We start from the raw sequence: 54,875 nt of genomic DNA, 5'->3' as shown, positions 1-54,875 counted from the left end.
ACCCTAGAGGGGAACAATGAACAGCAAGACCCTGCGCCACGGCGCCAAGGCTGCCGGCGTGGTCGCCGCGGCCACCGTCGCGATCGGCCTTTTCTCCACCGGTGCGGCCAACGCCGACACCTTCGTTCCGTTGCAGGACGGGACCGTCACCCAGACGCTGCTCGACGGCACCGTGGTGACCGTGCGTCAGACCGGAAACACCGCGAACATCAGCCCGTCGATGGGTTCGACCCCGCTGCACCGCAACGTGTGGGCGTCGGGCACCATCGACGTCTCCATCGACGGCGGCACCGCCAAGGGTGGCACCATCGATGCCGGTTACATCGTGGCGTGCCAGCTGAACTTCGGTGGCTCCGTCAACGGCGAAGCCGGTGCCAGCCTGACGCCGTCCGAGGTCATCGGTGCAGCTACCGGCGGCCCTGCCGCCTCGATTCCGGCCGAGGGTGGTGCCGGTAGCGGCATCACGATCGGCCCCGGCCAGGCCACCAACGTGCCGATCCTCGACATCGAGTACGAAGACGACTACGGCTCCGAGGCTCACAAGAGCAGCTTCAAGTTCACCGGCAAGAGCGGTGGCTTCACGTACTCGGACGAGACGTTCGGTGTCTCCGGTTGCGCCGGCTACGCGCAGGCTCGCTCCTACGCCAAGGTCACCGTTTCGACCGACTCGGTCGACGGCACCGTCACCCTGTGGGGACAGCCCTTCAGCCTCGGCTGATAATTCGTTCCACCATGACTCCGGGCCCGTGCACGCAGCTGCTGCACGGGCCCGGAGTCGTCGGAAGCTATTCGCGGGTCTGCTCGAGGTTCGCGGCCTTGTCCGCGGTCATCGCGTGCGCTCCGTCGGGACTCGCTGTCGCGCCGTTGGTTTCAAGGCTCGATTCGAGGATGTCGCGGATCTGGATCAGCAGGTCGGCCTCGCTGGCCTTCTTGTCTGCGGGCTCGGTGATGAATCGCTTCTTCGCGGCGTTGGCCGGGACGATCAGAATGAAGTACACGACCGCGGCGATGATCACGAAGTTGATCACGGCCGTGATGACGGCGCCGATGTTGATGAAGGTGGCCGGGTTGTCGGAGAGGATCTGGTAACCCCAGCCCAGATCGTTGGCGCCGCCCGCAACGGCGATCAACGGATTGATCACGTTGTTGGTGAACGCTGTGACGATGGCGGTGAACGCGGCTCCGACTACGACCGCGACGGCGAGGTCGAGGACATTCCCCCGGAGCAGGAAGTCCTTGAATCCCTTGAGCATGTCGACGTCTCCTCGAGTGGGTGGCAAGTCATCCAGCACTAGTCGGAGAAAAGCCTAGATCAGCGCGGCTCCCCGTGACGGATCACTGAAAGGTCACGGTGATCGCGCTCGTGAGGGATGCCGCGGCCACCGTCGTGGCCTCGGATGCAGGCAGGGCCAGCATCACCACGCGTTCGCGCTGGTCACGTCCGTTCTCGGACGGTGTCACCAACACCACGACGGCGCGGGATGCCAGCACGGTGGCGCCGGAGCGCCGGTCCGGATTCGCTGGTGTGTCGGGGTCGACCGTGAGCACGTCGACGCGATCGCCCTCACGCAGAAGTTCCGTGACAGCGGGGTCGGCGAGCCGGACGGGGACGATCCGGGCGTCGTCCATGCCGGCTGCGGCTGCGGCGAGACGGGGTCCCAGTACCCGGACGTCGGTGAGGGCTTCTCCGGCGCGGGTCGGTCCGGCGAGGGTGCGCCCGTCGACGTCCGCCAGTGCGGTGACGGCACCGTCGGGCAGGGTCCCGGCCTCGAGTTCCACCAGTTCCACGTCGGCGTCCGTGAGAACGATGCCCGGTTGTAGATCCCGGGCGGCCACCACGACCGCGGAGCGGGCGGAATCGGGGTCCCCACGGGCGAGGAGGGCCAATGCGAGGCAGACCAGCGCGGCGGCCAGGACGCGTCTGGCGACGAGGGTGCGGGCCCAACCGGGGTGGGCGAGATCCGACAGCCGGTCGGCCCACGACGGGCTCAGGCTTCGGTGTGCTCGGTTCGACCGGCGGCGACCGGTCGGGACAGGGTCGAACGACATGGTTCGACGCTAGGAGACCGGCGGGCCCGTGGGTATGCCGAAAGGGCCCGCCTGTGGATGGACGAGAAGTTGTGGATAACTCGCGGAAACGCGAGAACTAGCTGGCAGCAGCCTTGGCCGGTGCGGCGGTCGCGGTGCTCGACGAGCTGGACGAGGCCGTCGACGAACTTTCCGACTTCGCGGCGGGAGCAGAGTCGGTCTTGGCCGGCTCGCTGGCCGCGCCGGACGTGCCGCGGCTGTCGGTGCGGTAGAAACCACTGCCCTTGAAGACGATGCCGACGGAGTTGAACAGTTTGCGAAGCTTGCCCGAGCATGCGGGGCAGACGGTCAGGGAGTCATCACTGAACGACTGGACGATGTCGAAACGGTTGTCGCATGCCGTGCACGCATATGAATAAGTGGGCACCGGGGTTCCTCCGCACTGTGTAGTCAAACCGCAGGTTTTAGCACTCTACAGTCGACAGTGCCAACAACGCTAATCAGAGAACTATTCCGGGCCGGATACGTTCTCAGTGGTCGCCGAGCGGGACGAGGCCCGATCCGGGGGTGAGTGCCCAACCCATACGTACGTCATGGGGATCCTCGGGCAGCTCGGACACCAGTTCCTCGTCGCGGACCACCGTGATCAGTCGCGCGTCGGCGGCGGCGAGCCCGAGAGTCCGGTCGTAGAAGCCCGCACCGCGGCCGAGTCGCACGCCCCTCCGGTCGACGGCGAGGGCGGGCACGAAAATGGTCCCGGCCGAACGGATCTCGTCGGGCTCCCACACCGGGCCGGTCGGCTCGCGCAGGCCGTAACTCGCGTCGGCGAGACCGTCCGCGCCCGTGAACTCGGACCAGTGGAGCGGGCCCGGATCGCGGGTGACGGGCACGAGGACGCGTCCGGCGACCTGCCGGAGGGCATCGAGAAAGTCCAGTGATCCCGGCTCGAGCGCGGTGGGAACGTAGGCGCAGACGGTGGATCCGCCGGCGATTCCCTGTGTGACGAGTGCGACAAGCGCCCGGTCCTCGGCGGTGCGGAGTTCGGGGGTCAGAGCGCGCCGCCCGGAGAGCACCAGTTGCCGCCACTCGTCCTTCGTTCGTGCGTGCATGCCCCAACCTTAGAGCCGACCGGCGAGCGCCCCCGACGGGTTCCGGGAGGTTACTGACAGGATCTTGGTGACTGTCGAGTAGGTCCGCACAGTTATGGTGTGGGCATGACAGACGCCGCACCGCACACCGCCAGCGCCTTTCGCACGGCTGTCGTGCCCGCAGCGGGAATGGGTACGCGATTCCTCCCCGCGACCAAGACCGTGCCGAAAGAGCTGCTCCCGGTCGTGGATACCCCGGGTATCGAACTCGTGGCCGGAGAGGCCGCCGATTCCGGTGCCGGCCGGCTCGTGATCGTGACGTCGCCGGGCAAGGACGGAGTGGTCGCCCACTTCGTCGAGGATCTCGTTCTCGAGAGCAAGCTCGAGGCCAGCGGCAAATATCACCTGCTCGAGAAGGTGCGGAAGGCTCCCGGCCTGCTCGAGGTGGAGTCCGTCGTCCAGGACGAGCCTCTCGGCCTGGGCCACGCGGTCGGCTGCGCGGAGTCGGTCCTCGACGACGACGAGGACGCCATCGCCGTGCTCCTCCCGGACGACCTGGTGATGCCGCGCGGAGTGCTCGAGACGATGTCGCGGGTTCGCCGCAAGCGCGGGGGCACCGTCCTCTGCGCCATCGACGTCCCCAAGGATCAGGTGAGCTCCTACGGCGTCTTCGAGGTCGAGACGGTTCCCGACGCCACCAACCCCGACGTCCTCAAGGTCATCGGCATGGTCGAGAAACCGGCCATCGAGGATGCGCCGTCCACGTTCGCCGCCGCAGGTCGCTACCTCCTCGACCGCGCGATCTTCGATGCGCTGCGGCGGATCGAACCCGGCGCCGGCGGGGAGCTCCAGCTCACCGACGCCATCGCCCTCCTCATCAAGGAAGGCCATCCCGTTCACGTCGTCGTGCACCGAGGCACGAGACACGATCTCGGAAATCCCGGCGGCTACCTCCGTGCTGCGGTTGACTTTGCGTTGGACATGGACGAGTACGGCCCATCGTTGCGCGAATGGCTGATCGACCGATTGAAGCGGACGGATTCCTAGAGAAGCTCGGGAGGCAAGAACTTGCGGTCGGTCGAGGAGCAACAGACGATCGTGACCGCGGCCGCAGTGGCGCCGCGGCCGGTCCGTGTGGCGATCTCCGAAGCCCAGGGGCTGCTGTGCGCTGAAGAGGTGGTCACCGAGCGTCCGCTTCCCGGTTTCGACCAGGCCGCGATCGACGGCTATGCCGTCCGTAGCGTCGACGTCCAGGCCGCCGGAACCGACATCCGGGACGACGACGGTGCGCCCGTCGAACTGTCGCTACCCGTGGTCGGTGAGGTCACGGCCGGTTCGCGGCAGCCGATCCGGCTGCAGCCGCGTCAGGCCGTCAAGGTCGACACGGGGGCACCTCTCCCGACACTCGCCGACGCCGTCCTTCCGCTCGACCGCACGGACGGCGGCCGGGCCCGCGTCAAGATCTACAAACCGGTCCGCTCCGGCGACTACGTGCGCCGGGCCGGCGACGACGTGCAGCCCGGAGACGTCGCGGTCCGTGCAGGCACCATCATCGGAGCCGCGCAGGTGGGGTTGCTGGCGGCGGTGGGCCGCGACAAGGTGCTCGTGCACCCCCGTCCCCGGCTGTCCGTCATCTCGGTCGGCGGCGAACTCGTCGACGTCGACCGGACCCCCGGTCCCGGCCAGGTCTACGACGTCAACTCCTACGCGCTGGCCGCCGCCGCCCGCGACGCAGGCGCCGACGTCAACCGGGTCGGTATCGCGAACGCCGACGCCCGTCGCCTGCGCGAGGTGGTGGAGGGTCAGCTGATCCGTTCCGAGATCGTCGTCATCGCGGGTGCCGTCGGTGGCGGCGCCTCCGAGGACGTGCGGGACGCACTCGCCGACCTCGGCAACCTCGAGGTGGACCGGGTCGCGATGCATCCGGGATCGGTCCAGGGTTTCGGTCAGCTGGGCCGGGACGAGGTCCCGACGTTCCTGCTCCCGTCCAACCCGGTGAGCGCTCTCGTGGTGTTCGAGGTGATGGTGCGCCCACTGATCCGCATCGCGCTGGGGCGCAGGCAGCCGATGCGACGCGTCGTCACCGCCCGCACCGTCGCACCGATCACGTCCATCGAGCACCGCAAGGGTTTTCTCCGCGGTCAACTCATGCGCGACGAGGCCACGGGGGAGTACCTCGTCCAAGCTCTCGGCGGGGCGCCGGGCGCGTCCTCGCACCTGCTTGCGACGTTGGCCGAGGCCAACTGCCTGGTCCTCATCGACCCCGAGATCACCGAGGTCCGGACCGGTGACCAGGTGGACGTGGCCTTCCTGGCGCAGCGGGGCTGATGGCACCGCGACAGTGTGAGACGGGATGACACAGCATCCGGGTTGGCCGCCGCATCTCGGGCCCCTGCGCGTGAAGGGCGGCGTCGTCACCGTGCGCGCCATCAGGTTGCGTGACGCGTCGGCGTGGAGCCGTCTGCGCACCCGCGACCGCGCGCACCTCGAACCGTGGGAACCGACCGGGGAGGCGCCCTGGGAAGCGCGCCACCATATTTCGGGATGGCCCGGACTGTGCAGCAGTTTGCGTTCGGAGGCCAGGAAGGGCCGCATGCTGCCGATGGCCATCGAACTCGACGGCAATTTCTGCGGCCAGATCACGATCGGCAACGTGGTGCGGGGTGCACTGCGCTCCGCCTGGATCGGTTACTGGGTGGCCAGCGACGTCAACGGACTCGGGGTGGCCACCGGCGCGCTCGCGCTGGGGCTCGATCATGCCTTCGGACCCGTGGGGTTGCACCGCGTGGAGGCCACCGTGCGTCCGGAGAACCTGGCGAGCCAGGCGGTGCTGCGCAACGTCGGCTTCCGCGAGGAGGGTCTCCTCAAGCGCTACCTGGATGTCGACGGGCAGTGGCGCGACCACATTCTGGTCGGCATGACCGTCGAGGACGTGCCCGGCACGGTGGCGGATTCGCTCGTGCGGAGTGGCAAAGCCACTTGGGGCTGACCGCCGAAGCGGACATGGACAAACGTCCAGCTATGCGGCAGTTATCTCACGGTATCAAAGCTTCCTGACCGGGGCTCCGCTTTCGGCGAGTCTTTGCCGGATCGTTCCCTCTGCCCTTTCGGGGCATGTCGAGCACCACATTTTCGCGTTACGCATGTGACACCTGAGTATGGTGAGATCGGCGCGTCTGCGAAGATGTGCGTGTTCATGCGGTTAGCCTGGGTGGGTCAACAGCGGTATCCATGCTGGTAGACGATTGGGAGGAGGTCGCCGTATGCCGAACTCGTTTCTCTGGATCGGGCTCGTCGTCGTGTGGCTCTTCGTCCTGGTCCCGATGCTGGTGAACAACCGCCCCCGGATTCGGCAAACCAGTGACGCAGCACTCGCGACGCGCGTGCTGCACCGCGGTGACGAACGTCCCGTGCAGCGTGGACCCGCGGCTGGACACCGCAGCGACCCGTACTGGCAACCGGAACCGGACCACTACGGCTACGACGCGGAGGACCTTGTGGACACTCACGCAGAGGAAGACGAGTTCGACGGTGAGCGGGCACCGGTCGGTGAGTACGTACCGGTGCGCCGGGGGCGTGGCGGCTTCGATCCGGAGGCCGACGCGATCGCGCGCGAGGCCCGGTATGCATTTCGTCAGCGGTCGGTTCTCGGCCTGGTGTTCGCCACGATCATGTCGGCGGCCCTCGGGCTGATCATCTCCCCACTGATGTGGTGGGCGTTCGCGGCCGGTGTGGTGGGCCTGTTCGGCTATTTGGCGTATCTGCGCCGGCAGGTTCAGATCGAGCAGGAGATCCGTCGCCGGCGGACCGCGCGTCTCAACCGGTCGCGGTTGGGTGTCGAGTCCCGCAGTGACGAGGAACTCCGTCTCATCCCGGCCCGATTGCGGCGTCCGGGCGCCGTCGTCCTCGAAGTAGACGACGAGGACCCCGAATTCGACCATCTCGAACACTTCGACGACGCGCCGATGCAGCAGGCCACGATGCGCCGGGCTGCCGGTGAGTAGCCGGGCGAATCGGGCCGAAAGCCACGTCGGTGTAGGCGATTCGCTCCCGCCGCTGGTGGCCTGCTACAGTTTGCCGAGCGGATCGCAGGATCCGCACGGGGCTGTGGCGCAGTTGGTAGCGCGCTTCGTTCGCATCGAAGAGGTCAGGGGTTCGATTCCCCTCAGCTCCACCACAGAAGAGGCACTCACTCCATCCGGAGAGGGTGCCTCTTCTGCATTCCGGCCCAGGTGAGCGCCGCCGTCAGGGGTGCGAGAGCGTGGCGCCGCGCGAATGCTCGGCTCTTGGATTTGCCAAAAGGTAACTGAATGCTGTGTACTGTCCGTAGGTCATCAAGGGGTCGATCGCACGGGGTGGAAATACATGCAGGCAATGGACAAGATCTCGAAGTTCTTGGAGCCGGCGACGGTGGTCGCGACCATCACCGCGACGATGTTGCTGGTGAACGTCCTGTGAACTCCGGCCGACCAACCGACGTCGCGAGGGCCGCGTCGGAGACGCCGACCTTCCGCTGACCGATCAGCACCTCCAGGCCACTACGCCGAACCCGTAGGGGTTCTCGGAAGCTGCTCGAGTCCCACCTGGCTCGGGCACCGCTGGTGGTGCCGGTTCCCCGACACCGGCACCACCAGCACCTCCACTCGATTCGCTCGATACCATGACAGCGGCGACGTCGCCGTCGACGTGGTGTCGTGTCGTGAATACGAGGGGGGTGCACAGTGAGCGCGCGTCGTGTTGTTCGAAGGCTGACCATGGTCGGACTGGCGCTGGCCTTCTTGTCCGGGCTCGGCTGGGTCACCGTCTCGGTGTTCCCGTCCGACGCCTCCGCCGACCCCCAGTACAACGACTGCGCCAGTAGTCGTTGCGACGACGGTTCCTCGGAGTCTCCCGGCGGCGGAACGCCTCGGCATCCTCATCCGCCGTGTGAGAGTCGTCGCGGCTGCGGCGGAGAGCCCAGCGAGACACGGGAACCGAGCGAGACACGGGAACCCAGCGAGACCGGGAAGCCCAGCGAGACCACGGAACCGTCCGAGACCACGCAACCGTCCGAGACCGCCGAACCGACGGAGACGCCGACACCTTCGACATCACGGGTCGTGGTCGCTCCGCCCCGTCCGATCACGTTGCCGCCGGTGGGCGAACCGAACATCGCGCGCCCGGACACGTCGGGGGACGACGACTCCGGAAACGATTCGGGGTCCGATGCTGCTGAAGCCGCCCCGGGCTCCGAGGATCCTGCCGCACCCCCGGCGTCCGGGGGAGCGCCGGCCGGAGGTTCCGGTTCCGGAGCCGCCGCGGCAGCCCCGGGGGTGAGTGGTCCCGCGGATTCCGCACCTCAGGATCGGCCCGCCGGGGAGACCCCGAGCGGCGACGGACCGTCGCCCGCTGCGGGGGCACCGGCCCAGGACGATCCGGCCGCCGCGCCGCCGGGAATGGTTCCTGTGGTCCACAGTGAGCCGTTGCCTGCGATCACCGTTCTCGGTGGGGTCGGCGTGTTGTTGTGCTGCGCCGGCGGGGCGGGTGCGCTGACCTTCAAGGGTGCTCGCGCACAACAGGCGCGCATCGCGGCCGCGCGGGCGGAATTCTTCCCGCCCGCTTCGAGTGGAGGGATGTAGTCGTGGGGGCGAACAGATCTCATCGTCGGGTCGCGGCAGCCGTGGATGCGGTGTGTGACGCGGCGGCCCGGGCCGAAGCCGTGTCACTCCGGCACGTGGTGGACGCGGTGGCCCGCGAACGGCAGCGTCCCATCGAACTCGATTTCACGAAGCCGATGGCGCCCGGTGTGTGCGGCCAGAGGCGCGCGTACCCGGACCGGGACGTGATCGTGCTGGCGCCGGGCCTGCCCGACCTCGACCGCACGCTTGCGCATGAGCTGGGTCACATCGTGTTTCGACACGAAGGAGCCGAGATCGTCGCCGCGACGCTCGAAGCCGGTGACGATCTGATCGCCTACATGCTCAGCCAGCGGTCGCGACGGCGGGGAGACGAGCAGCCGTCCGACGAGGTGGCCGAGTGGGAAGCCGAAACGTTCGCGTCGATGCTGCTCATCCGGTTGAACACGATGCAGGGCCGCGGAACTCCCGTGTCCGTGCTCCGCTACGACGAGGCGATCGGCTGATGGGCTGGCTGGTTGCGCTCGTCGTCTGGACTGCCGCGGGTGCCCGGATCGGCCGGGTCGCCGCGCGTCAGCCGACGCCGCTGCGCGTCGCGATGGTGGTGGCCGTCTCCAGCGCGGCCCTCGCGTCCACGTTGGCCGTACCGGATGTCGCCGGGCGCCTCGACACCGTGGCCCCGGCTGTCGGGCTGTCGGAGATCATCCTCGAACTGGCGTGGACGCTGTTCGCCGCCGCGAGCGCGGTCGGCGCGATCTCCGTGTGGCCGATACTCCCACGTCCTGCGCTGCGTGCCGTCGCCGTGGTCGTCTACACCGTGGCCATCGTGCTCGGAATCGGGCTTGCCGGTGGATATCCCGTTCCTGCGCTGGTGTTCATCGTGATCGCGCTGACCGCGGTGGTCGTGACCGGGGTCCGGCACGTCGCGTGGACACCGCTCGGCCGCGGAATCTCACTGATCGTGGTCGGATCGGCGATCGTCCTGGCTGCGGCGGCCGTCGGACTGGTGCGTGAGGTGTCGGGCGAGACGTGGGCCGTCGGCTCCTCGCCGGCGTACACCGTCGCGGCCGTGATCGTCTCGGTCGGCACCGTCTGGGTGCTCGTCGAAACCTGGTTCCGCGCCCGGCAGGACCTGCGCCGCACGGACACACTGCATTCGGTGCTCGTTTCACGGTTCCCCGAAGTGGTCGAGGGCGACGGCAAGGGGAGCACGACCGTCCTCCGCGCCTCCGACGCCGTCGCACACGTCATGGATGCGCTGTACCTACAGGCGGGCGCGGGCATGCTCGACACGGAGGAACAGGAGCTTCCGGAATCGGCCGCCGAACGCGCCCGGATTCTCGCCCGCTGGATCGACGACCCGGTCGCCTCGGACGTCCTCGACACCGAGTGGATCGCGCCGCCCCAGGGTATGTCGCCGCGCCGATGGGTGCTCGATCTGGCGGACGCGTACGCCGACTTCCGGAACTCGGCCCCGGTGCCTGCGAAAGCGGACACCGTCGAATCGGCTGCGGAATAGTCTTCAGCCGCCGGTCAGTCCGGCGAACCGGTGACGAGCCACCCGCAGGGCGAGGCGAGGTCTTCGGCCTCCGGCGGTCCCATGGATCCCGCGGGATACGGCTTGGCCGGGGGAGGGTCACGCAGCAGTGCGTCGGCGACGGTCCAGACGTGCGCCAAGCCGTCGGGGCGCGTGAACAGTGACCGGTCGCCGTGCAGGACGTCGAGGATGAGCCGCGAATACGGTGCGAGGGCGTGGGCGAGCGGCACCGTGTCGAGGGGCAGACCCAGGTGGCCCACCGTCAGGCTGTCGTCGGGTCCGGGTTCCTTGACCACCATGGAGATGTCGATCTCGCCGTCCCCGGACAGATCGAACGTCAGGACGGCACCGTCCGGCGGAATGTCCGTGAGCGGGCCACGGGGACTTCGGAAGACGAGGCTGACCCGTTGCCGGCTGACACCCAGCATCTTTCCGGTCCGGAGGAGGAACGGCACCCCACGCCAGCGGTCCGTGTCGACCCACAGCCGTGCGGCGACGAACGTCTCCGTCGTCGAATCGTCCGCGACACCGTCGACGTCGCGGTACCCCTCGTACTGGCCGAGCACCACGTCGGCCGTGTCGAGGGGACGGAACGCCCCGATCACGGATTCGCGGGCGGATTGGAGATCGTCGGCGCCCAACGTTTCCGGGGGCTCCATCGCGATCTCGGCGGCGACCTGGAACAGGTGTGTCACCAGCATGTCCAGGACAGCTCCGGTGGCGTCGTAGAACCGGGCGCGGTCGTCGATGTCGAGCGTCTCGGGCACGTCGATCTGCACCTGCTCGACGTGTTCCCGGTTCCAGACGCCCTCGATCAGCCCGTTGGCGAAGCGCAGGATGTGCAGATTCTGGGTGCTCTCCTTGCCGAGGAAATGATCGATTCGATAGATCTGCTTCTCGTCGAGGACATGGTGCACGGCTTCGTCGAGTTCGGTGAACGCCTCCTGGGACGTCCCGAACGGCTTCTCGTACACGACACGTGCGCCACGGGCCAGGTCGTGAGCGCCGAGCGCGCGGGTGGTCTCGGCGAACGTGCTGGGTGGCAGGGCCAGGTAGTGCACCATCTGTGCGTCTGCCGCGTCGAGATCTTCCCGCGCCTGCCGAACGGCCGCGGGGAGCGTTCCCGGGTTGTCCGGGGTGAAACCGCCGCCGGCGAATCTCAGCCGCCGGGCGAACGTCTCCCAGTCGGTGTCGTCGTGCGGCACTCCGAACTGGTTCACGACGTCGCGCACGTGGTCGCGGAACTGATCGTCGGATACGTTGCCCCGGCCGGTGCCGATCAGCATCCACTCGGAGTTCAGGAGCCCTGATCGAGCGAGCTGGAAGAACGCGGGGAGGACCATGCGTTTGGACAGGTCCCCGGTGGCACCGAAGAGGACGAAGATCGTGGGACCGAGCTGCGGTCTGTCAACCATTGCTCCATCATGCGCCACGTGAGCACACCGGGCAGGGCATTCCGGCGGTGTCGTCGGGTGCGCCCGGTGACTTCTACCCGGACGTCGGGTGCGACCTGCGGCGAACTCGTTGCCGCCCAACGACTCCGGTGGTCAGCGGGACGCGTCCGGTGGGACCTCCGGCAACCCCTCGCTGGCGCGGAGTTTCTCGGCCATCGTGGTGAGCAGATTCTGCGACTCTTCGGAGAGGTCGAACGCGCGGCTGGAGAGCTTGCGTAGTCCGTATCCCTGGAGTTGCGAGAGAAGCTCGAGATCGTGGTCGATCTTCGCGGCGTAGATGTCGTTGAAGAAGTAGTCGGGCTTCACCTTGAAGAAGCGGGCAAATGCCGCGACCGTCTCGTCGGAGGGGTTGGTGCGTTGTCCCGACCGGAGCTGGGAGATGTAGGGCTTCGAGATCTGATGTCCGTCTGCGATGAGTGCCGCCGCGACCTCGGCGTTGGTATGCGGTTTACGTCCCGGAGGGTGGACCGTGTCGAAGAGCTTGTTCAACCGCGCAGCAAAATCTGCCATTGTGAGCCGCCGGGTCCTCTCTCGTGCGGGCGTCAGTCGTGTGAACGACACCGTACCATGATGATAACCGATTGATAACTCACAGACATAGAGGCAAAACGTCGTCCGCCGACTCCGTGCTTATCTCATATATGTTTCAACGATCGCCTGTTCGTCGCTCGCTGATCGCCGACATTTCGGGCGCCCTCTGTGCTTGTCACGCACGTTCTACCGTTGAAAGTTCAAGAGAGGCGCGGACGTGGGCTGAAGGGAGCGCGCCGGGCTGGTTGCGGTTGCCGAGCCGATTGCGTGGTTGCTCTTTCAATCACTGAGAGTTAGCTGGCAACGTCGCAGGGGTGTGCGCCGGGAGGCCGTGGCGCCTATAGTCCCAGTTCAGCGCCATTGTGTTGCGTTGCGCATCGCAACGTGGCGAGGTCGCTCGCGGCCCGCGGGGCCTCGTGAACACTACTGTGAAGTAGTGGCATCCGCACGGGCGCCGGGCCGCGCGCCCCCGATCCGCGTCACGGCCGCCGCGTGCCCTTCACGAGTCCGCCCCGCCTGGTTGGACGAGTGTCCAGCTCAGCCGGGGTTTTGCCGCTCCGGGGCGCCCCCCGAGTCTGGCCAAATCTGAAGCCGTCGGGGATGATTGTGATATGGAACACAGAATGAGTGACGCCGAGCTTCGGAAGGCGATTCGAGTTCTGCGCGAGCGCGCCGACGACGCCCGGCACCGAGGAAACGACGACGACGCCAACGGAATCGAGAGGACGATTCGTACCTATCAGGAAGAAATGACCCAGCGGTTGTGAACCGTCACGGACCGGCCCGGGGAGGGCCGGTTCGCGTTTTTCCTCGGGAAAGGCACCCCTGCAGTTGCGTGCGCGCAATCAGATTGCGTGCGTAGACTTCCAGCCGACACGGATCGGTGACGACGGGGGCGCGCACGGCTATGGCGATCAAGACGCTGGACGGCAAGAAGTGCCTGATCACGGGTGCAGGTAGCGGGATCGGGCAGGCGACCGCCCTGGCGGCCGCGGCGGAAGGCGCCGAACTCTTCCTCACCGACATCAACGAGGTCGGCCTGGCACAGACGGTCGAACAAGTCGGCAGCCGCGGGGGCACCGTCAGTTTCTCGCGTGCCCTCGACGTGTCCGACTACGACGCCGTCGCCGCATTCGCCGCCGATGTCCACGATCAGTTCGGCAGCCTCGACGTCGTCATGAACGTCGCCGGCATCTCCGCGTGGGGGACGGTCGAGAATCTCGAACACCGCCATTGGAAGTCCATGGTGGACGTCAATCTGATGGGCCCGATCCACATCATCGAGAGTTTCCTGCCCCCGATGGTGCGGGCGGGACGCGGCGGTCACCTGGTCAACGTCTCTTCCGCCGCCGGTCTGCTGGCGTTGCCGTGGCATGCGGCCTACAGCGCAAGCAAATTCGGGCTTCGCGGCGTGTCCGAGGTTCTGCGGTTCGATCTCAAACGGCACGGCATCGGCGTGAGCCTCGTGGTTCCCGGCGCGGTCAAGACGCCGCTGGTGGGCACGGTCGAGATCGCCGGGGTCGATCGCGACGACCCGCGCATCCAGAAGGCCATCCACCGCTTCGAGAAGCGGGCCGTCACGCCCGAGAAGGTCGCGTCCTGCATCATCGCCGGCATCAAGAAGGACCGGTACCTGGTGTACACGTCGCCGGACATCCGGTTCGGCTACTGGTGGGCCCGCAAGTTCTCGCCGCCGTACGACTTCGTGATGCAGAGGGCCAACGACCAGTTCAGCAAGTTCCTGTAGGAGCTAGAACTCTCCGCCCCGACCGGGGGCGCTCGGGGCCAGCACCGTCCCGTCGGTGAATCGGACGCCGTCGGTGCACCGGCACTCGACCTGCCCGCCGCCGAACTGCTCGGCGTGGAGCCGCGCGTACAACCCTTGCCGTGCAAGGAGTTCGGTGTGCGTTCCGCGTTCGATCAACGTTCCCTCGTCGATCACGAAGATCACGTCGGCGTGCTGAATGGTGGACAGCCGGTGGGCGATCGCGAGGGTGGTGCGTCCGCGCATCACCTCACCGAGTGCCCGCTGGACGAGTCGCTCGGAAACCGTGTCGAGTGCGGACGTCGCCTCGTCGAGGATCAAGACACGGGGGTTCTTCAGCAGCACCCGCGCGATGGCCAATCGCTGTTTCTCGCCACCGGACAGGCGGAATCCTCGTTCGCCCACCAGAGTGTCGTATCCGTCGTCGAATCCGAGGATGCGGTCGTGAATGTTGGCGGCCGCCGCGGCGGCCTGCAGTTCGGCATCGGTCGCGTCCGGTTTGGCGTATCGAAGGTTGTCGGCGATCGAGGCGTGGAACAGATACGGGTCCTGGGTAACCATTCCGACCGCCTCGGCGAGCGAGCTCATGGTCAGGTCGCGCACGTCGTAGCCGTCGACGCGGACGGCGCCACTGTCCACCTCGTGCAGGCGCGGGACGAGATAACAGAGCGTGGTCTTGCCTGCGCCGGACGGCCCGACGAAGGCGGCGAGCTGACCCGGCTCGATCTCCAGGGACGTGCCCGCCACCGCCCAGCGCCGGCTGCGACGTTCCGCCGGTTCGGTGTCGGGCGCCACCGCGGCCGGGAAGCGAGGAGCGACGGTCGTGACGCCGCGCATGCCGCCCCCACCGCCGCGCCCCAGGCTGCGCAGTGCCACCGGGTCGGGGTCGGCGGTGGCAAGCCGGACGGGCGCGGGATACGCGAAGTACACGTCGTCCAACTCCACCCGTCCGGGGGAGTCCGCGGGCAACTCGACGGCGTCCGGGCGGTTCACGATCGCGGGTTGCAGGTCGAGGTACTCGAAGATGCGGCGGAACAACGCCATCGACGTCTGGACGTCGAGGGTGACCCGCATCAGCGAGACCAACGGTTGCAGCAGCCTGGCCTGCAGGGTCGAGAACGCGACGAGTGTGCCCGCCGAGAGCGCCGCGGAACCGCCGCTGACGAGATACCCCGCCAGCAGGTAGACGAGTGCGGGAGTGATCGCCATGAACGAGCTGACGACGGCGAAGAAGCCCTGACCCGTCATGGCCTGCCGCACCTGCAGTTCGGTCTGCCGCGCGTTCTCGATCCGATACCGGTCGAGTTCGGTGTCGGCCTGGTTGAACACCTTCGTCAGCAGAACACCCGAGACGCTCAGCGCCTCCTCGGTGATTGCGGTCATGTCCGACAACGACTCCTGCGTCTTGCGCGCCAGAACCCGTCGCCGGGCGCCGACCCGTCGCTGCAGGTAGATGAAGCCGGGGAGCAGTGCGACCGCAAGAAGCGTCAGCTGCCACGACAGCAGCAGCATCGCGATGAGGGACGCGGTCACGGTCACGACGTTCGACAGGATGCTCGACGCCGTGGACGTGAGGACCGACCGCACCCCACCGACGTCGTTGGCCAGACGCGATTGGATCGAGCCGGTCTTGGTCGACGTGAAGAACGCCAGTTCCATCTTTTCGAGGTGGGCGAACAGACGCTCCCGCAGATCCGCCATCGACAGGTTGCCGACCTTGGTGGTGAGGTAGCTCTGGCCGACGCCGATCAGCGAACCCGTGAGCGTCACCGCGATCATGGCCACGACCAGCCACAGCAGCAGTGTCAGATGGACACCGCTGCCGTCGGTGGGAAACAGTGCGCGGTCGAACACCGCCTTCGTGAGGAAGGGATTCACGATGCCCAGCAGTGAGGACACGACGATGGCGGCCGCGACGAGCACCAGCCACCCGCGGTAGGGATGCAGGAGCGCCCAGATGCGGGGGAGCAGCGAAGGCTCGGCGGGTGCCTCCGAGGCCTGCTGTGTGGATGTGGGACCGGTCGCGGGCATCTCCCCATCGTGCCCATCCGCCGCGGTCCTGGCGAGCCGATTCGACGCGGCCCCGTCGTGCTGCTCCGGTCCGGTGGTTACGGTAGGTCCCCGTGCTCGGGGATGCCGAGTTCGCCTCGCACCGCGGCGAGGAAATCTTCCTGGGCGCTCATCCCGGCCTGGAAGTGGTCGGCGAACTGTTGTTGGCGGGTGGACAGGGCGTCCGCAGACACGGCGTCATCCGTCGCGAAGTCGGTGCTCAGCCAGCCGACCGTCTCGGATCCGGCCAGGTATTCGACCACCATGCGCCGTGCCGATTCCACCACCGGTTCGGATCCGATCAGCTCCACCGCCGTGAACTTCGAGCCGAGGACGACGTTCTGTTGCGGCAGCGGGCGGAGGACTTCGGCGAGCACGGTCAGGAGATAGGGTCCGTCGAAGTGGTCGAATGCCACCGAGACGGAACCCGACGTGATGCTCACCTCGTTGGCCGCGGTCAGGAGCTCCGAGTAGATCTGCTGCCGCTGCGTCCGCAGGAACTCGTTCGAGGATTGGTTCACCGTCGCCTCCACCTGATTCGAGGTGTTCAGCAAGGTGAACACCCCTCCGCACACGGAGCCGATCAGGGTGCCGACAACGGCCATCGAGGCCACGAGCATACTGAGCCGAAACTCGTGGCGCCGCAAGTCCGTTCGATCGGGAGGCTTGACGCCGTCACGCTCGCTCATCGTCCTGCTCCCTTCGACGCATCACCGGTTCACCCCGACTGTCCCGTACGGCCGGCGACCCGTCGCGCGTAGTCGACTACTCGGTTGCGACACCCCGTCGCGAGCGCTGAACCGGGCCACTGCGTTGGTGGGCCCCGATCGAGGTTCTCTACATCCTTCGGGAACGTTGTTCGAAGAGGTTTCAGCGATGCCCGGCGTGCAGGCAGTCCTCGAACAGGGTGCGCACTTCGTCGACGTGCCGGTCGAGATCCGCGAGGTTCCAGCCCTCGGTCGGCACAGGTGCGAGGACGTCGACATCGACGGTGCCGGGGTGCGCGACGAGCGAGTTCCGCCACATCCGTTCGCCCGCGTTGTGGATGACGATCGGCACGATCGGCACGCCCGCCTGCATCGCCAGATGGAATCCGCCCTTCTTGAACTTGCCGAGACGCGGAGTCGGCGATCGGGTGCCCTCGGGGGCGATCGCGATGGAGATGCCGGACTGCAGTTTCTCCACGGCCGGGCGGAGCGCAGCCCTCGCCTTCGTGCTGTCCGCCCTGTCGATGTACGCGACGTCGAGCAGCGCCCCCACGGGAATGAACCGGGGATCGCGCGCGGCCTCCTTCTTCGCGACGCCGGTGACGTCGCGCCGGATGACGCTGCCGATCACCAGCATGTCGAGCGAACTCTGGTGATTGAACATGAAGACCGCGGGCCTGGCCGACCAGGCGTTCTCCTTGCCCTTGATACGCACGTTGATCCCACAGATCGCGAGCGCGAGATCCGGGCCGAAGCTGCCGACCAGGTTGGCGCCCGTCTGCCGGTTCTGGGTGAGCAGGCCGGCGGAGACACCGAACGCGGCCGCCCCCATCAGAGCGCCGATCGCGGTGGTGGTGCGGGCGATGGACATCGGGTCGGCGCCGCTCTCCGGAGGTCGCAGATTCACCGACGGCCACCCGTTCTGCCGCGCGGTCGCCGCCAGCTTGCGGTCGGGGTTCAGCGCCACGGGATGTCCCACCGACTTCAGCATCGGAACATCTTCTGCGCCGTTGGAGTACGCGAAGCTGTCACCCAGATCCGCTCCGTGCTTGTCGGCGTACTCGCGCAGCGCCTCGGCCTTGGCAGGACCCCACAGCGGCGGCGATTCGAGCTTCCCGGTGAGCATTCCGTCCAGAACCGCGGGCCGGGTGCACAGCACGTCCTCGGCGTCGATGTCGAGGTCCGCGGCCACCGACAGTGCCTGATAGGGGGTGGCGGAGGTGGCCATCACCACCCGGTGACCGGCGTGCCGGTGCGCGGCGAGCAGTCCGCGGACCTCCGAGAAGATCATCCTCGCGATCTCCTGGCGGAACAGCCGCTGCCCCCACTCCTGCATCTCGTCCTCCATGCGCCCGGCCAGGCTCTGCACTCCGATGCGCATCAGGTTGCCGATATCGGCACCCCGGAAGCGGGTCTCCACCGCGGCGCCAGTGGTGCGCAGAAGCTCGGCCACGCTGATGTCGAAGCGACGCAGGCGATCCCGATAGACGACGCTCGCGGAGTACCCGCTGATCAAGGTGCCGTCCAGGTCGAACGCGGCGAGGGTGCCCGGGCCGGGAACGGCGGCCGCGATGTCGTCGTGGAGACTGCGGAGATCGCTCATCTACTCACCTACCACCCATCTGGCCGAGATTCTCGTGCGCGATCGCTCGGATGCGCAGCACCTGATCGATCAGGGTCTGGAGTTCGGCGTCGAACTCGACCCGCCGGGCCGCCATGTTCTCGGCATTCGGTTCGACCAGGCCACGGTTTCGCGCCAGCTTGAGCGCGGTCGTGAACAGTTCGGCCGAAATCGACTCGCTGCTCCCGATCTGCTGCCGGAGACGCCGCTGCTCGGCGAGCGCGAGGCACGACGTCATGAAGGCCTTCTCGTCGAACTTCCGGTCCACCGGAGTCCGGAGTAACTGGCCCGCGACCACGGCGTACGCCTCCAGGAACGGTTGCAGAACCCGGTGCGCCAGATGAATCCGCATCCCGGACAACAGGTTCGCTGCATGCTGCGGATCGCCCAGGTTCGACTCCCACGCCGGGTCGATCAGATCCAGTTCGGCCCGCAGTTCCTTCCGGAAGCTGTCTTTCTCGCTGAAGAAGAATTCGAACTTGAGGAGATCGCGAATGCGCAGCGCCAGATCCCATCCGTCGTTCAGCGGGTCGGTGAACTTCTGGTCGACCGCCGCCCGCAGCACCATTTCCGCGATCGCCCGCATCACTAGGAAATGAATGGTGTTGTTGCGGTAGAACGCTGCCACGAGATGCTGATCCCGTCCGAGGTAGAACACCCGTTCGCTGCCCTGATCGAAACTCCGCAGCACCCCGGAATCGAGATGGGTCCGCACGGCCTTGCGGATCACCTGCGGATCGGTCAGGTCCACATCGCCCGCGGTCGGCAACGCGCGCGCCGTGATGTAGTCCACCAGTGGTCCGAGAATGGCACCGACCTCGGCGACGGTGAGCGCCCGGTCCTCGATGCCGAGGAACGCGAGCATGACGAGCGACGACGCCGTGACGGGCGTGACCTCGTTGATGCGGTGACACACCTCGAACGCCGTCTTCTGTACCGCCAGCCGCAGGTCGTCCTCCTGGCCGAGGTAGTCCGCCAGTGACATCGGCCTGCCGACGTTGACGTGCGCGACACCGTGCCGTTGACCCTGTGCCCGAACGTATCCGAAGAGCCACCGCAGACTCTCCTTGCTCTTCGCCTGGCCGTGCGCCTCCGCCGCCATCGCTCCGACCTCGTACAGCTGGTCGTAGGTCAGTGACACCGGGACGAGGTACACGTCGGACATGCCACTGTCCTGGAAGGCCTTCGCGAGGTAGTTGAGCAGACCGAACCGCGGCGGCCGCAACTTCCCGGTGCGGCTGCGCCCGCCCTCGATGTACCACTCGAGGTTGAACCGTTTCGTGAGGAGATAGCGCATGTACTCGCGGAGCGTCCACTTGTAGATCTCGTCGCCCTCGATCTTCCGGCGGATGAACACGGTGCCGCTGCGCTTGCCGATCGGTCCGATCGGCCAGAAGTTGATGTTCAGACCGCCCATCACGTGATTGAGCGGAAGGTCGTTCGCCAGCAGCGCCGGCCGCAGCACCAGCGGATCGAGGTACGAGCGGTGGCTCGGCAGGAACACCAGGGAATGCTCCTTGTTCAACTCCCGCAGTTCGTCGAGCCGGGTGGTGTCGACGTCGAGACGGTAGGCGCGGGAGAAGTAGCGGCCCAACTGGTCCCACAGCGCGATGGCGCGCCTGCTCTGCGCGGCGACCATCTCGTCCAGTGCCCCACGGGCCCGGCGATCCACCTCGGCGACGGGGACGTTCAACTTCGCGGACAGCTCCCGGGTGCCGTCGTGGTATCGGCTGGCGTCGGTGATCTCGTCGACGACGAACCTCGACACCTTGTACTGCGTGCCCAGCAGGGTGCGCTCGGCCCGCTCGAGGGTCAGCGCGGCCTGGCGGCGAATGAAGTCCGGAAGCGACCCGCCGCCGTTCTCCGCGAGCCGGCGTTCGAGGTCGCTGAGCGGGGCCGGGTCGCCTTCCAGGACCTGGCACCGGGCCGGGTCGTCGCGCATCACCCGGCGCTGCATGTTCTGGCCGGGGTGCAGCGGATCCCGCAGCGACAGCGTCTCCCGGAATCGTTGCGCGCCGTCCGGATGGGTCTCCTTCGGCAGCCACACCACCCGGAGCGGGGTGAGCAGCGGATCATCCTTCCGGCGCACGAGATCGGCGAGGGCCTGGTCGGTGACGCGGACCGTCGGAGGCGGCTGACCGGAGTCGTTCGCCTGCCGCTCCAGCCACGTGCGGAGAACGTCGTCCTCCATGTCGCTCATCGTCTCGATGAGGTAGACCCGTGGCCGTGTCGTGTGCTCGTCCATCGTGCCAGCCTTTCCTTTCACCCGCGGCCCAGTTCGACGATCTCGTCGAGACTCTCCTGCAGGCACTGCATGAACCGCGCCGGCTCGGTGACGGCGGCGGTGTCGAGATTGACGCCGATGCAACACGTGCCGACGTGGGAGACGAGGGTGGCCATGACCGCACAGCCGGGGGCCGGGCCGAACGGGAACATCCGCTCGATCCGGGCACCCGCCAGATACACGGGCACGGGGACCCCGGCGACGTTGCTGGCCTGCAGATCGAGACCCGTCGACTGTGAGAGGTACCAGTTCGCCAGCACCACCGTCGGAAGCCGGACCAGAAGGGGGGCGGCCGAATCCAGCAGTCCGAGTGCGGGTTCCTGGCGCAGCCCCAGGATGATCGCGCGCACCTTCTTGATCCGCGCGACCGGGTCGCGTTCACCGACCGGTCCGGCGAATCGGGCCGCGGCGAACCGGTTGCCGCCCGTCGGATCCGACGCCGAACGCATGCTCACCGGCATGCCCACCGGAATCGTCTCGAGGTCGCGGCCGAACGATTCGTGGTAGCGGCGGAAGCCGCCCAGCAGGGCCGCCACGTACGCGTCGTTCAGCGACCCACCGGAGACGTGAGCCGCGGAACGCAGTTCGTCGACACCCACCTCGAGCACCCCGAACCAGCGTCCGAGTCCGCGGTCGCGCAGCAGGTCCGAACCCGTGGTCGGGGGAGGGGTCACCACCCTCCGGATCGAGTTCGCGTACCCGGCGACCTCCGTGACACTGCCCACCGGGTCGCCGACGACGGTCATCGCCGTCCGCACCGCTCCGCGGATCAGGCCGCCGAGACGGCCGGGGGCGCTGCGCACGGTGTCGAGTGCCTGCTCGAACAGGGCGCCGCCGCCCGACATCTGCTCCGGCAACGGCGCGGGCCGATCCGGTTTGTCCGGCGACGGTTCGGGGCGCCTGCTGTGCAGCAGCGTCATCAACTGGATGCCGCCGAGCCCGTCCGTGATGCTGTGGTGCGTCTTCACCACGTAGACGGCGCGGCCGTCGTCGAGTCCCTCGATGAGCATCGCGCTCCACGGCGGCCGGGCGCGGTCGAACGGCTCGGTCGCCATGTGCCTGCACATCCGGAGCGCGTGGTCGAACGTCGCCGGCTCCGGCAGTCGCACCCGCGACAGGTGATAGTCGAGGTCGAACTCGGGGTCGACCGACCACATCGGATTGCCCAGCCGCAGCGTCGGCTCCACCACCCGCATCCGGATCCGCGGCACCATGTGCGACGCCCATTCGTGGGCGCGCACCAACCGGTCCCAGTCCGGCGGTTTGTCGAGGACGTCGACCGCGACGATCGGTGAGCGCAGCTTCGGCTGCACCTCCTCCATCCGCCACATCCCGGTCTCGAAGTCGGACATCGTGCGGTCCGCTCCCCAGGCGACGTCGGAGAAATCCACGTCGACGGCACTCGGCGGTATCAGAGGTTCGCCGTCGGCCATGCCCACCCTCATTCGGTTGCTCGAGTTGCCCTCAGCTGCTGCTTTTCCAGTGTGGACCCGCCCCGCAGATCGCGTCCCTGGTTCTGGCGGATTGCGCACCGGACTTTCTGTCTAAGGTGAGGACGTGCCGACTCTCCACCACGCGACGCTCGACAGGATCGACCCGGCCACCCTCTACCGGATCATGGTCCTGCGGACCGACGTGTTCGTCTTCGAGCAGGGCATCGTGTCGGAACCCGAACTCGACGGACGCGACCTCGAACCGACCACCACCCAGTTCTGGGCGGAGGAGGACGGCGAGGTTCTCGCGACACTGCGTGTGCTGGCCGACGAACCGACACTGCACCTCGGACGCGTCGCCACCGCTACCCACGCCCGCGGGCGTGGACTCGCGGGTCAGCTGCTCGAAGCCGTGTTCGAGGCATTCCCGGGCCCCGTCGAGATCTCCGCCCAGGCCTACCTCGAAAACTGGTACGGCCGTTACGGTTTTCGCAGAACCGGCGAGAACTACCTCGAAGCCGGCATCGACCACCTGCCGATGAGGCGCTCCGCGCCCGTGCGTGGCTGACGAGTCTCTGGACTCCGTCACCACTCACCGAGTTGTCGTAGGCTGCCGTCATGGCGAAAAGCTTCGACTACTCCGAACAGATCGCGTACCCCATCGACCGGGTGCACGCGACCGTGACGGATCGGGCGTTCTGGCAGCACCGGTTCGACGAGGCGCCGGAGAAACTCACCCTCGACGACAGCCGCGGCCCCGGCACCCTGACGGCGACGATGCGCGACAGCATCGGCGCGTCCTCCCTCCCCGGGCTGGTCCGCAAAGTCGTCTCGGGCGAACTGAAGGTCGAGCGCGCCGACGAATGGGGTGCCCTCGACGGCGACCACGCCGACGGCCGGATCAGTGGCAGCTCCACCGGGATCCCGGTGAAGATCGAGTGCACGTCGGTGCTCCGCGCGTCGGGCGACGTCACCGTCCTGGACGTCGCCGGATCGGTTCAGGTCAAGATCCCGCTCGTCGGCGGACAGATCGAGTCCCTCGTCAGGAAGCTGGTCGGCGACATGGTCGGGCAGGACCGCGACGCGATCGAGAAGTGGCTCGGCGACAGCTGACGCTCACACCCCGGACGCCGGGCCGTCGAGTTCGACGTCCAGCGTGCGGGCCCCCGGCCCCGCCGTGCCCAGCCGGTCGTGGCTATTGACGATCGCGCAGCTCCCGAGCGAGAGGCACCCGCAGCCGATGCAGCCGGTCAGGTTGTCGCGGAGCCGGATCAGCTGCTCGATCCGCTGATCCAGATCCGCATGCCACCGCGTCGAGAGCTTCTCCCAATCCTTCCGGTTCGGCGTCCTGCCCTCGGGAAGGGTCGCAAGGGCGTCCCGGATCTCGGCCAGCGGAATCCCGACCCGCTGGGCGATGCGGATGAACGCGACCCGCCGCAGCGTGTCCCTGCGATATCGACGCTGATTGCCGGACGTCCGCCTGCTGGTGATCAGCCCCTCGCGCTCGTAGAAGTGCAACGCCGACACCGCCACGCCACTGCGCTCCGACAGCTGCCCCGGCGTCAGTTCCTTGGCTCTCCACTCGGGCATCTCCACGACAGGCAACCTTTCACACGGTTACCTGAACAATACTCGAGGTCAGTCGCGGCGGAGATGTCCGTGCAGGTGATGCGTGAGCGGAGTCAGGTCGTGCGCCATCCACAGGTCGTACGTGAGGTCGCCGCCGCGCACCGACAACTGTCGCCGGATGCTGTGCACCGGTTTCGCGTCCGGGGACGCGCTCAGCACCACCATCGACAACTCGATGGTCCCCTCCCGGACCTGACCACGGTGGATCTCGGTGAATCCGGTCGGCTGGGCCACGAGCAGTTCCGCCTCGTCTTCGGCGACGAGCCGCAGGAACCCGGACTCCGAGTGCAACGGCCGACCGCTGCCCACCTCCTTCGTCCGAGACCGGTACGCCAGGAACGGTTTACCGGTGGGGGCGAATTCGATCTCCTCGGTGTATGCGAAGTTGTCGATCGTCGGGTACGCGCCCTCGCCCTCGCCGCGCCACAGACCGGCGAACGGCGCCAGGGCGGAGGGCACGGACGGAAAGGGCGGCGTGTTCGCAGACGAACTCGCCGCCGCATCCGAGTGCGCCGGCGAGAGAGTCGCGTTCTCGTCCATGAGATACCTCCGCCGTTTCACGGTACTCGCCTGCGGCGCCGAGGGACACGGTCGGCGACGGAGTGTTTGAGCGTGCCTGCCGGGCCCGCCGGCATTACCGTCTAGACATGAACGCGTCCGGTTCTGCACCGCTGGGGGCCAACTCCGAAGTCGGGCAGCTGCGTGCCGTCCTCCTGCACCGTCCCGGAGACGAACTGAAGCGGCTCACGCCCCGCAACAACGACCAACTGCTCTTCGACGGACTGCCCTGGGTCGACCGCGCGCAGGAAGAACACGACGCGTTCGCGGACCTCCTGCGCAGCCGCGGCGTCGAGGTCCTGCTGCTGTCCGACCTGCTCACCGAGACGCTCGGCGCCAGCGGCGCCGCCCGTATACAGGGCATCGGCGCGGCCGTCGACCCACGCAAACTCGGGCACACCCTGGCGCAGGAACTGGCCGCACACCTCCGCGGTGTCCCGGCCCCCGACCTGTCCACCATCCTCACCGCGGGCATGACCTTCGACGAACTCCCCGTCGCCGCCAACACGGCGTCGCTGGTCCGGCGCATGCACCACGGCGGCGACTTCGTCATCGACCCGCTGCCCAACCTGCTGTTCACCAGGGACTCGTCGTTCTGGATCGGACCCCGCGTGGCGATCACGTCCCTCGCCCTGCCCGCCCGCGTCCGCGAGACGTCCCTCACCGACATCATCTACGCCCATCACCCGCGTTTCCGCGGCGCCCGGCGCGCCTACGAATCCCACACGGCTCCCGTCGAAGGCGGCGACGTCCTGCTCCTCGCACCGGGAGTCGTCGCCGTCGGGGTGGGGGAGCGCACCACACCGGCAGGCGCCGAGGCGTTGGCGCGCAGCGTCTTCGAGGACGAACTGGCGCACACCGTGCTGGTGGTGCCCATCGCGCAGGCCCGGGCGTCGATGCACCTCGACACCGTGTGCACGATGGTCGATCACGACGCCGTCGTGATGTACCCGATCATCCAGGACACGCTGTCGGCGTTCACCATTCACCGCGAGGACAAGGGTGTGTCGATCCGCGGAGCCGATCCGTTCCTGACCGCCGCCGCCGAGGCCATGGGCATCGGCAAGCTGCGCGTCATCGACACCGGACTCGACAACGTCACCGCCGAACGCGAGCAATGGGACGACGGAAACAACACGCTCGCACTCGCACCCGGCGTCGTCGTCGCGTACGAACGGAACGTCGAGACCAACGCCCGGCTCGAGGCGTCGGGCATCGAGGTACTGCGGATCGCCGGTTCCGAACTCGGCTCCGGCCGCGGCGGGCCCCGCTGCATGTCCTGTCCGGTGGCTCGCGACCCGCTGTAGGCGCTGCGCGCCCGTGCGCCTTTTTGGTTGCTCCTACTACCAGAAAGGCGCACGGGCGCGCAGCGCCTAGAGGACCTCGCGGACCTTCTCGGCCGGGCGGGCGAGGACGGTGCCCTTGTCCGTCACTACGATGGGCCGCTCGATGAGGATGGGGTTGTCCACCATCGCCTCCAGCAGTTGGTCCTCCGACGCCTCGGCGAGCCCGAGTTCCTTGAAGGCGGTCTCCTTCTTGCGGACCGCCTCACTCGGCTTCAGCCCGGCGTCGTCGAGTAGTTTGCGCAACCCGTCCCGTGAGGGCGGGGTCTCGAGGTACTTCACGACGGTCGGTTCGATGCCCGCGTCCCGGATCAGTCCGAGGACGGTGCGGGACGTGTTGCATCGCTGGTTGTGGTAGATGGTCGCGGTGTTCGCCATACCCGACATTCTGCACCGGGGAACAAACCTGCCCGCAGGGAGCGCTGAACCAGGGTAGTAACTCGTGAATAGTCGACGAAAGAGGGAGATCGATCATGGCCGAGCACAGGGACGCGACTCCGCGGCGCATCGTCATCGCGGGTGGGCACGGGAAGATCGCCCGTCACCTCATCAAGATTCTCACCGCGCGCGGTGACCGCGCGGTCGCGCTGATCCGCAACCCCGATCACGAGCACGAGGTGGCGGCGCTCGGCGCCGAACCGGTGGTGATCGATCTGGAGAGGGCGAACGCGGACGACGTCGCGAAGACGCTCGTCGGTGCGGACGCCGCGGTCTTCGCCGCGGGCGCAGGCCCGGGCAGCGGCATCGCCCGCAAGGACACCGTCGATCGCGGGGCCGCGGTTCTCCTCGCGGACGCCGCCGAGAAGGCGGGAACGCGGCGATTCGTCCAGATCAGTTCGTTCGGGGCGGGGGAGCCGATCCCCGAGGGCACCGACGAGGTGTTCGCGGCCTACCTCGTCGCGAAGACGGCCGCCGAGGAAGACCTGCGCGCCCGCACCCACCTCGACTGGACGATTCTGCGTCCGGGCGGTCTGCTCGACGACGACCCGACGGGTCACGTCACGCTCACTGCGCCTCCCCTCGAGCGCGGCACCGTCCCGCGCGCCGACGTCGCCGCAGTGGTCGCGGCGCTCCTCGACCATCCGAACACTGCGAAGAAGACGCTGATGCTGACATCCGGCCCGACACCGATCGAGGAGGCCGTCGCCGCGGTGTAAGCATTGCGGCGCCGCAACCGCGCAACTACGGTCTGATACAACGCGTGGAACAACGGAGGTGGCGCCGGCCGTGGACATCGACATCGATCCGGATTCGTCGACCGCCCCGTTCGATCAGTTGCGATTGCAGATCATCGAGCAGGTGCGCAGTGGGCAACTGATCGCGGGAACGAAGATTCCCACGGTCCGCGCGCTCGCCGTCGAGGTGGGTCTGGCCCCGAACACGGTGGCCAAGGCGTACCGGGAACTCGGCGAGCAGGGTGTCATCGAAACCCGGGGCAAGCAGGGCACGTTCATCGCGAGCGGCGGTGACCCCATTCGCGCCGGGGCCGAGAAGGCCGCAACACGGTATGTGCAGGACCTGCGGAAGCTGGGGGTGTCCGACGAGGAGATCCTCGGCTTCGTGCAGTCCGCTCTCCGCGGCGCCGAATGAGGACGGCGCCGCATCCAGAAGGTGTGACCCCAGAAAGGTAGACACTCGGTATGGCTTCCGCACTCTTCCGCGACCTCGCACTACTGATTGCCCGGATCGGACTCGGCGTCGTCTTCGTCGCGCACGGCTGGCAGAAGTTCTTCGACTACGGAGTGAAGGCCACACAGGCGTCGTTCGCCGACATGGGCGTCCCGCTTCCCGACATTTCGGCTGTTGCGGCCGCCACTATCGAACTCGCGGGTGGATTTGCTCTCATCGTGGGGGTGGCCACACCGATCGCCGGAATTCTGCTGTTCCTCGACATGCTCGGAGCGCTGATTCTGGTGCACGCGGACAAGGGCGTCTTCGTCGCGAACGGCGGGTACGAACTCGTCGTCGCACTCGGCGTCGGGTCGCTGCTTCTCGCCGTGATCGGTGCCGGACGCCTCAGCATCGACGGGCTTCTCGGAAGAGGCTCGGGATGGGGAAAAACCGCAGCGTAACGATGCCGTAGGCTGGGTCTCGATTCGGTGTGAAGCGATGGGCTAGCTTGCTTTTACCATCAAAAATGACCAACGTAGTTGTTCATGGCAATGAATACTGATCTGCCTGATCAAGGTTCCGAGACCGCTGACGCGAGCGTCGGCGGAGGGCTCAAACGGGTCGGTGTTCGCACCGACCGCGTCGTGTTCTCCGCCGCTGCCGCCGCGGTCTCGGCAATCGTCGTCTGGGGGCTCGTGGCCCCCGACAATCTCGACTCCACGACCGGCAAGGCACTCGGCTGGCTGGTTACCGACATGGGCTGGTTGTTCGTCCTGTCGGCGTCCGGATTCGTCCTCTTCTCACTGTGGCTCGCGTTCAGCAAGTTCGGTCACATCCCGCTCGGCAAGGACGGCGAGAAGCCCGAGTTCCGGACGGTCAGCTGGATCGCGATGATGTTCAGCGCCGGCATGGGCATCGGACTGATGTTCTTCGGTGTCGCCGAACCGCTCGCGCACTACGTGACACCCCCTCCGGGTTCAAGCGGGGGCATCGGAACTGCGATGGCCACCACCATGTTCCACTGGAGCCTGCACCCCTGGGCGATGTACGCGGTTGTCGGACTATCGATCGCGTACGGCTCGTATCGCAAGGGTCGCAAGCAGCTGTTCAGCTCCGCCTTCATCCCGCTGCTCGGCCGCCGCGCGGAGGGGCCGATCGGGAAGTTCATCGACGTCCTCGCGATCTTCGCGACGCTGTTCGGCACCGCCGCTTCGCTGGGCCTCGGCGCACTGCAGATCGGGTCCGGTTTCCAGGTCGTCGGGTGGATGTCGGAGGTCAGCACGTTCCTGCTGGTCGCCATTGTCGCCCTGCTGACCCTCGCGTTCGTGGCGTCCGCCGTGTCGGGTGTCGCCAAGGGCATCCAGTGGCTCTCCAACACCAACATGGTGCTCGCCGTCATCTTGGCCCTGTTCGTGTTCGTCGTGGGACCGACGGTCCTGATCCTCAACCTGCTGCCCACCACGATCGGCGCCTACGCCGCGCAGCTCGCGCAGATGTCGGCCCGCACCGGAGCGTCGTCCGATCCGGCGACCGGCGAATGGTTGTCCTCGTGGACCATCTTCTACTGGGCGTGGTGGATCTCCTGGACCCCGTTCGTCGGCATGTTCCTGGCACGCATCAGCCGCGGCCGGACCATCCGCCAGTTCGTGGTCGGCGTGATCGTGGTGCCGAGCGCCGTGAGCCTCGTGTGGTTCGCGATCTTCGGTGGTGCCGGGATCAGCGAGCAGCGTGACGGAATCGACCTCGCCGGACAGGACACCCAGGAGGGGCAGCTGTTCGGCATGCTCGACCACCTGCCGCTCACCGGCATCACGACCGTCCTGGTGATGATCCTCGTCGGGATCTTCTTCGTCTCCGGCGCCGACGCCGCATCGATGGTGATGGGCACCCTGTCGCAGCGCGGTTCGCTGGAACCGCAGCGCTGGGTGGTCGTGTTCTGGGGTGTGCTCACCGGTGGCGTCGCCGCGCTCATTCTGTGGACCGGCGGCGACACCGCGCTGGACGGACTGCAGACGATGACGATCATCGCCGCGGCGCCGTTCGTCCTCGTGATGATCGGGTTGTGTTTCTCGCTCTACAAGGATCTGTCCCGCGACCAGATGATCGTCGACGGCCGGGAAATGCGGAGAGAGATGCGGAGAGTGGCGGCCAAACGTCGTCGCGACCGGATCTCGTCCCGCTAGAGAGACAGTCTGCGAGCCGCTCGGTGTCCCACGGGACCCGGGCGGCTCGACTCATTCCGGGGTCAGCGCCAGCTGGGATAATTCCGGGGTCAGCGCCAGCTGGGGAGCCACAGTTGGTGCTGCCACGTGTCCGGGGTGATCGGGACGGCCGTGAGGATCGGCCACAACCAGATGAAGTTGGCAACCACGAGCCCCACATAGAGGCAGACGGCGAGCAGGCCCGTGGTGCGCCGTTCGAGCGACGCCTTCGCGCTTCCCAGGATGTCGCCCAGGACCAGCGCGAGACCCATCACCATGAACGGCGCCAGCGCCACCGCATAGAAGTAGTACATCTGGCGGTCCAGGGTGGTCAGCCACGGCAGGAACGCGGCGCCGTAGGCGGTGAGGACGGTGGCGTACCGCCAGTCCTTCCGCACCACGGTCTGCCACAGCGCCCACGCGAGCATCGGCAGTGCCAGCCACCACATCGCGGGCGTCCCGATGAGCATGACGGCCTTGACGCAACTCGACGCGCCGCAGCCGGTGACGTGATCACCTTCGGCGAAGTAGTACAGCATCGGGCGCAGACCCATCGGCCACGTCCACGGCTTCGACTCCCACGGGTGATGATTGCCCGCCGAATTGGTGAGGCCTTCGTGGAACTGCAGGACGTTGCCGCTGTAGTACCACAGCGACCGGAGCGCGCCCGGCACGAACGACCAGGTGCCGCCCGTCCCGATCTCGTTGCCCACGGCATGCCGGTCCACACCCGTCTCGCTGGCGAACCACGCCCAGTAGCTGGCGAGGTACACGAACAGCGGCACGACGACCAGCGCATACAGCGCCGGGCCCACGTCGCGGACGCCGGCACCGAACCACGGTCGCCGCACCCCGTAGGCGCGCCGGGCCGACACGTCGAATGCGACGCTCAGAAGTCCGAAGAACACGATGAAGTAGATGCCCGACCATTTGGTGCCGCACGCCAGACCCAGCATGATCCCCGCGCCGAACCGCCACCAGCGCACCCCGAGTCGCGGACCCCAGTCGCTGTCGCCGATCCGGCCCTCGTCGTACACGCGGGCCATCCGCTCGCGGACCTGGTCGCGGTCCACCACCAGGCAGCCCAGAGCGGCAACCGCGAACACCGCAAGGAAGATGTCGAGCATGCCGAGCCGGGACGAGACGAACGTGACGCCGTCCGCAACCAGCAGGATCCCGGCGAGGCCGCCGATCAGAGTCGATCGGGTGAGCCGGCGGACGATGCGGATCACCAGCAGGACCATGATCGTGCCGGCCACGGCGGAGGCGAAACGCCAACCCCAGCCGCTGTAGCCGAAGATCGCCTCGCCCATCGCGATCAGCTGTTTGCCGATGGGCGGATGCACCACCAGTCCGTAGCCGGGGTTGTCCTCGAGCCAGCCGCCGGTGAGCACCTGCCAGCCCTGCGGCGCGTAATGCTTCTCGTCGAACACGGGAGTGCCCGCGTCCGTCGGGTAACCGAGCATCGTGAACCGGGTGATCGCCGCGATCGCCGTGACGAACAGAGTGACCACCCAGCCGCGGGCGCGGTCGACGGGACCGAAGTCGGGGGGCGGCACGAGCGGCGCCGGTCCGACCATGGACGGCTGTCGTGCGGAGGGCGTCGGTCGCTCGTCCGTCAGCATCGTCACGCCGCAATCGTAGGCTGTGGGTCATGACTGGTCGCCTAGTGCTCGCCGCAACACCGATGGGGGACGTGGGTGACGCCTCGCCGAGGCTGCGTACGGCGCTCGGGACGGCCGACGTCGTCGCCGCCGAGGACACCCGCCGCACCAAAGCCCTCGCCTCCGCTCTCGACGTGACGATCACCGGCAAGGTCGTCAGCTTCTACGACCAGGTCGAGACGGCCCGGCTGCCCGCACTCGTCGCCGACGTCGCATCCGGCAAGACCGTTCTCCTCGTCACCGACGCCGGCATGCCCTCCGTCAGCGACCCCGGGTACCGGCTGGTGTCGGCGTGCGTGGCCGAAGACCTGGCGGTGACGTGCCTGCCCGGACCGTCGGCGGTGACGACGGCGCTCGCGCTGTCCGGGCTGCCCGTCGAACGATTCTGCTTCGACGGCTTCCCGCCCCGGAAGCAGGGCCAGCGCAAGACGTGGTTGCAGGCCCTGATCGCCGAGCAACGCGCGTGCGTGTTCTTCGAGGCACCGCACCGGCTCGCCGACTGCCTGGCGGACGCGGTCGAGGTGCTCGGCGGAACCCGCCGCGCCGCCGTCTGCCGCGAACTGACCAAGACGTACGAGGAGGTCCGCCGCGGCACCCTCGCCGAACTCGCCGAGTGGGCCGCCGAGGGCGTCCGCGGCGAGATCACGGTGGTGGTGGAGGGAGCCACCCTCGTCGCGTCCGATCCCGCCGACCTCGTCGACGAGGTGGAGCGACTCGTCGCGGACGGCACCCGGCTCAAGGATGCGTGCGCGCTCGTCGCCACCACCGGCGTGTCGAAGCGGGAGCTCTACGAAACGGTGCTGGCCTCCCGGAAGGACTAGTCGGCCTGCGAGCGCTACCGCCGGAGGGCACGCTCCCCGGGAGCCAGCGACGCGTCGTCGGCGGCGGCCTGTCCGGCGTACCAGCCGTTGGCGTCGACGGCCCTGCCGCGCGCCTTTTTGGTACGCGGAAACAGGCGGTCGAACTCGGCGTCGACGGCCTCGGACTTGGTGGCCAGAATCGGCAGCAGATCGTCGACCGGGATCGACGCCTCGTCGGCGGCCTCGGCCGTGGCCCGGCTGTCGGCATCGCGCAACCGCTGCCCGATGCGGCTGGCGAAGCCCGCGAGGAAACCCTTCCGGAACGACGTGGTGCGTGAACCACTGCGACTGTCGGCGTCCGCGAATTGCATTGCGCGCGTCGCCTGCACGAGCAGCGAGGTGAACAGCATGTCGACCTGTTGCAGGTCGAGGGGGGTTCCGACCACGGTTGCGATGGCGAGGGAGCTGAACCACACGGTGCGTACCCGGTTGGAGTCACCGATCTCGGTGAGGAGGTGCACCTTCTCCTTGACGTACGGATTCTCCAGGTGGATGCGGCGACTGTGTACCGCCGTATTGCCCACCCCGTTCTGGGTGTGGAGGAGAGCGGCGTTGATCGCGTAGCGCGTCATCAATTCCTGCGCCTTCGCGGTGAAGATCTCCGCCTCCTCCGCGAACTCGGTGGCCTCGGCCTTCGCGAGCAGCCCGCGGATCCTGTTGAGCACCTTCGCGTCGGCCTCGGTCTCACCCGGCACGGCCACGGCCGGGTCGGCGACCCGCACGACGGGCCACGTCGACGGCGGGGGAGCGAGCACCGTCCAGCCGGGCAGATTCGTCCACGTCAGCGACAGGTCGGTGAGCTGGTAGACGGAGTGGTACGGGTCTTCGAACAGCAGCCCGGCCGCCAGCGCCCGAACGTCGGGACCGTCGACCGGCACCCGCCCCGCCAGGTGCGAGGCGCCCGGGTACTGCTCGCCGATGGTGCGGAGTTGCTCCACCCAGTCCCGCGGCGCCCGGTGCGCGGCCCGCGTGCGCTCCGCCTCGTGCAGCACCAGGGCCGCCGCCAGCGCCGCGTCGGACGGCTCCTTCGATCTCCGCGCCAGATGCACGACGTCGGCCGGCTGCCACCCACGCTCGTACGCGGCCGACAACTCACCCATCAGGGTGTGGACTGCCGCGGCGGCCTGAGGGCTCACTTCGTCGTCGAACACGCGCGCTCCGTTCCCGAATCCACCGTGAGGAGATCGAATGTATGTTCTATTCGGCGTCATGGGGAGAGTCTGCATGCGGGGTCCGACAACAACGGACCCGCACGGATCAGTCCTCCACGTAACGCGGGAACACGCCCGACGGCGCCGGCAACGGGGTGCCCGCCACGATGCGCGTCGAAAGGTCGCTGAACTGCCGCGCATCGGCCTTCTGGCCCAGGAGGTCGAGGATCTTCTCTGCGGCGTCCGGCATCACCGGCTGCACGAGGATGCCGACGATCCGCACCACCTCGAGCGTCACGTACAGCACCGTCGCCATCCGCTCCGGATCCGTCTTCCGCAGAACCCAGGGCTCCTGCTTGGAGAAGTACCGGTTGGTCTCGCCGAGAACCGACCAGATCGCCTCCAGCGCGAGATGCAGTGCCTGGACGTCGTATTCGGCGCGAACCCGCTCGAGCAGCGCATCCGCCTGCGCGAGCATCGCCGCGTCGTCCTCGGTCAGCTCGCCGGGGGTCGGGACCTGGGCGTCGCAGTTCTTCGCGACCATCGACAGCGACCGCTGCGCGAGGTTGCCGAGCTCGTTCGCCAGGTCGGCGTTGATCCGGGTGACGATGGCCTCGTGGCTGTAGCTGCCGTCCTGGCCGTAGGAGATCTCGCGGAGCAGGAAGAAGCGCACGGCGTCGAGGCCGTACTGCTCCACCATGGCGACGGGGTCGACGACGTTGCCGACCGACTTCGACATCTTCTCGCCCTTGTTGTAGAGGAATCCGTGCACGAAGACGCGCTTCGGCAATTCGATTCCCGCCGACATCAGGAACGCCGGCCAGTAGACGGTGTGGAACCGGGTGATGTCCTTGCCGATGATGTGCAGGTTCGCCGGCCAGAACTTGCCGAACTGCTCGGAGTCGGTATCGGGGTATCCGGCGCCGGTCAGGTAGTTGGTGAGCGCGTCCACCCACACGTACATCACGTGCTCGGGATGGTCGGGGACCGGAACGCCCCAGTCGAACGTCGTGCGGGAGATCGACAGGTCCTTCAGTCCGCCCTTGACGAAGCTGACGATCTCGTTGCGCCGCGTCGCGGGCGCGATGAAGTCGGGGTTCTCCTCGTACAGCCGGAGCAGCTTGTCCTGGTACTCGGACAGCTTGAAGAAGTACGTGGACTCCTCCGTCCACTCGACCGGGGTGCCCGTCTCGGTGGACAGGCGTGAACCGTCGTCCTGCAGGGTGGTCTCGGCCTCGGTGTAGAACGCCTCGTCGCGGACCGAGTACCAGCCCGAGTACGTGTCGAGGTAGATGTCGCCGTTGTCGAGCATCCTCCGCCAGATCGCCTTGCTGGCTTCTTCGTGATCGGCATCCGTGGTGCGGATGAACCGGTCGAAGGAGATGTTCAACGTCTTGTCCATGGCCTCGAACACGTCCGAGTTCCGCGCGGCGAGCTCACGGACGTCGATGCCTTCCTTGGCCGCCGTCTGCTGCATCTTCAGGCCGTGCTCGTCGGTTCCCGTCATGAAGTAGACGTCGAACCCGTCCAGACGCTTGAAGCGTGCGAGGGCGTCGGAGGAGATGTACTCGTAGGCGTGGCCGATGTGCGGAACGCCGTTCGGGTACGCGATCGCCGTCGTCAGATAGAAAGGTGGCCGCGAGGCGGTGGAATCAGCAGCATTCATGGTGCGACCACTCTATCTGCGCGCCGCCGTTTCGTGACGCGCAGATTCGGGTTCTAGGCCGGTCCGGCGCCGTCCTCGTCGATGACGGTGCGTGACTCGTACGCCGCGCGGGCCGACTTGTTCGTGGACCTGACCTGGTCGGGGACCATCCGGCGGATCGCGAAGTCGCGGGCGAACTGCGGAAAGACGGTGACGAGGCGCGCCAGCGGACCGACGTACCGGGGGATGGTGACCTCGAACCGGGGGCGGTGGATCACCGCGACGACGGTCTTCGCGACGTCGGCCGGTGTCAGCAGTTTTGCTGCGCCCGTCGCGGTGCCGGCCGCGAGTTCGGTGTCGACGACACCGGGCATGATCACCGAGATCTGCACGCCCGACCCGCGGAGCTCCTCGCGGACACCGGTCAGGTAGCCGAGCACGCCGTGTTTCGTCGCGGCATACGTCGACTCGCCGGGTGGTGCGACCTTCGACGCCAGCGACGCCACCGTGACGATCTGGCCGCGGCCGCGCGCACGCATGGCCGGCGCCGCCAGTCTCACCCCGCGGATGACGCCGTGCAGGTTCACGGCGAGCTGCCGATCCGTCGCGGACTCGGGTTCCTCGTCGAACCTCCCGACCCACATCACGCCCGCGTTGTTGACGAGTACGTCGATCGGGCCCCAGTGATCCTCGACGGCCGTGAGGAATGCCGCGAACGACGCGGTGTCGGTGACGTCCAGTTCGAGACCCTCCACCGTCCCGCCCGCCCGGCCGAGTTCGTCCGCCGTCCTTCGGGCGGCGGCGCCGTCGACGTCGCCGATCGCGACCCGGGCGCCGGCCAGCGCCAGCTGTCGGGCGATCTCCCGCCCGATTCCCCTCGCACCACCGGTCACTGCGATCACGCGGCCGTTCATCGAGCTCGAAGTCATGGACACGGCTCCCTCCCCGTCCGGGAGAAAGTACCGCATGTGACACGTGCGGCGGCGGCGTCGACAATGTCCGCATGAGCAAAGACCGTCCCGCCCCGGAAGCCCCTGCGCCGCTGTTCCCGCTCGTCGACTCGCACACCCACCTCGACGCGTGTGGTGCCTCGGACGCAGCGAGCGTCACGGCGATCGTCGACCGGGCCGCCGCGGTCGGGGTGGAGCGGGTGGTCACGGTGGCCGACGACCTGGCGGCCGCGCAGTTCGCCGTCGACGCGGCGCACTGGGATCCCCGCGTCTACGCGGCGGTGGCCATCCACCCGACCCGGGCGAACGTGCTCGACGACGCGACCCGGGCGGAGATCGAGCGACTGGCCGGCGATCCCCGGGTGGTCGCGGTGGGGGAGACGGGACTCGACTTCTACTGGCCCGGGAAACTCGACGGCTGCGCCACGGTCCCCGAACAGACCGAGGGCTTCCGCTGGCACATCGACCTCGCGAAGCGGCTCGGCAAGACGCTGATGATCCACAACCGGGAGGCCGACCAGGCGCTGCTGCAGGTGCTGCGCGAGGAGGGTGCGCCGGAGACGGTGATCTTCCACTGCTTCTCCTCGGACGCCGAGATGGCGCGCGAGTGCGTCGACGCCGGTTACGTCCTCAGCTTCTCCGGCACCGTCAGCTTCAAGAACGCGAAGGCCTTGCGGGAAGCGGCCCCGCTGGTGCCGTCGGATCAGCTGATTGTCGAGACGGATGCGCCGTTCCTCACCCCGCACCCGTTCCGGGGCGCTCCCAACGAGCCGTACTGCCTCCCGTACACGGTCCGGGCGCTCGCCGAGATCCGTGGCGAGGATCCGGACGACTTGGCGAAGGCGTCCACCGCGACCGCCGAGCGCGTGTACGGCCTCCGGCCCGTGAGTGGTTAGCGAGTCCCTGGACTCGTCGAGCGCGCACGGGGCCGAAGGCCCTATGTTGAAGTTTCAAGTTAGACAATTTAGGATCGTTGCTTGTTCAACTAACGGTCGTCCCGGTCGCGCGGGGACACCACGATGAAAGGCACATCCATGAACAACCCCGCAGTTCGAAGCCTGGGAATCCTCGTCGCCCGCGTGGGCATCGGCATCATCTTCCTCGCCCACGGCTGGCAGAAGGCCTTCACCAACGGACTCGACGCCACGACCGCCGGCTTCGAGGCCATGGGAGTTCCGCTTCCCGGCATCTCGGCGTTCCTCGCGACGTGGATCGAGCTGATCGGCGGAATCGCACTCATCGTCGGGGCGGCCGTCCCGATCTTCGGCATCCTGCTCTTCCTCGACATGGTCGGCGCCTTCTTCCTCGTGCACGTCGACAAGGGAATCTTCGCCAGCGAGGGCGGCTACGAGCTGGTGCTGGCGCTCGGCGTCGGCTCGCTGCTGCTCGCCGTCGTCGGATCGGGCCGGTTCGGCGTCGACGGACTGCTCGGCCACAAGGTGCCGTGGGCCTCGAAGGAACGCGCCACCGTCTGACCCCATGTGAGTGGCGAAGCGTCCCCCGGCACGCTTCGCCACTCACGTGTCAGAGGACCTTGTTCAGGAAGTCCTGGGTGCGGGACTGCTGCGGGTCGCCGAAGATCTGCTCCGGCGTTCCCTCCTCCACCACGTAACCGTCGGCCATGAAGATCACCCGGTCGGACACCTCGCGGGCGAAGCCCATCTCGTGCGTGACCACGACCATCGTCATGCCACCCTTCGCGAGGTCGCGCAGAACCTGCAGTACCTCACCCACCATCTCGGGGTCCAGAGCGCTGGTCGCCTCGTCGAACAGCATGATGTCCGGGTTCATCGCCAGGGCCCGCGCGATCGCGACGCGCTGCTTCTGCCCACCGGACAGGTTCGCCGGTTTCGCGTCCGCCTTCTCCGCCAACCCGACCTGCTCGAGCAGCCGGACCGCCGTCGCCCGCGCCTCGTCCTTGGAGGCCCGCTTGGTCTGCACGGGCGCGAGCATCACGTTCTCGATCGCGGTCATGTGCGGGAACAGGTTGAAGTGCTGGAAGACCATACCGATGTGCTGACGCACCCGGTCGATGTCGATCTTCTTGTCGCTCACGTCGAACCCGTCGACCACGACCTTGCCGTCCGTGATGTCCTCGAGCCGGTTGAGGCAGCGCAGGAACGTGCTCTTGCCGGAGCCCGACGGCCCGATCACGCAGACCACTTCACCGCTCGCGATGTCGACGTCGAGGCCCTTGAGGACCTCGTTGTCGCCGAACGACTTCTTCAGGCCCTTCACCCGGATCTTCGGGTCGGCGGTCTCGGCCTTGTTCTCTGTCACCGGTGTCTCGGTCACTTGTTGATCCTCTTCTCGAGCCGGTTCGACAGCTTCGTCAACGCCATGATGATGATGAAATACATCACGCCGATGATCAGCCACATGTTGAAGGACTGGAAGTTGCGGGCGATGATGATCCGCCCGGTCTGAGTGAGCTCGGCGAGCCCGATCACGGACAGGATCGACGTGTCCTTCAGCGTGATCACGAACTGGTTGATGTACGAGGGGATCATCGTCCGCACGGCCTGCGGCATCACGACCTTCTGCATCGACTTCAGGTAGCTGATGCCGAGGCTCCGCGACGCTTCCATCTGGCCCTTGTCGACGGACAGGATGCCGCCGCGCACGATCTCGGCCATGTACGCGCCTGCGTTGAGGCTCAGCGTGATGATGCCCGCCGTGAACGCCGACATCTGGAAGTCCAGCGCCGCCGGGATGCCGAAGTAGATGAAGAACGCCTGCACCAGCAGCGGGGTGCCGCGGAACACGTCGACGTAGGTGGTGCCGATACCGCGCAGGACGATGTTGGTCGATACCCGGAACAATCCGAAGATCGCGCCGAGGACGAGCGCGATGGCGATCGAGACCACGGTCAGGACGATCGTGAGCCACAGGCCCTCGAGCAGCAGCGGGTAGGTGCTCTTGATCAGGCCCAGGATCGAGTTGTCGTCGTCGGATGCGTCCGAGTTGAGGTAGGTGTCGAGAATCTCGTCGTACTGGCCGCTGGCCTTCAGGTTGGCGAGCCCGGTGTTGAACTCTTGCAGGAGCTGAGCGTTCTGGCCCTTCGCGACGGCGAACCCGTAGCTGGCGCCGGGGACCTTGTCGGTGACCGTCTTGAAGCCGTTGCCCTGCTTGATGCCGTAGGCGAGGACGGGGTAGTCCTCGAACACGGCCGCTGAGTTACCCGTGCGGACCTCGTCGAACATGCTCGACGAGTCGGCGAAGTACTTGGTGGTGAAGCCGTACTGGTCCTTGATGGACTCCGCGTACGTGGCGCCCTCGGTGCCGTTCTTGACCGCGACGGACTTGCCGCGCAGGTCCTCGTACGAGGTGACCGAGTCGTTGCTCTCGAGCACGCCCATCTGCACGCCCGACTCGAAGTACGGATCGGAGAAGTCGAACGTCGCCTTGCGGGCGTCGGTGATCGACATGCCGGCGATCATGCCGTTGGCTTGACCGCCGGTGACCGCCTGGAGTGCGGCGTCGAATCCGACGGGGTTGACCTGGTAGGTGAACCCCTGGTCCTCGGCGATGGCGGCGAGAAGGTCCATGTCGATTCCGACGAGCTTGCCGCTCTCGTCCTGGAACTCGAACGGGGCGAACGTGATGTCGGTGGCGATCGTGTAGTTGTTGCCCGGTGCGGGCTCTTGTGCGCCGGCGAGGCCGGGCGCGACGAGTGTGACGAGCAGCGTCAGCGCGGCGATCACCGCGGGCACTCTCGGACGTCTGACGAGTCTCAGAAGTCGATCGGATCTGCTGCGCACGGAACCCCAGCTTTCTCAGTCAGTAGTGCCCGGTCGCTTCCGGGCTTCTTGGTGCATGTCGCAAGATACTGCGTTTCGCGCGTGGTCCGGACCAGAAGCAATCCTTCGCGGTGAAGTGAAAACTGTCCCCGATCTCAACCTTTTCGTGATCTCGCACGCAGGTCGTAGCGGCAAAGTTGCCAGACCATCGCCGATTCGTTACCGTACCGTGATCAAACCTTCGTCAGCCTTGGGATTTCATGTGTCGCCTTTAGCCAGAATCAACAACGCCAAATCGCCCCTTCTCTACGTAGTCGTCGCGGCACTGCTCGCGACGCTCGTCGTGGGCGGTGCGCTGGCAGTGGCGCGGCACAAGACCGTCACGCTCGACGTCGACGGCGAGACCATCTCGCTCGGCACGATGGCCTCCGACGTCGGCGGCGCGCTCGACGACGCCGGATACACCGTCAGCGAGCGTGACGCGGTCGCCCCCGCGGCCGACGCGTCGCTCTCCGACGGCGACACCGTGGTGCTGCGACGTGCCCGCGAGATCGACCTCACGGTCGACGGGCAGCCGAAGACCGTGTGGACCACCGCCCTCACCGTCGACGACGCACTGAAGCAGTTCGAACTCGCCGACGACGTCCACGTCTCGGCGTCCCGCTCCGAGCGCCTGCCGCTGGAAGGCACCGCGCTCGAGGTCGTCAACGCCAAGCTCGTCAAGGTGGCCGACGGCGGCGCACCGCTCACGGACGTCCGACTGGCAGCCCCCACCGTGGGTGAGCTCCTCGCGGCCAACGGCGCCCCGCTCGAGCAGGCCGACACCGTCGTTCCGCCCGCCGACGCCCCCGTCGTCGAAGGCGCCGAGATCCACGTGACCCGCGACCGCACCGAGACCCGCACCGAGACGCTGCCCATCGCGCCGCCCGAGAACCGCGTCGAGGATCCCGCGCTCGACAAGGGCAAGACCGTTGTCGAGAACCCCGGGGTCCCCGGCGAGCGCACCGTCACCGCATCCGTGAAGACCGTCAACGGTGTCGAGGCCGGACGCCAGGAGCTCAGCTCTCAGGTGCTCCGCGAGCCCGCGCCGGCACTGGTCAAGGTCGGTGTGAAGGAACTCGCCATCTCCAACGCCTCCACCTGGGATTCGATCGCGCACTGCGAGGCCACCGGCAACTGGGCCATCAACACCGGCAACGGATTCTTCGGCGGACTGCAGTTCACCCAGAGCACCTGGGAGGCGTTCGGCGGAAGCCAGTACGCCGCCCGCGCCGACCTCGCATCCCGCGAACAGCAGATCTCCGTCGCCGAGAAGGTCCAGGCGGCACAGGGCTGGGGCGCATGGCCCTCCTGCACCAGCAAGCTCGGACTCCGCTGACGGTCTGAAGTAAAGGAACACGATGTCGCCCTTCGCGAAGATCAACTCGGCTCGCTCGCCGCTGCTCTACACCGTGGTGGCCCTGCTTCTCGCCACACTGATCGCAGGCGGAGTGATGGCCGTGGTCCGGCACAAGACCGTCACCCTCGACGTGGACGGCGAGAAGATCTCGCTGAGCACCATGACCACGAACGTCGACGCCGCCCTGTCCGACGCCGGGTACTCGATCAGCGACCGCGACGTCGTGGCACCGGAACGCGACGCGAGCCTGTCCGACGGCGACACCGTGGTGCTGCGCCGCGCGCGTGAAGTGTCCCTGACGGTGGACGGTCAGCCCAAGACGGTGTGGACCACCGCGCTCACCGTCGAGGACGCGCTGAAGCAGTTCGAACTCGGCGAGGACGTGCACGTGTCCGCGTCCCGTTCGCAGCGACTTCCGCTCGACGGTGCAGCGCTCGACGTCCTCAATCCGCTCGTCGTCACGCTCGCCGACGGCGCGCTGCCGGTCACCGACGTGCGCATGGCCGCACCGACGGTCGGGGAGTTCCTCGCCGCACACGGCGCGCCCCTCGAGCAGGCCGACACCGTCGTCCCGGCCGCGGACACTCCGCTGACCGACGGCATGGCCGTGACCGTCACCCGTGACCGCACCGAGACGAAGGTCGAGACGTTGCCGCTGGCTCCGGAGGAGCAGCGCATCGAGGATCCGACGATGAACCAGAGTCGCACCGTGCTCGAGAACCCAGGAGTGCCCGGCGTCCAGGACGTCACGTTCGCGGTCAACACCGTCAACGGCAGGGAAGTCGGACGCAACCAGGTGTCCGCGACGGTCACGACGCCGGCGCAGCCGAAGGTGATCCGCGTCGGCGCGAAGCCGGGCACCGAGGTGCCGCCCGTCGAGAACGGTTCGGTCTGGGACGCGCTCGCGCAGTGCGAGGCCACCGGCAACTGGGCCATCAACACCGGCAACGGATTCTTCGGCGGCGTCCAGTTCGACCAGAACACGTGGGAGCGCCAGGGCGGCCTCAAGTACGCGCCGCGCGCCGACCTCGCCACCCGCGAGGAGCAGATCGCCGTCGCGTCGCAGACGCAGAAGACACAGGGCTGGGGAGCGTGGCCGTCGTGCTCGGGCAGGCTCGGCGTGCGTTAAAGTTCGGCTGGTGTCCGAAGCCGAAGTACCCCCCGTCGCTCGAGGTCAGGCCGCACTGCTCGGCCCCGCCGAGGTGCGCGCGTTAGCCGAGGAGTTCGGCGTGCGCCCCACCAAGCAGCTGGGGCAGAACTTCGTGCACGACGCCAACACGGTACGCCGCATCGTCGCCACCGCGGGCGTGGGACGCGAGGACACGGTCCTCGAGGTCGGCCCCGGGCTCGGCTCGCTCACGTTGGCGCTGCTCGATGTCGTCGACAAGGTGATCGCCGTCGAGATCGACCCCAACCTCGCGGCGCGACTCCCGGTCACCGTCGCCGACCGGGCTCCGGAACTCGCGGACCGGCTGACCGTGGTCGGCGCGGACGCGATGCGGGTCAAGCCGTCCGAGATCCCCGGTGAGCCCACGGCTCTCGTCGCGAATCTGCCGTACAACGTTGCGGTGCCGGTGCTGCTGCACCTGTTCTCCGAACTTCCCAGTCTCCGAACCGCTCTGGTGATGGTGCAGGCCGAGGTCGCCGACCGGCTGGCGGCGTCCCCGGGCAGCAAGATCTACGGTGTGCCGAGCGTGAAGGCCAATTTCTTCGGCGCCGTGCGACGCGCGGGCGCCGTCGGGCGCGCGGTGTTCTGGCCCGTGCCGAAGGTCGAGTCGGGTCTCGTGCGCATCGACCGGTACGCCGAACCGCCGTGGCCCGTCGACGACGCACACCGCCGCCGTGTGTTCGCCGTCATCGATGCGGCGTTCGCTCAGCGCCGCAAGACTTTACGAGCCGCGCTCAGCGGTTGGGCCGGTTCACCCGCGGAGGCGGAGCGGCGACTGCTCGAGGCCGGCATTGCACCGTCCGCCCGCGGTGAGACCCTCGACGCGGCGGCCTTCGTGCGTCTCGCCGCCACCCAGCCGTGAGTACTTGTTAACCGCGGGACGTTAATAAGTACTCACAGGGGGAATCCCACGGTCATCGGCATCCCGCCGTTCTCGACGGTGCAGGGTCAGGCGTGGCCGGTTCCGGGACGACCGGGGATGGCGCTCGTCCGCTCGAATGCCCACCGGCCGCGGGACCGTCGTGGTGTCGGTGACGGGGGCGTCACCGTCCTGCCCGGTCAGGGTGCGCCGTGGGCCCCGGACGGGATCGTGGCGCCCGTTGCTCCCGGTGTGTACGCCAATTTCATCCCCTGACCTGCGCGAGTTCGGCCCGGGGGAGACAACCGACCGGATGTGTGGTTCACTATTGGAGGTCGTAAGTTTTGTGTTTGTGTTTCCCACGCTCGCAAATCGATGGTTGCGAGCGTTTGGACGTCCTCCACAGGAATTGTCATAGACGGTCGTGTTCAATGACCCAGGTAACCGAGCCGGTTGCTTGAAGAAGTTACTGTGTTAGAGGAGATTTACATGGCAGAGGGCATCGTGAAGTGGTTCAACTCCGAGAAGGGGTTCGGCTTCATCGCCCCCGAGGATGGCAGCGCTGACGTGTTCGTCCATTACTCGGAGATCCAGAGCGGCGGCTTCCGCACGCTCGAGGAGAATCAGCGCGTTTCGTTCGAGATCGGCCAGGGCAACAAGGGCCCGCAGGCCACCGGCGTCACCCTGATCTGAGAACGGCCATGACTTCCCGGTTCGCCGGGACATGACGTTCGAGCAAGGCCCCACTCGTCAGAGTGGGGCCTTGACTCGTTTCGGTCCGGCTACGCCGACCGCAGGTGAGCGGCCTGATACCCGAGATTCATGGCGCAGACGAGCCAGAGTTGCAGCGCGGAATTCTCCGACGGACCGAACAGCCCGATCACCGCAGCGGCTCCGAGTGCAGCGGCGACGAAGAACGTGGCCGTGCCGAGCGCCCGCCGGGCCTCGACGAGAAGATCACCACACCCGTGACGAAGAGCGCCCACAGTGTGGTGGCGAGGATGGTCGTGGCGACGAACCAGGCCGTCGAATACCTGCTCGGCCACGTCCACGGCTGGGTTCCGTTGTCGAGGGTGCACACGAACGCCAACGAGAACGCCATGATCACCACCGTCGCGCCCCCGAGCGCCAGATGGCCCCCGACGAGCACCTTCCCGACTGTTCCCGCCTCCGCAGGCGCCCGCGCGCGCCCCTCCTCGACAATCGTGTGCTGCATCCCCGACTACCCCGACCTTTCCTTGTCGTCACCTGGTTGGACGCCGCGCAGGACCGTTCGGTTCCACGGATTTTCGGTCCGCGGTGACGGCTGAACGGCGTCTCGGTCAGGCGTTACCGTAGCGGTCGGCGAAGAGGCGGTGACGCTCACCCACCCGTCGGCACTCTTCGCGCAGCTCAGGAGGGTCGAGGACGGTGAAGTCGACGCCGAATGCGCTGAGCCAGTTGGCTATCGACGGCACGGAGTCGCCGCCGAGCGCCACTGCGCATCGTCCGTCGGGCATTTCTTCGAGAGTTCCCCAGTCTTCGTGCACCAGGGCCGCCATCTCGTCGATCGACGCGTGCAGCAGTACCCGTGCGCGGATCCGGGTGACGGCGCGGTTGATGCCGCGTGCGACGAATTCGGCGGCGCCGCCGGGCGGTAGTTCGCGGGGCGCGAACCGCGGTCCCGTCGGGATCTTCGGTGTCAGGCGGTCCATGCGGAACGACCGCCAGTCGGCGCGCGTGAGGTCCCAGGCGACGAGGTACCAGCGCAGACCGGATCGGACGAGACGGTACGGCTCCACTTCCCGTCGGCTCTCGGTGCCGTCGTGGGTGCTGTAGTCGAATCGGAGTCGTTCGTGGTTGTGGCACACGGAGGCGACGGCCGACAGGACCTGCGCGTCGACGGCGCTCTTTGCGGGCTCGCGGTGGACCACGTCGACCTGCAGCGCCTCGAGACGGTGTCGCAGCCGGGACGGCATCACCTGCCGGAGTTTGGTGAGCGCTCGCATCGACGCCTCCCCGATGCCCACCACGGACCCGGTCGCGCCGGATTGCAGGCCGAGTGCGACGGCCAGGACTTCTTCGTCGTCGAGGAGCAGGGGCGGCATTTCCGCGCCCGCGCCGAGTTGGTAGCCACCGCCCACCCCGACGGTCGCGTCGACGGGGTACCCGAGGTCGCGGAGTTTCTCCACGTCTCGCCGGACAGTGCGTGGGGTGATGCCGAGTCGGTCGGCGAGTTCTGCCCCGGACCAGTCCTTTCGGGTCTGGAGCAGCGACAGCAGCCGGAGGAGTCGTGCCGAAGTTTCCCGCATGCGTCCCAGAATGCCATCGATAGAGGACATCTTCGGTCCTCTATCGACTGTGGGTAACGGTAAGTAACGATTTTCCCACCAGCCCCACGAGTGTCACTACACTGGCGCCGACGCTCCACGGACCATCGCATGTGTATTTCGTGAAAATCCGACGGAAAGGTCTCAGCGTGACGCAGTTTCGTGTTCGGCCCATTTCTTCAGCAGTCAGGGCGCTGCTCGCCACCGTCATGACCACTGCCTTCTGCCTGGCTCTGGCGGTTTCGACCACCGCGACGGCATCCGCCTCGGCCGCCGACCTCTTCAACAGCGCGCAGGGCAGATTCGCCGCAGGTGACACCCGTGGCGCCCTCGCGGACATCGGTGGCGCCGTCGCCGGCGAACCCGGCGACACCAATGCGCTGGCGTTGCAGGCCATCTACGCCGACGCCGCGGGCGACCTGATCACCCGCGAGACCGCGCTCGCCCGGCTCGGCGCGATGGACGGTGGGATGCGCGCCGGCGTCGACGGGATGCTGAACGCGATCAGAATTGCGTCGTTCACGCCCCCGAACCCCCTTCCGGCCATCCAGGGTCCGTCCACCGCGATCATCGTCCTCGGCTTCGGACTGCTCCCCGACGGCGCGATGCGACCGGAATTGATCAACCGCCTGCAGGCCGCGCTCGTCCAGTCGTGGGCCTCGCCGATGTCGCCGATCATCGTCACCGGCGGCAACCCGCAGAACGGCATCACCGAGGCGGCCGCGATGCAGGGGTGGTTGCAGTCGCACGGTGTCCCGGCGCAACGAATCCACCCCGAGCATCGTGCCGGATCGACGGTGGGCAACGCGCTCAACTCCGTTCCGCTCGCGCGCTCGCTCGGTGCGGGCGGCGCGATCATCGTGACGTCGGCCAACCACATCCGCAGGGCAACGGTCGATTTCAACGTCGCCGGACTGCCGGTGGTCGGGGCGATGAGCGCGATCACCAGTGCTGGTCAGCTGATCGCCGAAGTCATGCCGCTGACCAAGGACCAGCAGCTCGGGATGTACCGCGACGCGATCAGGGTGTTCGGCATTCCCGCCGGCTACTGACGCGACTCGTACTCGGCCACGACCGGCGGCTGCGCGACGGGATCCGCGCCGCCGGGGCTGAGCCTTCCGTGGACGGCGTCCTGCATCTTCTGCTTGTCCAGCTGGCCTTCCCAGTTCGAGACGACGAACGTGGCGACACAGTTGCCGAGGAGGTTCACGAACACCCGCATCGAGTCCATGATCCGGTCGGCGCCGAGCAGCACCGCGACCGCCGCGACGGGGAAGATTCCGAGCGCGGTCGCGGTCGCCGACAGCGCGAGGAACGACGACCCGGGTACGCCCGCCATGCCTTTCGACGTGAGGAGCAGGATGAACAGCGCGCCGAGCTGGTCGGCGACGGACAGGTCGTGGCCGGTGGCCTGGGCGAGGAACAGCGTGGAGATGGACAGGTAGATCGCGGCCCCGTCGAGGTTGAACGAGTATCCGGTCGGCACCACGAGCCCGGTCGCGGCCTGTGAGTTCCCGGCGCCGACGAGCTTGGTCATGATGCGGGGAAGCACTGCCTCGGACGATGCGGTTCCCAGCGCGAGACCGAACTCCTCCTTGGTGTAGCGGATGAACGTGAAGATGTTCAGTCCCACGGCGACCTTCGCAATGAGTGCGAGGACGAGGACGAACAGTGCTCCGGCGAGGTAGCAGCACGCGATGAGCGCGGCGAAGCTCCCGAGGGTGGAGATTCCGTACTGGCCGATGATGAACGCCATCGCGCCGAACGCGCCGATCGGGGCGAGCCGCATGATCCAGCCGATGATGATGAAGATGATGTGGCTGAGGTGGTCGACGAATTCGAGGACCAGCGGGGGACCGTGCTCGCCGTACTTGGCCAGCGCGATACCGAAGAGCACCGCGAAGAAGAGGACCTGCAGCAATATATTGTCGGCGAAGGCGCCCACCACGCTGGTCGGGACGATGTCCATGAGGAACTCGACGGCGCCGGGGAGTTCACCACCGCCGGTTTTCTCCGCGATCTGCTCGGTGCCGTCGGCGAGGGTGGCCGGGTCGATGTCGAATCCGGCGCCGGGCTTGACGATGTTGCCCATCACCAGCCCGAAGAGCAGCGCGAACCCGGTGACGGCGGTGAAGTAGATCAGTGCCTTCACGCCGATCCGTCCGACGGCCTTGACGTCGCCCACCTTGGCGATTCCCGTGACGACCACCGTGAAGATCAACGGCGCGATGAGCATCTTGATCAGCTTGACGAACGTGTCGCCGATCGGTTTGAGCTCCGACCCCACCGTCGGCCACAGCCAGCCGAGAGCGATGCCGCCGACGATTCCGACGAGAAGCTGGACGAACAGGTTGGTGTACCAGGGCGATCGCGTCCCGGTCGGCGACACGTCACCGGGTGGGGGATGGGCGTCAGTGGAGATAGCCATGGGGGAACGCTAGGAAGGCGCTGTGACGGGTTCGTGTCACGAATGTTTCCGCGGTGAGAACGGCGGCCGTTCCGAGCGTGGGCGGTGCCACACTGCAGTTCATGGCAGTATTGCGACGCACCGACCGCAGGAGGACACATGCGCTTGTCGCCCCACGAGCAGGAGCGTCTGCTCCTGAGCTACGCCGCGGAACTCGCGCGCAGGCGCCGGCAACGCGGCCTCGTGTTGAACCATCCGGAGGCGGTGGCCCTCATCACGGATCACATCCTGGAGGGGGCCCGCGACGGCCGGTCGGTGGCGGAGTTGATGGTGTCCGGTCGTGAGGTGCTCACCCGGTCCGACGTGATGGAAGGTGTCCCGGAGATGCTGCACGACGTGCAGGTGGAGGCCACGTTCCCGGACGGAACCAAGCTCGTCACCGTCCACGATCCGATTGCGTAGGGGTGACCGTGATTCCAGGTGAAGTCGTGTGCGCCGAGGGCGTGATCGAGCTCAACGAAGGTTCTCCCCGCACCGAACTCGAGGTGGTCAACACCGGTGACCGCCCGGTCCAGGTCGGGAGCCACGTACATTTTCCGCAGGCCAATCACGCCCTGCGGTTCGACCGTTCCGCCGCCCACGGGCTGCGGCTCGACATTCCCGCCGGCACCGCGGTGCGCTTCGAACCGGGTATCGCGCAGACGATTTCACTCGTCCCCTTGCGTGGGACCCGTGAAGTGCACGGGCTGAGCCTCACTCCTCCCGGAAAGCTGGACGCGTCATGACCGAACTCAGCCGCGCACGCTACGCCGAGCTGTTCGGTCCCACGACCGGTGACCGCATCCGGCTCGCCGACACCGACCTGCTGATCGAGATCACCGAGGACCGCAGCGGTGGGCCGGGGCTGGCCGGCGACGAGGCGGTGTTCGGTGGCGGAAAAGTGTTGCGCGAGTCCATGGGGCAGGGTCGCGCGACCCGCGCCGAGGGCGCCCCCGACACGGTGATCACCGGCGTGGTGGTCGTCGACCATTGGGGAATCATCAAGGCGGACGTCGGTATTCGGGACGGACGCATCGTCGCGCTCGGCAAGGCAGGCAACCCCGACACGATGTCGGGGGTCCACCCCGATCTGGTGGTGGGTCCGTCCACCGAGATCATCGCCGGGAACGGCAAGATTCTCACGGCCGGCGGTATCGACTGTCACGTGCACTTCATCTGCCCGCAGATCATGGACGAGGCGCTGGGCGGCGGCATCACGACGATGATCGGCGGCGGCACCGGCCCCGCCGAGGGCAGCAAGGCCACCACTGTCACCCCCGGTTCGTGGCACACCGCCCGGATGCTGGAGGCACTCGACGGCTGGCCGATGAACATCGCGCTGCTCGGCAAGGGCAACACGGTCAGCTCCGAGTCGATGTGGGAGCAGTTGCGCGGCGGCGTCTCCGGGTTCAAGCTGCACGAGGACTGGGGTTCGACTCCGGCGGCCATCGATGCGTGCCTCACCGTCGCGGACGCTGCGGGAGTGCAGGTGGCCCTCCACTCGGACACATTGAACGAGGCCGGCTTCGTCGAGGACACTCTCGCGGCCATCGCCGGACGCGCGATCCACGCCTATCACACGGAGGGGGCGGGCGGCGGCCACGCGCCGGACATCATCACGGTGGCCGCGTACGCGAACGTCCTGCCGAGTTCGACCAATCCGACCCGGCCGCACACGGTCAACACGCTCGACGAGCATCTCGACATGCTCATGGTGTGTCACCACCTGAGCCCGAAGATCCCGGAGGATCTGGCGTTCGCGGAGAGCCGCATCCGGCCCTCCACCATCGCGGCGGAGGATCTGCTCCACGACCTCGGCGCCATCTCCATGATCGGCAGCGACTCGCAGGCGATGGGACGCATCGGCGAGGTCGTGTTGCGCACGTGGCAGACGGCGCACGTGATGAAACGCAGACGGGGTTTCCTGCCCGGCGACAACGGCGCCGACAATCAGCGCGTCCAGCGGTACGTGGCGAAGTACACGATCTGCCCTGCCGTCGCGCACGGGTTGGAAGCCGAGATCGGGTCGGTCGAGGTCGGCAAGCTCGCCGACCTGGTGCTGTGGGATCCAGCGTTCTTCGGTGTCCGGCCGCACGCGGTGATCAAGGGCGGGATGATCGCGTGGGCTGCGATGGGAGATGCCAACGCGTCCATACCGACTCCGCAACCGGTGCTTCCGCGTCCGATGTTCGGGGCGGCGCCCAAGGCGGCGGCCGCCACGTCCGTGCACTTCGTCGCTCCGCATGCCCTCGAGGACGGACTGGCCGATCGGCTGGACCTGAGCCGTCGACTGGTGCCGGTCGCGAACGTGCGGTCGCGGGGCAAGTCCGACATGCCCCGCAACGACGCGCAGCCGCGGATCGAGGTGGACCCGGACACGTTCACGGTCCGCATCGACGGCGACGTGTGGGAAGAGCAACCGGCGGCGGAACTGCCGATGGCCCAGCGATACTTCCTGTTCTGATGCGCCTCGCTCACCTGATGTCCCTCGCCGACTCGCGGCTGCCCACGGGCGGTCACGTGCATTCGGGCGGCATCGAGGAGGCCGTCGCCAGCGGGGTCGTCCGCGACGTCGCCACGATGGAGGCGTTCCTGCGTCGCCGGATACGGACCGCCGGGCTCGTCGGGGGATCGATCACTGCGGCGGTATGCGCCGGCCGGTTCACCGCCGAACACGCCGACGCCGAAATGGATGCGCGAACCCCGTCCCCGGCGGCGCGGTCGTCGTCGCGGGCGCAGGGGAGAGGTCTGCTGCGGCTGGCCCGCACCACGTGGCCCGAGCACGACTGGTCGCCACTCGGGACACGTCCGCACCTGCCCGTGGTGTCGGGGATGGTCGGATCCGTCACCGCGGTCGAACCGCGGGAGGCGGCGCTGGTCGTCGTGTACACCACCATGACCGGGTCCGCGATCGCCGCGCAGCGTCTGCTCGCTCTCGATCCCGCGCAGGTCGCCGCGTGCACGTTCGCACTGTCCGACCTGTGCGACGACACCGCCGGCCAGTGCGTGACCGGACTGTCCAGCGTGTCCGACCCCTTCATGGATGTCGTCGCCGAGCGGCACGTTCTACGGGACCGCCCCCTGTTCGTGTCGTGACACTCAGCTGTATCCCAGTAAGGAGAGATCAACCATGCCACCGCATTTCATCGATGGTGAACCCCACGACCACCAGCACGACCGTCCCAGGCGGGTCCGGGTGGCGGGGGAGCCGGTCCGGATCGGGATCGGCGGGCCCGTCGGATCGGGCAAGACGGCGCTCGTCGCCGCGCTGTGCAGGCAACTGCGCGAGGAGTTGTCGCTGGCCGTGCTCACCAACGACATCTACACCACCGAGGACGCGGACTTCCTGCGCCGCCACGCCGTGCTGCCGGACGAGCGCATCGCCGCCGTGCAGACCGGTGGGTGCCCCCACACGGCGATCCGCGACGACATCACCGCCAACCTCGACGCCATCGACGACCTGATCGCGGCCAACCCGCCGCTCGATCTGATCCTGGTGGAGTCCGGCGGCGACAACCTCACCGCGACGTTCTCCTCGGGCCTGATCGACGTGCAGATCTTCGTCGTCGACGTCGCCGGTGGTGACAAGGTTCCTCGCAAGGGTGGTCCCGGTGTGACGTTCTCGGATCTGCTCGTCATCAACAAGACGGACCTCGCGCCCATGGTCGGAGCCGATCTCGGGGTGATGCGCCGCGACGCCGAGAAGGTCCGCGAGGGCAGGCCCACGGCGCTGATCTCGTTGACGGAGGACCCGTCGTCCGGGCCGGCGCTGGAGTGGGTGCGCGAGCAGGTGCGCACCCTCGCCGACGTGCACTAGTAGTGCGCACCGAACTGACGATCGTCGCGTCCCCCGACCGCAGTCCGCGGATCTCCGCGGTCGGGGGACTGGCGGCGCGGATCACCGGCCGCGACACGGTCCACGTGATCGGCACCGCCGCGACCCCGCTCGGCGGCGATCACTGGGACGTCACCGTCCGGGTCCGGTCGGGTGCCCGGCTGACGCTGCGCAGCGTCGCGGCGTCCCTTGCCTTGCCCGGCCGGGGTCGTGTGCTGTCCACGGCGCAGTGGTCGGTGGAGGTCGAGGACGACGCCGTGCTCGACTGCGCGCTCGAACCCACGGTGATCGCGGGCGGCGCGGAGCATCGCGTCGAGACGACGGTGTCCCTCACCGAGTCGTCGACGGTGCTGCTGCGTGAGCGGGTGCAGATCGGCCGGGCGGGGGAGAGCGCGGGACGCTGGGTCGGGGTCACCAACGCCGATCTCGGCGCCCTGCCGCTGCTCCGGCACGAGCTGGAACTCGGCGTCGGCACCGTGTCGCACGACGTTCTGGACGGCCCGGCGGCCGTCACGAGTGAATTGCGGTACCCGGACGACCGGCCCGCGGACGTCACCGGCGACATCCGGTCGGCGCGGACCCGTCTGCCCCTCGCCCGAGGCGGCAGCCTCACCACCCGGCTCGGCCCGCACCTGTGACGCGGTGAGTGGCAAAGTGCGTGATGGTGCGCATTTCCGCACCCGTACCGGGAGCGCCTAAGCTCTACCCTTGTGCTTTCCGTCGTTCCTCGCCCCGTCGTAGTCAGGGCCCCGTCCAAGGTCAATCTGCATCTGGCCGTCGGGGACTTGCGTGACGACGGCTATCACGAGTTGAACACGGTGTTCCAGGCGCTCTCGCTCAGCGACACGGTGTCGGTGGTCCCCGCGGAGACGCTGTCGGTGACGGTCCGCGGTGAGGACGCCCGCGTCGTGCCCACCGACAGCAGCAACCTCGTGTGGCAGGCCGCCGAGCTGCTCGCGGCCGAGTCGGGGCGGCGCCCGGACGTCGAGATCGCCATCGACAAGGGCATCCCGGTGGCCGGGGGCATGGCCGGCGGCAGCGCGGACGCCGCGGCGACGCTGGTCGGGCTGAACGCGCTGTGGCAACTCGACCTGTCGCGGGAGGAACTCGACGGGTTCGCCGCGAAGCTCGGCAGCGACGTTCCGTTCTCCCTCCACGGTGGCACCGCGGTCGGCACGGGACGCGGCGAGCGACTTCTGCCGGTGCTCTCCCGCAGCACGTTCCACTGGGTGCTCGCGCTCGCGAAGGGCGGCTTGAGCACACCGACCGTGTTCCGGGAGCTGGACCGGTTGCGTGCCGACGGGAATCCGCCGCGACTCGGCGGACCCGAAGACCTGATGCACGCGCTCACGACGGGCGACGCCGCGACGCTGGCCCCGTTGCTGGGCAACGACTTGCAGTCGGCCGCGCTGTCGCTGAATCCGGGCCTGCGGCGGACGCTGCGAGCCGGGGTCGCGGCGGGCGCACTGGCCGGCATCGTCTCCGGGTCCGGTCCGACCTGTGCCTTTCTTTGTGCTGAAGCGGATGCCGCGGTCCGGGTCAGCGCAGAACTCGCAGGTGCGGGGGTGTGTCGCACGGTGCGGGTCGCCAGCGGACCCGTACCGGGCGCCCGAATAATCAACGACGCGGCGGAGGGATCGCACTGATGGCGAATCTGATCAATCTCGAGCAGGTATCGAAGTCCTTCGGCATCAAGCCGCTGCTCGATTCGGTATCCCTCGGAGTGCAGGAGGGCGAACGCATCGGCGTCGTCGGCCTCAACGGCGGTGGCAAGACCACCATGCTCGAGGTGCTGGCCGGCGTGGAGGCGCCCGATTCCGGACGAGTCAGCCGGGTCGGCGGCCTGCGCATGGCAGTGGTGACCCAGCGCGGCGTCCTGCCGCCCGGTTCGAGCGTGGGCGACGTGGTGCTCGGACCGCTCGGGGTGGCCGACCACGAGTGGGCGGGCGACGCCCGCATCCGGTCGATCCTGGCCGGCATCGGCATCGACAACCTGGGGCTCGAGGTGTCGGTGGACGGGCTGTCCGGTGGTGAGCGGCGACGCGTCGCACTGGCCGCCGCGCTCGTCCAGGACCTCGACCTGCTGGTGCTCGACGAGCCGACCAACCACCTCGACGTCGAGGGTGTGCAGTGGCTGGCGGAACATCTCGTCAGTCGTCGCAGCGCGCTGGTGGTCGTGACCCACGACCGGTGGTTCCTCGACACCGTCGCCAACCGCACGTGGGAAGTGGTGGGCGGCAAGGTCGAAAGCTACGAGGGCGGCTACAACGACTGGATCTTCGCCCGCGCGGAGCGCTCCCGGCAGGCCGACGCGTCCGAGGAACGTCGCCGCAACCTCGCTCGCAAGGAATTGGCCTGGCTGCGGCGCGGTGCCCCCGCCCGCACGTCCAAGCCGAAGTACCGGATCGAGGCCGCGGAGGCGTTGATCGCGGACGTCCCACCGCCCCGCGACAACGTGGCGCTGGCGTCGTTCGCGCAGCGCCGGCTCGGCAAGGTCGTCATCGAACTCGAGGATGCGCGCCTGGAGACGCCGGACGGCCGGGTGCTCGTCGACGACCTCACGTGGCGGTTGGCGCCGGGGGAGCGGGTCGGCCTGGTCGGCGTCAACGGCTCCGGCAAGACGACGCTCCTGCGCACGCTCGCCGGGGAGATCTCGCCGGCGTCGGGCAAGCGCATCCAGGGGCAGACGGTGCACATCGGCTGGCTCCGTCAGGAACTCGACGATCTGCCGACGAACATGCGGGTCCTCGAGGCCGTCAAGGACGTTGCCGAGCGGATCACGTTGGGCGACAAAGAGGTATCGGCCGGGCAGCTCGCCGAACGGCTGGGCTTCACGCCTGCGCGGCAGCGGACACCGGTCGGTGACCTGTCCGGTGGCGAGCGTCGCCGGCTGCAGCTGACCCGTGTGCTGATGTCGGAGCCGAACGTACTGTTGCTCGACGAGCCGACCAACGACCTCGACATCGACACGCTGCAGCAGCTCGAGGACATTCTCGACGGCTGGGCGGGCACGATGGTCGTCATCAGCCACGACCGGTACCTGATCGAACGCATCTGTGACTCCACGTGGGCGTTGTTCGGCGACGGCAAGCTGACCAACCTGCCCGGTGGGATCGAGGACTACCTGCGTCGCCGGGCGAAGATGGTCGACACCGGCGCGCCGTCGGTGGCGTCGACGGCGACCGGTGCGTCGGCCCCCAAGCAGCTGCGGGACGGGGCCGCCGAACGCGCCGCGCGCAAGGAACTGTCGCGTCTCGAGCGGGCCGTGGCGAAGCTGGACGACCGGGAACGGAAGCTGCACGAGAAGCTGGCGGAGGCGGCCACCGATCCGGACAAGCTGCAGAAGCTCGACACCGAGCTCAAGCAGGTCGTCGCGGAGAAGGAAGCCACCGAGG

The 54,875-nt window shown here is 67.7% G+C and carries 57 protein-coding genes and 1 tRNA gene (1 of these 58 cut by a window edge); 35 read left to right on the top strand and 23 right to left on the bottom strand.

Annotated features, from left to right (window positions below):
• The first annotated feature begins 16 nt into the window (after positions 1 to 16).
• Positions 17 to 718, top strand: coding sequence for an MspA family porin (locus QM841_RS07920; RefSeq protein WP_283331514.1), 702 nt, complete (start codon positions 17 to 19; stop codon positions 716 to 718).
• A 67-nt stretch (positions 719 to 785) separates the two neighbouring features.
• Here the strand turns inward: QM841_RS07920 and mscL are convergent, their stop codons facing one another.
• The 4 genes from mscL to QM841_RS07900 all read right to left on the bottom strand — a co-directional run bounded on the left by mscL (position 786) and on the right by QM841_RS07900 (position 3,137).
• Complete coding sequence (gene mscL / locus QM841_RS07915) at positions 786 to 1,253, bottom strand: large conductance mechanosensitive channel protein MscL (RefSeq protein ID WP_009478887.1); 468 nt, start codon at positions 1,251 to 1,253, stop codon at positions 786 to 788.
• A gap of 82 nt (positions 1,254 to 1,335) precedes the next feature.
• Positions 1,336 to 2,049: an SAF domain-containing protein gene (locus QM841_RS07910; protein WP_283331513.1), complete on the bottom strand. Its 714-nt coding sequence runs from the start codon at positions 2,047 to 2,049 to the stop codon at positions 1,336 to 1,338.
• A gap of 97 nt (positions 2,050 to 2,146) precedes the next feature.
• Complete coding sequence (locus QM841_RS07905; protein ID WP_005238679.1) at positions 2,147 to 2,455, bottom strand: FmdB family zinc ribbon protein; 309 nt, start codon at positions 2,453 to 2,455, stop codon at positions 2,147 to 2,149.
• Positions 2,456 to 2,558: 103 nt separating this feature from the next.
• On the bottom strand, positions 2,559 to 3,137 hold the full coding sequence (locus tag QM841_RS07900; RefSeq protein WP_280785096.1) for a 5-formyltetrahydrofolate cyclo-ligase: 579 nt from the start codon (positions 3,135 to 3,137) through the stop codon (positions 2,559 to 2,561).
• Positions 3,138 to 3,242: 105 nt separating this feature from the next.
• Between QM841_RS07900 and QM841_RS07895 the strand changes: the two genes are divergently transcribed.
• From QM841_RS07895 to QM841_RS07860, 8 genes are all read left to right on the top strand, one after another.
• The gene (locus QM841_RS07895) at positions 3,243 to 4,163 is read left to right on the top strand and encodes a UTP--glucose-1-phosphate uridylyltransferase (RefSeq protein WP_009478891.1); all 921 of its coding nucleotides are present in this window, start codon (positions 3,243 to 3,245) and stop codon (positions 4,161 to 4,163) included.
• 21 nt (positions 4,164 to 4,184) lie between these two features.
• Positions 4,185 to 5,444, top strand: a complete 1,260-nt coding sequence (gene glp, locus QM841_RS07890; RefSeq protein ID WP_005238688.1) for a molybdotransferase-like divisome protein Glp — start codon at positions 4,185 to 4,187, stop codon at positions 5,442 to 5,444.
• Positions 5,445 to 5,469: 25 nt separating this feature from the next.
• On the top strand, positions 5,470 to 6,105 hold the full coding sequence (locus tag QM841_RS07885; protein ID WP_011597779.1) for a GNAT family N-acetyltransferase: 636 nt from the start codon (positions 5,470 to 5,472) through the stop codon (positions 6,103 to 6,105).
• 274 nt (positions 6,106 to 6,379) lie between these two features.
• Positions 6,380 to 7,120 (top strand): divisome protein SepX/GlpR, encoded by a 741-nt coding sequence (gene sepX / locus QM841_RS07880; protein WP_280785094.1) that lies wholly within the window; start codon positions 6,380 to 6,382, stop codon positions 7,118 to 7,120.
• A gap of 97 nt (positions 7,121 to 7,217) precedes the next feature.
• Positions 7,218 to 7,293 (top strand) — tRNA-Ala (locus tag QM841_RS07875).
• Positions 7,294 to 7,837: 544 nt separating this feature from the next.
• Positions 7,838 to 8,734, top strand: coding sequence for a cell surface protein (locus QM841_RS07870; RefSeq protein ID WP_283331512.1), 897 nt, complete (start codon positions 7,838 to 7,840; stop codon positions 8,732 to 8,734).
• A 2-nt stretch (positions 8,735 to 8,736) separates the two neighbouring features.
• Positions 8,737 to 9,237 carry an ImmA/IrrE family metallo-endopeptidase gene (locus QM841_RS07865; protein WP_011597782.1) on the top strand — a complete coding sequence of 167 codons (501 nt, stop codon included), beginning with the start codon at positions 8,737 to 8,739 and terminating at the stop codon, positions 9,235 to 9,237.
• Positions 9,237 to 10,250, top strand: a complete 1,014-nt coding sequence (locus QM841_RS07860) for a hypothetical protein (protein WP_283331511.1) — start codon at positions 9,237 to 9,239, stop codon at positions 10,248 to 10,250. The genes QM841_RS07865 and QM841_RS07860 overlap by 1 nt, the downstream gene beginning before the upstream one ends.
• Before the next feature lie 14 nt (positions 10,251 to 10,264).
• Here the strand turns inward: QM841_RS07860 and QM841_RS07855 are convergent, their stop codons facing one another.
• Both QM841_RS07855 and QM841_RS07850 read right to left on the bottom strand, forming a co-directional pair.
• Positions 10,265 to 11,683 carry a glucose-6-phosphate dehydrogenase gene (locus tag QM841_RS07855; RefSeq protein WP_283331510.1) on the bottom strand — a complete coding sequence of 473 codons (1,419 nt, stop codon included), beginning with the start codon at positions 11,681 to 11,683 and terminating at the stop codon, positions 10,265 to 10,267.
• Between the two features lie 132 nt (positions 11,684 to 11,815).
• Positions 11,816 to 12,232, bottom strand: coding sequence for a helix-turn-helix domain-containing protein (locus QM841_RS07850; protein WP_005238699.1), 417 nt, complete (start codon positions 12,230 to 12,232; stop codon positions 11,816 to 11,818).
• Positions 12,233 to 12,876: 644 nt separating this feature from the next.
• On the opposite strand from QM841_RS07850, the gene QM841_RS07845 reads away from it, so the two are divergent.
• Positions 12,877 to 13,020 carry a hypothetical protein gene (locus QM841_RS07845; protein ID WP_005561362.1) on the top strand — a complete coding sequence of 48 codons (144 nt, stop codon included), beginning with the start codon at positions 12,877 to 12,879 and terminating at the stop codon, positions 13,018 to 13,020.
• A 140-nt stretch (positions 13,021 to 13,160) separates the two neighbouring features.
• On the top strand, positions 13,161 to 14,000 hold the full coding sequence (locus QM841_RS07840) for an SDR family oxidoreductase (RefSeq protein ID WP_005255390.1): 840 nt from the start codon (positions 13,161 to 13,163) through the stop codon (positions 13,998 to 14,000).
• 3 nt (positions 14,001 to 14,003) lie between these two features.
• On the opposite strand, the gene QM841_RS07835 is transcribed toward QM841_RS07840, so the two are convergent.
• The 5 genes from QM841_RS07835 to QM841_RS07815 all read right to left on the bottom strand — a co-directional run bounded on the left by QM841_RS07835 (position 14,004) and on the right by QM841_RS07815 (position 22,112).
• Positions 14,004 to 16,049 (bottom strand): ABC transporter ATP-binding protein, encoded by a 2,046-nt coding sequence (locus QM841_RS07835; protein ID WP_283331509.1) that lies wholly within the window; start codon positions 16,047 to 16,049, stop codon positions 14,004 to 14,006.
• 77 nt (positions 16,050 to 16,126) lie between these two features.
• Positions 16,127 to 16,756, bottom strand: coding sequence for a hypothetical protein (locus tag QM841_RS07830; protein ID WP_283331508.1), 630 nt, complete (start codon positions 16,754 to 16,756; stop codon positions 16,127 to 16,129).
• A 181-nt stretch (positions 16,757 to 16,937) separates the two neighbouring features.
• Complete coding sequence (locus QM841_RS07825) at positions 16,938 to 18,377, bottom strand: HAD-IB family hydrolase (RefSeq protein WP_280785088.1); 1,440 nt, start codon at positions 18,375 to 18,377, stop codon at positions 16,938 to 16,940.
• Positions 18,378 to 18,381: 4 nt separating this feature from the next.
• Positions 18,382 to 20,640, bottom strand: coding sequence for a glycerol-3-phosphate 1-O-acyltransferase (locus QM841_RS07820; RefSeq protein WP_005255406.1), 2,259 nt, complete (start codon positions 20,638 to 20,640; stop codon positions 18,382 to 18,384).
• A 17-nt stretch (positions 20,641 to 20,657) separates the two neighbouring features.
• Complete coding sequence (locus QM841_RS07815) at positions 20,658 to 22,112, bottom strand: wax ester/triacylglycerol synthase domain-containing protein (protein WP_005255408.1); 1,455 nt, start codon at positions 22,110 to 22,112, stop codon at positions 20,658 to 20,660.
• A 124-nt stretch (positions 22,113 to 22,236) separates the two neighbouring features.
• Between QM841_RS07815 and QM841_RS07810 the strand changes: the two genes are divergently transcribed.
• The gene (locus QM841_RS07810; RefSeq protein WP_280785085.1) at positions 22,237 to 22,680 is read left to right on the top strand and encodes a GNAT family N-acetyltransferase; all 444 of its coding nucleotides are present in this window, start codon (positions 22,237 to 22,239) and stop codon (positions 22,678 to 22,680) included.
• Between the two features lie 50 nt (positions 22,681 to 22,730).
• Complete coding sequence (locus tag QM841_RS07805; RefSeq protein ID WP_283331507.1) at positions 22,731 to 23,225, top strand: DUF2505 domain-containing protein; 495 nt, start codon at positions 22,731 to 22,733, stop codon at positions 23,223 to 23,225.
• Between the two features lie 3 nt (positions 23,226 to 23,228).
• On the opposite strand, the gene soxR is transcribed toward QM841_RS07805, so the two are convergent.
• Together soxR and QM841_RS07795 are read right to left on the bottom strand one after the other, a co-directional pair.
• Positions 23,229 to 23,708: a redox-sensitive transcriptional activator SoxR gene (soxR, locus tag QM841_RS07800; RefSeq protein WP_105413327.1), complete on the bottom strand. Its 480-nt coding sequence runs from the start codon at positions 23,706 to 23,708 to the stop codon at positions 23,229 to 23,231.
• Between the two features lie 42 nt (positions 23,709 to 23,750).
• Positions 23,751 to 24,281: a nitrobindin family protein gene (locus QM841_RS07795; RefSeq protein WP_280785083.1), complete on the bottom strand. Its 531-nt coding sequence runs from the start codon at positions 24,279 to 24,281 to the stop codon at positions 23,751 to 23,753.
• A 107-nt stretch (positions 24,282 to 24,388) separates the two neighbouring features.
• On the opposite strand from QM841_RS07795, the gene arcA reads away from it, so the two are divergent.
• Positions 24,389 to 25,606 (top strand): arginine deiminase, encoded by a 1,218-nt coding sequence (gene arcA / locus QM841_RS07790; RefSeq protein WP_280785082.1) that lies wholly within the window; start codon positions 24,389 to 24,391, stop codon positions 25,604 to 25,606.
• 66 nt (positions 25,607 to 25,672) lie between these two features.
• On the opposite strand, the gene arsC is transcribed toward arcA, so the two are convergent.
• Positions 25,673 to 26,020 (bottom strand): arsenate reductase (glutaredoxin), encoded by a 348-nt coding sequence (gene arsC / locus QM841_RS07785; protein WP_477952930.1) that lies wholly within the window; start codon positions 26,018 to 26,020, stop codon positions 25,673 to 25,675.
• 95 nt (positions 26,021 to 26,115) lie between these two features.
• Between arsC and QM841_RS07780 the strand changes: the two genes are divergently transcribed.
• The 4 genes from QM841_RS07780 to QM841_RS07765 all read left to right on the top strand — a co-directional run bounded on the left by QM841_RS07780 (position 26,116) and on the right by QM841_RS07765 (position 29,436).
• Positions 26,116 to 26,799, top strand: coding sequence for an NAD(P)H-binding protein (locus QM841_RS07780; protein ID WP_283331505.1), 684 nt, complete (start codon positions 26,116 to 26,118; stop codon positions 26,797 to 26,799).
• A 58-nt stretch (positions 26,800 to 26,857) separates the two neighbouring features.
• Positions 26,858 to 27,232, top strand: coding sequence for a GntR family transcriptional regulator (locus QM841_RS07775; protein WP_016883479.1), 375 nt, complete (start codon positions 26,858 to 26,860; stop codon positions 27,230 to 27,232).
• Positions 27,233 to 27,282: 50 nt separating this feature from the next.
• On the top strand, positions 27,283 to 27,714 hold the full coding sequence (locus tag QM841_RS07770; RefSeq protein WP_011597793.1) for a DoxX family protein: 432 nt from the start codon (positions 27,283 to 27,285) through the stop codon (positions 27,712 to 27,714).
• Between the two features lie 90 nt (positions 27,715 to 27,804).
• On the top strand, positions 27,805 to 29,436 hold the full coding sequence (locus QM841_RS07765) for a BCCT family transporter (RefSeq protein ID WP_411194575.1): 1,632 nt from the start codon (positions 27,805 to 27,807) through the stop codon (positions 29,434 to 29,436).
• Between the two features lie 89 nt (positions 29,437 to 29,525).
• Here the strand turns inward: QM841_RS07765 and QM841_RS07760 are convergent, their stop codons facing one another.
• Complete coding sequence (locus tag QM841_RS07760) at positions 29,526 to 31,034, bottom strand: dolichyl-phosphate-mannose--protein mannosyltransferase (protein WP_280781607.1); 1,509 nt, start codon at positions 31,032 to 31,034, stop codon at positions 29,526 to 29,528.
• Between the two features lie 74 nt (positions 31,035 to 31,108).
• Here QM841_RS07760 and rsmI point away from each other — a divergent pair, with 74 nt between their 5' ends.
• Positions 31,109 to 31,939 (top strand): 16S rRNA (cytidine(1402)-2'-O)-methyltransferase, encoded by an 831-nt coding sequence (gene rsmI / locus QM841_RS07755; protein ID WP_283331504.1) that lies wholly within the window; start codon positions 31,109 to 31,111, stop codon positions 31,937 to 31,939.
• A 14-nt stretch (positions 31,940 to 31,953) separates the two neighbouring features.
• Here the strand turns inward: rsmI and QM841_RS07750 are convergent, their stop codons facing one another.
• From QM841_RS07750 to QM841_RS07740, 3 genes are read right to left on the bottom strand one after another with little or no spacing between them, the layout of a single operon-like run.
• Positions 31,954 to 33,189 carry a DUF2786 domain-containing protein gene (locus QM841_RS07750; protein WP_502943234.1) on the bottom strand — a complete coding sequence of 412 codons (1,236 nt, stop codon included), beginning with the start codon at positions 33,187 to 33,189 and terminating at the stop codon, positions 31,954 to 31,956.
• A 46-nt stretch (positions 33,190 to 33,235) separates the two neighbouring features.
• The gene (gene metG / locus QM841_RS07745) at positions 33,236 to 34,795 is read right to left on the bottom strand and encodes a methionine--tRNA ligase (protein WP_280781376.1); all 1,560 of its coding nucleotides are present in this window, start codon (positions 34,793 to 34,795) and stop codon (positions 33,236 to 33,238) included.
• Between the two features lie 53 nt (positions 34,796 to 34,848).
• A complete protein-coding gene (locus QM841_RS07740; RefSeq protein ID WP_283331502.1) occupies positions 34,849 to 35,742 on the bottom strand; it encodes an SDR family oxidoreductase in 894 nt (297 codons plus the stop codon).
• Between the two features lie 35 nt (positions 35,743 to 35,777).
• Between QM841_RS07740 and QM841_RS07735 the strand changes: the two genes are divergently transcribed.
• Positions 35,778 to 36,620, top strand: a complete 843-nt coding sequence (locus tag QM841_RS07735; protein WP_005255429.1) for a TatD family hydrolase — start codon at positions 35,778 to 35,780, stop codon at positions 36,618 to 36,620.
• Between the two features lie 138 nt (positions 36,621 to 36,758).
• Positions 36,759 to 37,199: a DoxX family protein gene (locus tag QM841_RS07730; RefSeq protein WP_280781608.1), complete on the top strand. Its 441-nt coding sequence runs from the start codon at positions 36,759 to 36,761 to the stop codon at positions 37,197 to 37,199.
• A 49-nt stretch (positions 37,200 to 37,248) separates the two neighbouring features.
• Here the strand turns inward: QM841_RS07730 and QM841_RS07725 are convergent, their stop codons facing one another.
• The gene (locus tag QM841_RS07725; RefSeq protein ID WP_202714949.1) at positions 37,249 to 38,019 is read right to left on the bottom strand and encodes an amino acid ABC transporter ATP-binding protein; all 771 of its coding nucleotides are present in this window, start codon (positions 38,017 to 38,019) and stop codon (positions 37,249 to 37,251) included.
• Positions 38,016 to 39,485, bottom strand: a complete 1,470-nt coding sequence (locus tag QM841_RS07720) for an amino acid ABC transporter substrate-binding protein/permease (RefSeq protein WP_491932400.1) — start codon at positions 39,483 to 39,485, stop codon at positions 38,016 to 38,018. Before QM841_RS07720 ends, QM841_RS07725 begins: the two co-directional genes overlap by 4 nt.
• 241 nt (positions 39,486 to 39,726) lie before the next feature.
• Here QM841_RS07720 and QM841_RS07715 point away from each other — a divergent pair, with 241 nt between their 5' ends.
• From QM841_RS07715 to QM841_RS07695, 5 genes are all read left to right on the top strand, one after another.
• Entirely contained in the window at positions 39,727 to 40,842 is a 1,116-nt protein-coding gene (locus QM841_RS07715; RefSeq protein WP_280781379.1) for a resuscitation-promoting factor, read from the top strand.
• A gap of 22 nt (positions 40,843 to 40,864) precedes the next feature.
• Positions 40,865 to 41,992 (top strand): resuscitation-promoting factor, encoded by a 1,128-nt coding sequence (locus tag QM841_RS07710; RefSeq protein ID WP_280781380.1) that lies wholly within the window; start codon positions 40,865 to 40,867, stop codon positions 41,990 to 41,992.
• Between the two features lie 10 nt (positions 41,993 to 42,002).
• On the top strand, positions 42,003 to 42,893 hold the full coding sequence (gene rsmA / locus QM841_RS07705) for a 16S rRNA (adenine(1518)-N(6)/adenine(1519)-N(6))-dimethyltransferase RsmA (RefSeq protein WP_283331500.1): 891 nt from the start codon (positions 42,003 to 42,005) through the stop codon (positions 42,891 to 42,893).
• 117 nt (positions 42,894 to 43,010) lie between these two features.
• A complete protein-coding gene (locus tag QM841_RS07700) occupies positions 43,011 to 43,166 on the top strand; it encodes a hypothetical protein (RefSeq protein ID WP_283331499.1) in 156 nt (51 codons plus the stop codon).
• Between the two features lie 213 nt (positions 43,167 to 43,379).
• On the top strand, positions 43,380 to 43,583 hold the full coding sequence (locus QM841_RS07695) for a cold-shock protein (RefSeq protein WP_005255446.1): 204 nt from the start codon (positions 43,380 to 43,382) through the stop codon (positions 43,581 to 43,583).
• Between the two features lie 187 nt (positions 43,584 to 43,770).
• Here QM841_RS07695 and QM841_RS07690 read toward each other — a convergent pair whose 3' ends face one another.
• Both QM841_RS07690 and QM841_RS07685 read right to left on the bottom strand, forming a co-directional pair.
• Entirely contained in the window at positions 43,771 to 44,106 is a 336-nt protein-coding gene (locus tag QM841_RS07690) for a hypothetical protein (protein ID WP_283331498.1), read from the bottom strand.
• 106 nt (positions 44,107 to 44,212) lie between these two features.
• Entirely contained in the window at positions 44,213 to 45,181 is a 969-nt protein-coding gene (locus QM841_RS07685) for a helix-turn-helix transcriptional regulator (RefSeq protein WP_283331602.1), read from the bottom strand.
• A 227-nt stretch (positions 45,182 to 45,408) separates the two neighbouring features.
• On the opposite strand from QM841_RS07685, the gene QM841_RS07680 reads away from it, so the two are divergent.
• Entirely contained in the window at positions 45,409 to 46,251 is an 843-nt protein-coding gene (locus QM841_RS07680) for a YdcF family protein (protein WP_283354019.1), read from the top strand.
• Here the strand turns inward: QM841_RS07680 and QM841_RS07675 are convergent.
• Positions 46,245 to 47,627: a cation:dicarboxylate symporter family transporter gene (locus QM841_RS07675; RefSeq protein ID WP_283331497.1), complete on the bottom strand. Its 1,383-nt coding sequence runs from the start codon at positions 47,625 to 47,627 to the stop codon at positions 46,245 to 46,247. The genes QM841_RS07680 and QM841_RS07675 overlap by 7 nt on opposite strands.
• 138 nt (positions 47,628 to 47,765) lie before the next feature.
• Between QM841_RS07675 and QM841_RS07670 the strand changes: the two genes are divergently transcribed.
• The 8 genes from QM841_RS07670 to QM841_RS07635 all read left to right on the top strand — a co-directional run.
• A complete protein-coding gene (locus QM841_RS07670) occupies positions 47,766 to 48,068 on the top strand; it encodes an urease subunit gamma (RefSeq protein WP_005238744.1) in 303 nt (100 codons plus the stop codon).
• Between the two features lie 8 nt (positions 48,069 to 48,076).
• Entirely contained in the window at positions 48,077 to 48,391 is a 315-nt protein-coding gene (locus tag QM841_RS07665) for an urease subunit beta (protein WP_128642177.1), read from the top strand.
• Positions 48,388 to 50,109, top strand: coding sequence for an urease subunit alpha (locus tag QM841_RS07660; RefSeq protein ID WP_283331496.1), 1,722 nt, complete (start codon positions 48,388 to 48,390; stop codon positions 50,107 to 50,109). Before QM841_RS07665 ends, QM841_RS07660 begins: the two co-directional genes overlap by 4 nt.
• Positions 50,109 to 50,741 (top strand): urease accessory protein UreF, encoded by a 633-nt coding sequence (locus tag QM841_RS07655; protein ID WP_283331495.1) that lies wholly within the window; start codon positions 50,109 to 50,111, stop codon positions 50,739 to 50,741. The genes QM841_RS07660 and QM841_RS07655 overlap by 1 nt, the downstream gene beginning before the upstream one ends.
• Before the next feature lie 34 nt (positions 50,742 to 50,775).
• The gene (gene ureG / locus QM841_RS07650) at positions 50,776 to 51,462 is read left to right on the top strand and encodes an urease accessory protein UreG (protein WP_005572827.1); all 687 of its coding nucleotides are present in this window, start codon (positions 50,776 to 50,778) and stop codon (positions 51,460 to 51,462) included.
• 2 nt (positions 51,463 to 51,464) lie between these two features.
• Complete coding sequence (locus tag QM841_RS07645) at positions 51,465 to 52,118, top strand: urease accessory protein UreD (protein WP_283331494.1); 654 nt, start codon at positions 51,465 to 51,467, stop codon at positions 52,116 to 52,118.
• Between the two features lie 72 nt (positions 52,119 to 52,190).
• The gene (locus tag QM841_RS07640; protein WP_105413301.1) at positions 52,191 to 53,126 is read left to right on the top strand and encodes a 4-(cytidine 5'-diphospho)-2-C-methyl-D-erythritol kinase; all 936 of its coding nucleotides are present in this window, start codon (positions 52,191 to 52,193) and stop codon (positions 53,124 to 53,126) included.
• On the top strand, positions 53,126 to 54,875 hold the 5' portion of the coding sequence (locus QM841_RS07635) for an ABC-F family ATP-binding cassette domain-containing protein (protein WP_283331493.1). The gene runs 35 nt beyond the window's last position; 1,750 of the gene's 1,785 nt are visible here — the first part of the coding sequence; its start codon is at positions 53,126 to 53,128; its stop codon lies beyond the right edge, outside the window. Before QM841_RS07640 ends, QM841_RS07635 begins: the two co-directional genes overlap by 1 nt.

It is taken from the genome of Rhodococcus sp. IEGM 1307, from assembly GCF_030056915.1.
Classification (GTDB): domain Bacteria; phylum Actinomycetota; class Actinomycetes; order Mycobacteriales; family Mycobacteriaceae; genus Rhodococcus_F; species Rhodococcus_F opacus_D.
Note: the sequence above shows the minus strand (reverse complement) of the source record. Positions and strands in the feature narration are given on the sequence as shown.

Bases quoted from the DNA above. Each gene is read 5' to 3' on its own strand.
- QM841_RS07815 (WP_005255408.1), bottom strand. From the start codon at position 22,112: ATGGCCGACGGCGAACCTCTGATACCGCCGAGTGCCGTCGACGTGGAT.
- QM841_RS07750 (WP_502943234.1), bottom strand. From the start codon at position 33,189: ATGACGCCGAATAGAACATACATTCGATCTCCTCACGGTGGATTCGGG.
- QM841_RS07660 (WP_283331496.1), top strand. From the start codon at position 48,388: ATGACCGAACTCAGCCGCGCACGCTACGCCGAGCTGTTCGGTCCCACG.
- metG (WP_280781376.1), bottom strand. From the start codon at position 34,795: ATGAATGCTGCTGATTCCACCGCCTCGCGGCCACCTTTCTATCTGACG.
- arsC (WP_477952930.1), bottom strand. From the start codon at position 26,020: ATGGCGAACACCGCGACCATCTACCACAACCAGCGATGCAACACGTCC.
- QM841_RS07855 (WP_283331510.1), bottom strand. From the start codon at position 11,683: ATGGTTGACAGACCGCAGCTCGGTCCCACGATCTTCGTCCTCTTCGGT.
- QM841_RS07695 (WP_005255446.1), top strand. From the start codon at position 43,380: ATGGCAGAGGGCATCGTGAAGTGGTTCAACTCCGAGAAGGGGTTCGGC.
- QM841_RS07730 (WP_280781608.1), top strand. From the start codon at position 36,759: ATGAACAACCCCGCAGTTCGAAGCCTGGGAATCCTCGTCGCCCGCGTG.
- QM841_RS07900 (WP_280785096.1), bottom strand. From the start codon at position 3,137: ATGCACGCACGAACGAAGGACGAGTGGCGGCAACTGGTGCTCTCCGGG.
- QM841_RS07675 (WP_283331497.1), bottom strand. From the start codon at position 47,627: ATGGCTATCTCCACTGACGCCCATCCCCCACCCGGTGACGTGTCGCCG.
- arcA (WP_280785082.1), top strand. From the start codon at position 24,389: ATGAACGCGTCCGGTTCTGCACCGCTGGGGGCCAACTCCGAAGTCGGG.
- QM841_RS07795 (WP_280785083.1), bottom strand. From the start codon at position 24,281: ATGGACGAGAACGCGACTCTCTCGCCGGCGCACTCGGATGCGGCGGCG.
- ureG (WP_005572827.1), top strand. From the start codon at position 50,776: ATGCCACCGCATTTCATCGATGGTGAACCCCACGACCACCAGCACGAC.
- QM841_RS07760 (WP_280781607.1), bottom strand. From the start codon at position 31,034: ATGGTCGGACCGGCGCCGCTCGTGCCGCCCCCCGACTTCGGTCCCGTC.
- QM841_RS07820 (WP_005255406.1), bottom strand. From the start codon at position 20,640: ATGGACGAGCACACGACACGGCCACGGGTCTACCTCATCGAGACGATG.
- QM841_RS07765 (WP_411194575.1), top strand. From the start codon at position 27,805: ATGAATACTGATCTGCCTGATCAAGGTTCCGAGACCGCTGACGCGAGC.
- QM841_RS07835 (WP_283331509.1), bottom strand. From the start codon at position 16,049: ATGCCCGCGACCGGTCCCACATCCACACAGCAGGCCTCGGAGGCACCC.
- QM841_RS07685 (WP_283331602.1), bottom strand. From the start codon at position 45,181: ATGCGGGAAACTTCGGCACGACTCCTCCGGCTGCTGTCGCTGCTCCAG.
- QM841_RS07845 (WP_005561362.1), top strand. From the start codon at position 12,877: ATGAGTGACGCCGAGCTTCGGAAGGCGATTCGAGTTCTGCGCGAGCGC.
- QM841_RS07910 (WP_283331513.1), bottom strand. From the start codon at position 2,049: ATGTCGTTCGACCCTGTCCCGACCGGTCGCCGCCGGTCGAACCGAGCA.
- QM841_RS07860 (WP_283331511.1), top strand. From the start codon at position 9,237: ATGGGCTGGCTGGTTGCGCTCGTCGTCTGGACTGCCGCGGGTGCCCGG.
- QM841_RS07830 (WP_283331508.1), bottom strand. From the start codon at position 16,756: ATGAGCGAGCGTGACGGCGTCAAGCCTCCCGATCGAACGGACTTGCGG.
- QM841_RS07735 (WP_005255429.1), top strand. From the start codon at position 35,778: ATGAGCAAAGACCGTCCCGCCCCGGAAGCCCCTGCGCCGCTGTTCCCG.
- QM841_RS07780 (WP_283331505.1), top strand. From the start codon at position 26,116: ATGGCCGAGCACAGGGACGCGACTCCGCGGCGCATCGTCATCGCGGGT.
- sepX (WP_280785094.1), top strand. From the start codon at position 6,380: ATGCCGAACTCGTTTCTCTGGATCGGGCTCGTCGTCGTGTGGCTCTTC.
- QM841_RS07770 (WP_011597793.1), top strand. From the start codon at position 27,283: ATGGCTTCCGCACTCTTCCGCGACCTCGCACTACTGATTGCCCGGATC.
- QM841_RS07920 (WP_283331514.1), top strand. From the start codon at position 17: ATGAACAGCAAGACCCTGCGCCACGGCGCCAAGGCTGCCGGCGTGGTC.
- QM841_RS07895 (WP_009478891.1), top strand. From the start codon at position 3,243: ATGACAGACGCCGCACCGCACACCGCCAGCGCCTTTCGCACGGCTGTC.
- QM841_RS07825 (WP_280785088.1), bottom strand. From the start codon at position 18,377: ATGAGCGATCTCCGCAGTCTCCACGACGACATCGCGGCCGCCGTTCCC.
- QM841_RS07690 (WP_283331498.1), bottom strand. From the start codon at position 44,106: ATGCAGCACACGATTGTCGAGGAGGGGCGCGCGCGGGCGCCTGCGGAG.
- QM841_RS07700 (WP_283331499.1), top strand. From the start codon at position 43,011: ATGGCGCTCGTCCGCTCGAATGCCCACCGGCCGCGGGACCGTCGTGGT.
- QM841_RS07680 (WP_283354019.1), top strand. From the start codon at position 45,409: ATGACCACTGCCTTCTGCCTGGCTCTGGCGGTTTCGACCACCGCGACG.
- QM841_RS07670 (WP_005238744.1), top strand. From the start codon at position 47,766: ATGCGCTTGTCGCCCCACGAGCAGGAGCGTCTGCTCCTGAGCTACGCC.
- QM841_RS07710 (WP_280781380.1), top strand. From the start codon at position 40,865: ATGTCGCCCTTCGCGAAGATCAACTCGGCTCGCTCGCCGCTGCTCTAC.
- mscL (WP_009478887.1), bottom strand. From the start codon at position 1,253: ATGCTCAAGGGATTCAAGGACTTCCTGCTCCGGGGGAATGTCCTCGAC.
- QM841_RS07655 (WP_283331495.1), top strand. From the start codon at position 50,109: ATGCGCCTCGCTCACCTGATGTCCCTCGCCGACTCGCGGCTGCCCACG.
- QM841_RS07740 (WP_283331502.1), bottom strand. From the start codon at position 35,742: ATGCGGTACTTTCTCCCGGACGGGGAGGGAGCCGTGTCCATGACTTCG.
- QM841_RS07885 (WP_011597779.1), top strand. From the start codon at position 5,470: ATGACACAGCATCCGGGTTGGCCGCCGCATCTCGGGCCCCTGCGCGTG.
- QM841_RS07840 (WP_005255390.1), top strand. From the start codon at position 13,161: ATGGCGATCAAGACGCTGGACGGCAAGAAGTGCCTGATCACGGGTGCA.
- rsmI (WP_283331504.1), top strand. From the start codon at position 31,109: ATGACTGGTCGCCTAGTGCTCGCCGCAACACCGATGGGGGACGTGGGT.
- QM841_RS07805 (WP_283331507.1), top strand. From the start codon at position 22,731: ATGGCGAAAAGCTTCGACTACTCCGAACAGATCGCGTACCCCATCGAC.
- QM841_RS07850 (WP_005238699.1), bottom strand. From the start codon at position 12,232: ATGGCAGATTTTGCTGCGCGGTTGAACAAGCTCTTCGACACGGTCCAC.